47 protein-coding genes (1 of these 47 running past the window's edge) are annotated in these 57,671 nt (G+C 42.0%); 18 read left to right on the plus strand and 29 right to left on the minus strand.

Features of this window, described 5'->3' with window-relative positions; genetic code table 11:
• Positions 1-154 precede the first annotated feature (154 nt).
• The 7 genes from G5B00_RS09165 to G5B00_RS09195 all read left to right on the plus strand — a co-directional run bounded on the left by G5B00_RS09165 (position 155) and on the right by G5B00_RS09195 (position 4,371).
• Entirely contained in the window at positions 155-508 is a 354-nt protein-coding gene (locus G5B00_RS09165; protein ID WP_163873875.1) for a nuclear transport factor 2 family protein, read from the plus strand.
• On the plus strand, positions 508-918 hold the full coding sequence (locus G5B00_RS09170; protein ID WP_163873878.1) for a DUF6157 family protein: 411 nt from the start codon (positions 508-510) through the stop codon (positions 916-918). The genes G5B00_RS09165 and G5B00_RS09170 overlap by 1 nt, the downstream gene beginning before the upstream one ends.
• A gap of 100 nt (positions 919-1,018) precedes the next feature.
• Complete coding sequence (locus tag G5B00_RS09175; RefSeq protein ID WP_163873881.1) at positions 1,019-1,399, plus strand: nuclear transport factor 2 family protein; 381 nt, start codon at positions 1,019-1,021, stop codon at positions 1,397-1,399.
• Between the two features lie 224 nt (positions 1,400-1,623).
• Positions 1,624-2,205: a hypothetical protein gene (locus G5B00_RS09180; protein WP_163873885.1), complete on the plus strand. Its 582-nt coding sequence runs from the start codon at positions 1,624-1,626 to the stop codon at positions 2,203-2,205.
• A gap of 1 nt (position 2,206) precedes the next feature.
• Positions 2,207-2,401, plus strand: coding sequence for a PLDc N-terminal domain-containing protein (locus tag G5B00_RS18395; protein ID WP_205966376.1), 195 nt, complete (start codon positions 2,207-2,209; stop codon positions 2,399-2,401).
• 736 nt (positions 2,402-3,137) lie between these two features.
• Entirely contained in the window at positions 3,138-3,872 is a 735-nt protein-coding gene (locus G5B00_RS09190; protein ID WP_163873888.1) for a hypothetical protein, read from the plus strand.
• Between the two features lie 208 nt (positions 3,873-4,080).
• Complete coding sequence (locus G5B00_RS09195; RefSeq protein WP_240894440.1) at positions 4,081-4,371, plus strand: GNAT family N-acetyltransferase; 291 nt, start codon at positions 4,081-4,083, stop codon at positions 4,369-4,371.
• A 438-nt stretch (positions 4,372-4,809) separates the two neighbouring features.
• Here G5B00_RS09195 and G5B00_RS09200 read toward each other — a convergent pair whose 3' ends face one another.
• The 3 genes from G5B00_RS09200 to G5B00_RS09210 form a co-directional block, all read right to left on the minus strand.
• Positions 4,810-6,015 carry an AGE family epimerase/isomerase gene (locus tag G5B00_RS09200; protein ID WP_163873892.1) on the minus strand — a complete coding sequence of 402 codons (1,206 nt, stop codon included), beginning with the start codon at positions 6,013-6,015 and terminating at the stop codon, positions 4,810-4,812.
• Between the two features lie 97 nt (positions 6,016-6,112).
• On the minus strand, positions 6,113-7,582 hold the full coding sequence (locus G5B00_RS09205) for a sodium:solute symporter family protein (protein WP_163873895.1): 1,470 nt from the start codon (positions 7,580-7,582) through the stop codon (positions 6,113-6,115).
• Between the two features lie 12 nt (positions 7,583-7,594).
• Complete coding sequence (locus G5B00_RS09210) at positions 7,595-8,626, minus strand: Gfo/Idh/MocA family protein (RefSeq protein WP_163873897.1); 1,032 nt, start codon at positions 8,624-8,626, stop codon at positions 7,595-7,597.
• A 166-nt stretch (positions 8,627-8,792) separates the two neighbouring features.
• Here G5B00_RS09210 and G5B00_RS09215 point away from each other — a divergent pair, with 166 nt between their 5' ends.
• The 11 genes from G5B00_RS09215 to G5B00_RS09260 all read left to right on the plus strand — a co-directional run bounded on the left by G5B00_RS09215 (position 8,793) and on the right by G5B00_RS09260 (position 18,963).
• Positions 8,793-10,061 carry an FAD-binding oxidoreductase gene (locus G5B00_RS09215; RefSeq protein ID WP_205966377.1) on the plus strand — a complete coding sequence of 423 codons (1,269 nt, stop codon included), beginning with the start codon at positions 8,793-8,795 and terminating at the stop codon, positions 10,059-10,061.
• Positions 10,062-10,063: 2 nt separating this feature from the next.
• Positions 10,064-10,258, plus strand: coding sequence for a hypothetical protein (locus tag G5B00_RS18015; RefSeq protein WP_205966378.1), 195 nt, complete (start codon positions 10,064-10,066; stop codon positions 10,256-10,258).
• 150 nt (positions 10,259-10,408) lie between these two features.
• Positions 10,409-10,654 carry an AbrB/MazE/SpoVT family DNA-binding domain-containing protein gene (locus G5B00_RS09220; RefSeq protein ID WP_163873900.1) on the plus strand — a complete coding sequence of 82 codons (246 nt, stop codon included), beginning with the start codon at positions 10,409-10,411 and terminating at the stop codon, positions 10,652-10,654.
• Positions 10,645-10,968: a type II toxin-antitoxin system PemK/MazF family toxin gene (locus G5B00_RS09225; protein WP_163873903.1), complete on the plus strand. Its 324-nt coding sequence runs from the start codon at positions 10,645-10,647 to the stop codon at positions 10,966-10,968. The genes G5B00_RS09220 and G5B00_RS09225 overlap by 10 nt, the downstream gene beginning before the upstream one ends.
• A 132-nt stretch (positions 10,969-11,100) precedes the next feature.
• Complete coding sequence (locus G5B00_RS09230) at positions 11,101-11,643, plus strand: DUF1599 domain-containing protein (protein WP_163873906.1); 543 nt, start codon at positions 11,101-11,103, stop codon at positions 11,641-11,643.
• A gap of 9 nt (positions 11,644-11,652) precedes the next feature.
• Positions 11,653-12,867, plus strand: a complete 1,215-nt coding sequence (locus tag G5B00_RS09235) for a BT_3928 family protein (protein WP_163873909.1) — start codon at positions 11,653-11,655, stop codon at positions 12,865-12,867.
• Position 12,868: 1 nt separating this feature from the next.
• Positions 12,869-13,384: a shikimate kinase gene (locus G5B00_RS09240; protein ID WP_163873912.1), complete on the plus strand. Its 516-nt coding sequence runs from the start codon at positions 12,869-12,871 to the stop codon at positions 13,382-13,384.
• 13 nt (positions 13,385-13,397) lie between these two features.
• Complete coding sequence (locus G5B00_RS09245) at positions 13,398-14,111, plus strand: ATP-binding cassette domain-containing protein (protein ID WP_163873915.1); 714 nt, start codon at positions 13,398-13,400, stop codon at positions 14,109-14,111.
• Between the two features lie 136 nt (positions 14,112-14,247).
• Positions 14,248-16,656, plus strand: a complete 2,409-nt coding sequence (gldG, locus tag G5B00_RS09250) for a gliding motility-associated ABC transporter substrate-binding protein GldG (RefSeq protein ID WP_163873918.1) — start codon at positions 14,248-14,250, stop codon at positions 16,654-16,656.
• Positions 16,657-16,702: 46 nt separating this feature from the next.
• On the plus strand, positions 16,703-17,710 hold the full coding sequence (locus G5B00_RS09255; RefSeq protein WP_163873921.1) for an acyl transferase: 1,008 nt from the start codon (positions 16,703-16,705) through the stop codon (positions 17,708-17,710).
• 677 nt (positions 17,711-18,387) lie between these two features.
• Entirely contained in the window at positions 18,388-18,963 is a 576-nt protein-coding gene (locus G5B00_RS09260; protein WP_163873924.1) for an RNA polymerase sigma factor, read from the plus strand.
• A 117-nt stretch (positions 18,964-19,080) separates the two neighbouring features.
• On the opposite strand, the gene G5B00_RS09265 is transcribed toward G5B00_RS09260, so the two are convergent.
• The 26 genes from G5B00_RS09265 to G5B00_RS09390 form a co-directional block, all read right to left on the minus strand.
• Complete coding sequence (locus G5B00_RS09265; RefSeq protein ID WP_163873927.1) at positions 19,081-20,778, minus strand: GMC oxidoreductase; 1,698 nt, start codon at positions 20,776-20,778, stop codon at positions 19,081-19,083.
• A gap of 1 nt (position 20,779) precedes the next feature.
• The gene (locus tag G5B00_RS09270; RefSeq protein WP_163873930.1) at positions 20,780-21,283 is read right to left on the minus strand and encodes a gluconate 2-dehydrogenase subunit 3 family protein; all 504 of its coding nucleotides are present in this window, start codon (positions 21,281-21,283) and stop codon (positions 20,780-20,782) included.
• A 227-nt stretch (positions 21,284-21,510) separates the two neighbouring features.
• A complete protein-coding gene (locus tag G5B00_RS09275; protein WP_163873933.1) occupies positions 21,511-22,737 on the minus strand; it encodes a sialidase family protein in 1,227 nt (408 codons plus the stop codon).
• A gap of 189 nt (positions 22,738-22,926) precedes the next feature.
• Complete coding sequence (locus G5B00_RS09280) at positions 22,927-24,645, minus strand: sialidase family protein (protein WP_163873936.1); 1,719 nt, start codon at positions 24,643-24,645, stop codon at positions 22,927-22,929.
• A complete protein-coding gene (locus tag G5B00_RS09285; RefSeq protein ID WP_163873939.1) occupies positions 24,645-25,595 on the minus strand; it encodes a DUF5017 domain-containing protein in 951 nt (316 codons plus the stop codon). The genes G5B00_RS09280 and G5B00_RS09285 overlap by 1 nt, the downstream gene beginning before the upstream one ends.
• A gap of 2 nt (positions 25,596-25,597) precedes the next feature.
• On the minus strand, positions 25,598-27,454 hold the full coding sequence (locus tag G5B00_RS09290; RefSeq protein ID WP_163873942.1) for a RagB/SusD family nutrient uptake outer membrane protein: 1,857 nt from the start codon (positions 27,452-27,454) through the stop codon (positions 25,598-25,600).
• A gap of 11 nt (positions 27,455-27,465) precedes the next feature.
• Positions 27,466-30,834, minus strand: coding sequence for a SusC/RagA family TonB-linked outer membrane protein (locus tag G5B00_RS09295; RefSeq protein ID WP_163873945.1), 3,369 nt, complete (start codon positions 30,832-30,834; stop codon positions 27,466-27,468).
• 195 nt (positions 30,835-31,029) lie between these two features.
• Positions 31,030-32,196, minus strand: coding sequence for a FecR family protein (locus tag G5B00_RS09300; RefSeq protein ID WP_163873948.1), 1,167 nt, complete (start codon positions 32,194-32,196; stop codon positions 31,030-31,032).
• Positions 32,197-32,497: 301 nt separating this feature from the next.
• The gene (locus G5B00_RS09305; RefSeq protein WP_163873951.1) at positions 32,498-32,935 is read right to left on the minus strand and encodes a PIN domain-containing protein; all 438 of its coding nucleotides are present in this window, start codon (positions 32,933-32,935) and stop codon (positions 32,498-32,500) included.
• Positions 32,932-33,162 carry a hypothetical protein gene (locus tag G5B00_RS09310; RefSeq protein ID WP_163873954.1) on the minus strand — a complete coding sequence of 77 codons (231 nt, stop codon included), beginning with the start codon at positions 33,160-33,162 and terminating at the stop codon, positions 32,932-32,934. The genes G5B00_RS09305 and G5B00_RS09310 overlap by 4 nt, the downstream gene beginning before the upstream one ends.
• Before the next feature lie 84 nt (positions 33,163-33,246).
• Positions 33,247-33,807 (minus strand): RNA polymerase sigma-70 factor, encoded by a 561-nt coding sequence (locus G5B00_RS09315; RefSeq protein WP_205966379.1) that lies wholly within the window; start codon positions 33,805-33,807, stop codon positions 33,247-33,249.
• A 149-nt stretch (positions 33,808-33,956) separates the two neighbouring features.
• On the minus strand, positions 33,957-34,880 hold the full coding sequence (locus G5B00_RS09320; RefSeq protein WP_163873957.1) for an alpha/beta hydrolase: 924 nt from the start codon (positions 34,878-34,880) through the stop codon (positions 33,957-33,959).
• 470 nt (positions 34,881-35,350) lie between these two features.
• On the minus strand, positions 35,351-37,294 hold the full coding sequence (locus tag G5B00_RS09325) for an FG-GAP repeat domain-containing protein (RefSeq protein WP_163873961.1): 1,944 nt from the start codon (positions 37,292-37,294) through the stop codon (positions 35,351-35,353).
• Positions 37,295-37,475: 181 nt separating this feature from the next.
• Positions 37,476-38,885: a sialate O-acetylesterase gene (locus tag G5B00_RS09330; RefSeq protein ID WP_240894441.1), complete on the minus strand. Its 1,410-nt coding sequence runs from the start codon at positions 38,883-38,885 to the stop codon at positions 37,476-37,478.
• Positions 38,886-39,149: 264 nt separating this feature from the next.
• Entirely contained in the window at positions 39,150-39,395 is a 246-nt protein-coding gene (locus G5B00_RS09335) for a hypothetical protein (RefSeq protein WP_163873964.1), read from the minus strand.
• A gap of 312 nt (positions 39,396-39,707) precedes the next feature.
• Positions 39,708-41,672 (minus strand): FG-GAP repeat domain-containing protein, encoded by a 1,965-nt coding sequence (locus G5B00_RS09340; protein ID WP_163873967.1) that lies wholly within the window; start codon positions 41,670-41,672, stop codon positions 39,708-39,710.
• Positions 41,672-43,453 carry a sialidase family protein gene (locus G5B00_RS09345; protein WP_163873970.1) on the minus strand — a complete coding sequence of 594 codons (1,782 nt, stop codon included), beginning with the start codon at positions 43,451-43,453 and terminating at the stop codon, positions 41,672-41,674. The genes G5B00_RS09340 and G5B00_RS09345 overlap by 1 nt, the downstream gene beginning before the upstream one ends.
• 26 nt (positions 43,454-43,479) lie before the next feature.
• Complete coding sequence (locus G5B00_RS09350) at positions 43,480-45,453, minus strand: FG-GAP repeat domain-containing protein (protein ID WP_205966381.1); 1,974 nt, start codon at positions 45,451-45,453, stop codon at positions 43,480-43,482.
• 37 nt (positions 45,454-45,490) lie between these two features.
• Positions 45,491-47,290: an exo-alpha-sialidase gene (locus G5B00_RS09355; protein WP_163873973.1), complete on the minus strand. Its 1,800-nt coding sequence runs from the start codon at positions 47,288-47,290 to the stop codon at positions 45,491-45,493.
• Positions 47,291-47,299: 9 nt separating this feature from the next.
• Positions 47,300-48,325, minus strand: a complete 1,026-nt coding sequence (locus tag G5B00_RS09360; RefSeq protein WP_163873975.1) for a DUF5017 domain-containing protein — start codon at positions 48,323-48,325, stop codon at positions 47,300-47,302.
• A gap of 34 nt (positions 48,326-48,359) precedes the next feature.
• Positions 48,360-49,292, minus strand: a complete 933-nt coding sequence (locus G5B00_RS09365; RefSeq protein WP_163873978.1) for a DUF5017 domain-containing protein — start codon at positions 49,290-49,292, stop codon at positions 48,360-48,362.
• 17 nt (positions 49,293-49,309) lie between these two features.
• Positions 49,310-50,911 (minus strand): RagB/SusD family nutrient uptake outer membrane protein, encoded by a 1,602-nt coding sequence (locus G5B00_RS09370; RefSeq protein WP_205966382.1) that lies wholly within the window; start codon positions 50,909-50,911, stop codon positions 49,310-49,312.
• A gap of 12 nt (positions 50,912-50,923) precedes the next feature.
• The gene (locus tag G5B00_RS09375) at positions 50,924-54,055 is read right to left on the minus strand and encodes a SusC/RagA family TonB-linked outer membrane protein (RefSeq protein ID WP_163873981.1); all 3,132 of its coding nucleotides are present in this window, start codon (positions 54,053-54,055) and stop codon (positions 50,924-50,926) included.
• A 10-nt stretch (positions 54,056-54,065) separates the two neighbouring features.
• Positions 54,066-54,710: a hypothetical protein gene (locus G5B00_RS09380; protein WP_163873984.1), complete on the minus strand. Its 645-nt coding sequence runs from the start codon at positions 54,708-54,710 to the stop codon at positions 54,066-54,068.
• 221 nt (positions 54,711-54,931) lie between these two features.
• Positions 54,932-56,194: a DUF3748 domain-containing protein gene (locus tag G5B00_RS09385; protein ID WP_163873987.1), complete on the minus strand. Its 1,263-nt coding sequence runs from the start codon at positions 56,192-56,194 to the stop codon at positions 54,932-54,934.
• 137 nt (positions 56,195-56,331) lie between these two features.
• On the minus strand, positions 56,332-57,671 hold the 3' portion of the coding sequence (locus G5B00_RS09390) for a sulfatase-like hydrolase/transferase (protein WP_240894442.1). It continues 727 nt past the right edge of the window; 1,340 of the gene's 2,067 nt are visible here — the last part of the coding sequence; its start codon lies beyond the right edge, outside the window; its stop codon occupies positions 56,332-56,334.

Genomic DNA, 57,671 nt, shown 5'->3' on the forward strand with positions numbered 1-57,671 from the left:
AATTTAACTCACAAAAATTCGTTTTGGCTCGCCTCGGTGCAAAATCGAAACTTATCGCTTCGATTTCCCCGCCTTCGGCAATACCCAAAACGTTAGCGGTCATTGTGAAAAGACTACCATATAAATAGACAAAAACAACTTTAAAAATGGAAATATGAAAAATTTCAAAGACACGGTAGAAGAATTTTATTCTTTAATTGAAAATAACAAGTTCATTGAAGCGGTTGACAAATTTTACGACCAAAACATCATTTCAACAGACAACAGTAGTGAGCCAACAAAAGGAATAGAAAATTTTAGAAAATCGGTTGAAAATTTTATTGCTAATTCAGAAGTTGAAAAACTCGAATTACTTTCGACAATTGTTGAAGAAAATTTATCGGTTGCTCATTGGCACTACATCTTTACTAATAAAATGTTTGGGAAACTTGACTACAAACAAATATCGGTTCAGAGATGGAAGGAAGGTAAAATCATTCAGGAAAATCACTTTTATAACTTAGGATAATGAAAGTTCATACCACAAATTATTTTGACACTTTTATTGAAGTGGCAGAAGACACCAAAGCAAAGAGCGGAATAAAGCCCCCTGCAAAAGATAGAAAGACTGTTGCAGAAATGCAGTACGAATTGATTGCTCAAAATCCGTACAAGTATACTTCTGACGATATACTGTTTCAGATATTTGCCGACCGAAACAATCTGACCAAAGCAGAATACAAACAAGCAAGAGAACGATTCTTTTCAAAGGGACAAGCTTGTTTACGAACATCGCCCTTGGCGAAAACCTATGGATTTGGTATTCATAGTAACAGTGTTGGGAAAGTAGCCATTTTCGGAATGGAAACACGCGAATATCAAAAGCATATTGACGACCCGAAAACTAAGAAAATAAAGGCAGTAAAATCAAGCAGATGAATTAAAATCAAATGAAATCCAAACTAAAAAACAACGAACGCCAAACCCTGGTTAGCGGTCGTTGTAAAAGGAGACCGCCAAAAATTAAAAACCCGAACAAATGGACAGCATAAGAGAAAGTATTATTCAAAATTACATAGACGGATATAACGAATTTGACATTGAAAAAATGGTTCGTGATTTAGATGATGAAATCGTTTTCCAAAATATTCAAAATAACGAAGTGAATATAACACTAAACGGAATAAACGCTTTCAAACAACAAGCCGAACAGGCAAAATCTTACTTTGAAAACAGACACCAAAAAGTAACCTCCACGAAGCACATTGATGACAAAACGGTAATTGAAATTGAGTATTCAGCTGTTTTAGGAATGGACTTTCCGAATGGGCTGAAAAAAGGACAACGACTTGAATTAAAAGGGAAATCCATTTTTGTATTTAAGGGTAACAAAATTTCTGAACTTACAGATATATCATAGTAAGAACGAACTTATGAACAATTAAAAATTAAAACAACGAACCGCTAACAAGGGTTTGGTGTCAGGCGGGGTGACGTGCAAACTTGGAGCTTTGTGCTTCTATTCAAGCTCAGTGCAGGTTGATAGTTTTGTGCTCCGAAACCCGCCCGAACGCAAAGCCCGAAAACGTTGGGCGTCAGCATAAGCGAACACCCACAGACAAATAATCTAATAAAACTAACGATATGAAGACATCACTTTTGACATTGATTCTTTCGTTAACGATAATGTTAACATTTGCTCAAACCTCTGAGCATCTAACTTTCAAAGGAGTTCCTATTGACGGAACACTTGACGAATATGTTTCTAAAATGAAGCAGAGTGGTTTTAAACATATAGGAACAGAAAACAAAACTGCGATCTTAAACGGTGATTTTGCGGGCTATAAAGGTTGTTATGTAGGCGTTTCAACATTGACCCAAAAAGACTTAGTTCATAAGATATCTGTAATTTTCCCAGAACGCGAGACTTGGTCAACTCTTTCAGGCAATTATTTTGACCTAAAAGCAATGCTGGGTGAAAAATATGGAGAACCGAAAGAGGTTGTGGAAAAATTTGACAGTTATCCAGAACCAAGAGATGACGAAACGAAAATGTACAGAGTTAAATTTGACAACTGTAAATATTACTCTATTTGGGAAACAGATAATGGTAAAATTCAATTATCAATAGACCACGATGGTGTAACAAGATGTTTTGTAAGATTATCGTATTTTGACAAAATCAATGGGCAAATAATTAAAGCGAAAGCAATAGACGACTTGTAAAATGGACAATTCTGGACTTTCGGTATTAATAATTTTGGCAATAATTGGTTTCCTTTGGTTCTTGCCGATTTTAGTTATCATCAGTTCCCGTAAAACAACAGGGAGCGAAAAATTAGCGTGGGTATTGGCTGTGATTTTCATCTCTTGGTTTGCTTGGATTTTTTACTTACTCCTCGCCCCGCTTAAAAAGAAATGATAAGTATGGAAGTTTTACTAATAATTGTTGCTGGAATAGCTATTTACATATTCAAACAGTGGCAATTTGATGTAAAACGTAAACGCAGAAGGGACTATTATAGAAATGTATATCTAAAATCAGACGACTGGAAACGTAAACGCTACGTAGTGCTTAAACGAGATAACTGGCGTTGCGTTTATTGTGGAGCACGTGCGACTCAAGTTCACCATAAGAGATACGCAAAAAAGAATATCGGAAAGGAACCAATATAGTGGCTCGTTTCGACTTGCAAATCTTGCCACGATGCAAAACACCGTTGACTGACCAGTGGACGAAGAATGCGGAACGCCCAACACCGGCTATACGGCAGGCGGGCGAAAGTGCCAAACCGAAAGTTATGGTTTTTTAGCTATCTTTAATGCTCGGCTGAAAGGTTTGTGCTTCTAACCCCGCCCGACCGCAAAGCCCCAAAACGTTGTAGGAAACCCCTACGGGCTTTCCTACAACGTCGAGGCGATAAAGCCAAAACGCACTAAAACGACAAAAATTAAAGAAGATATGTTTTCATTTTTTTCTAAAATAGACAGACAAGGTAAATGTTCCAGAATGGGCTTCGTTTTTTGACGAAAAGGAATATTCTTTATTCATAAACGAGATTGACAAATATTTCAAAAACTTAAACATTCAATATGAAATTGGCGATGGACAAATTCACGTTAATGAAAATGAGTTTGGATTTGGCAACTTGGGACTTATGAATGTTGCACAATTTTGTAAGCAAGAAGACAAAAAATATTACAAAGAAATTATTACCGAACACTTTAACTCTATGATTAGAGCAAACAAGTTTGACAAGGAATTTGAAAAAATTGCTGACAACTTTGAAGAAGTCAAAAAATATATTGGAATAAGATTATACGATAATGACTATGTTGCTCACATAGGAAAGGAACTTACTATTGGAAAAGACTTTGCAGGCGACATTTATTCAATGGTTGTGTTTGACTTTCCTGACAGTGTATTAAGTATTAAACCCGAACAAACAATAGCTTGGAATAAAACAATAGACGAACTTTTTGAAATTGGAATTTCAAATATTAAATCCAAATATCCTTTGACAGTTACGAAAGAAGCCTTTGGAGAATTTAGTATTTGGTTTGTTCAAGGAGAACACTTTTTTACACCAAACATTGTTTTTGATATTGAAAACAGAAAAGAGCTTATTGGAAGTAAAGGTTCGTTAGTTGGACTTCCTCACAGACATTCAGCTATAATTTATCCAATTGAAAACTTAGAAGTTGTGAAAGCCATAAATGGACTTATTCCCACAATTTATGGGATGAACCAAGAAGGACCAGGTTCATTGAGCAATAACTTATTTTGGTATAAAGACAAAACATTTACGCAATTACCATACAAAATAGACGAAGGGAAATTACAATTTTTTCCACCCAACAACTTCGTAGAACTATTAAACGAACTGAAATAGAATAACAATTTTACTGCGGCTAACAGGGTTCTGCAAAATGGCGGGGTAACGTCTAAATTGAAAGTTTGTGTTTCGTATGCCGCAAAAGCCAATAAAATTGGCTTTTTTTCATAATTTAGCAAATAGAAAGGCGATTTTAGGACGATACTTCTAAAACAAGAAATTCATTATGACGGGTTTGACATATAGAAATGCAAACACATCAGACTTGAAAAGAATAGTTGACATTTACAACTCTACTATTTCTTCAAGAATGGTTACGGCCGACACTGAACCTGTTTCAGTCGAAAGCAGACAAAAGTGGTTTGACGAACATAACACGACCAACCGACCTCTTTGGGTTATTGAAAATAATACTAACCAGATCATCGGTTGGATAAGTTTTCAATCATTTTACGGACGACCGGCCTATGATGCTACTGTTGAAATAAGCATTTACTTGGACGAAACGCAAAGAGGAAAAGGATTGGGCAACACTTCCAAATATCGCATTACTTGACGGACAAGAACGAGGATTAAAAATGTTAGGAAAACGAATTGCTTGATAAAAAACTGCCACTAACAAAGGTAACCGTTGCACAACTCCGATTTTTAGAGAATTTTCAAAATATCTGACCTCGTTTAAGCCTTTTTAAGCGAGGCCTGTTATTTTATGTGATTTGCTAATCTATATTTGACAAGCTTATATCCAATTATTTGAAGGCTGTAAGCTGCATTTTCAAGCAACAAACGCAGACCTTTCATTGCGGTGTTTCACAACAACCACGACAAAGTAAGATTTAGTGCGAGCGACGGACGACATGAATTGTTTTATCCCTATCCGAAAGATGGAAAGAAGATCGTACTTTACTTCTCAGACTATCAGCGATACGGAAAATTTGGGAGTTAGAACAAAAAAAACATTAGGCCAACTCCCTTATTTCGTCTACAGCACATTTCACACAGAAGCAGCTGTTCGACCTATGATTTTATGGAGCAATTGAATGTTCAGCATTAAATGTCGGGGAGTATGGTAATTCTCTATACGAATACCTTCTTTTTGGAAGGTCATTTTTCTGTCCCCCCCAATATTCCACAATCGATAGCCATATTTTTTGAGCGGATAGGTATCGATCACATGCTTATAAGCTCTGTCAAACCATCGGTAAGCCCATTCGTCTCCCGTATGCTCGATGATAATCATTAAGCCTATCAAAACTTCCTGCTGTGCCCATAGGACTTTTTCCAACAACCATTTATACGCATTTACATTTTCCAGACCGTGGAAAACACCTCCATACACATCATCCCAAGCGACTTCCACATGACGTTTGAACAAATTGCAGGACTTCTGATACAATTCCTGGTCTTCTCGTCTGATAGCCTCGTCCATAATCATCCACAAGCACTCTATAGCATGGCCTATATAGACAAACTGATCCAAACCATCCTTCGGAAGAGTGAGATCTTTTTCCAAAAATTCGACCATCAAACCAAACTCCGGGTTGAGGTGATGGTTGAGCAATGCATCCAAGCACCTGTCGGCCAAAGCTTTTATATCCGCATCCTCCCTATGTCGGAGTATGCTTTTCGAAAGGCTCAACAAAATCATCCAATGGCCCAAAACCCGAGGTTTTCTTATCGTAGCAACATCCGGCCTGTAATCAAAATCATACAGATAATCTCCGCCATCATATAATTCTACACAGTTAAAAATAATATCCTTTGCTTGCTGCATATAAGAGTCCTCTCCCGATGCGATGCTATATTCGATCAACCCTTCGGCGACAAACAGGTTGCCATAAATATCGGGATTACGCTCTTTCAGGTCATTTCCAAAACGGTCGTATGCCCATGGCCACAAGGTATCTTCTGTTTTAGCTTTAAAAAGCAAATCGATTGTTTTTTTTGCTATTTCTAAATATCGGGGGTCTTTTTCGAAATTATTGTACAGATAAGAATAGACCCAAACTCCGCGGCCATCAAACCATGTACGCTTATTTGCCGTAATATTATTGCCCGAACGGTCGGTATTCCACTTAAATCCACCATATTCAAAATCTATGATGTATTCGTCCATAAACGGTAAAAAGTCATCAAATAAATTTTCCTGATACTGTTTCAACAGTTCATGAGGTGAGACACCTGCTATTGTTTTGTTCATAGTATATACCCTTTGTTTAGAACGGCGGCCTGTTTGCTTTGGTCATCACATAGCCCTCGGCAAACAGGTCTCTCACGTGTATTTTTAGTTTTATTCTTTACTCATCCTCATTCAGTGCTTTCAGCATATTTTCAGCCTCGGGTTTTACATTCCTAAAAATCAAGCCCCATCCGACGTAAATGATCATAGAGACGATGATAGGCAAGGACACATCCACAGCCAGACTGACTGTGGCAAAGCTTTTCAGTAATATAAACGTCAATAGACCTCCAAAAATCGAAAGCAACGCCGCTTTACTATCACTATATTTGAATGCAGGCAAAAGACCTAATATCATCGGAACCGCTGTAGGACCTACCAAAGCTGCAAACCAAGAAATAATCAAGCCGAATACCCCGCCGAAATGCTTCGATTGGAAAGCAATAATAATAGTGACCAATACAAATGCAAAAGTGGTTATCCTTGCGATAAGCAACATCTTCTTGTCATTGAATAAGCTCATTTTTTTATACAGAATAGGTAGTATATCCCGTGTGATAACAGCAGATATCGTATTTGCATCTGCCGCCGTCATGGCAAGTGTGTTGCCAAACATGGATGCCAAAAGCAACCCCACCAGGCCATGGGGCAAAAACTCCATCGCTATCAAGGCATAAGACTGGGTTGGATCGGCCAGGTCTTTCAAGAAAATAGGAGCCGCAAACATCGGAAAAAAGAGTACCAATGGCCATATAAGGTACATCAGCATAGATAGGGTTGCCGCTTTTTTTGCTTCCGATCCCGAAGGAGAAGATATAAACCTAGTCGCAAGGTGCCAAGTTCCACCACTATAACTAAAGAAAGCAATGACCATATAGGCTATGGCAAATCCGAGTGTATAAGGAGAATTAAAAGGTTGTGCATGCGATTCGGGCAATCTATCCCACATCGTAAAAATCCCCGAGACACCGTCCCCCAACTTTAGAAGCACCATGACCAGCAAGGTAATACCCGCCACAAACTGGATGATAAAAGAAGCCAGATCGTTGATGACATCCGCCCACAAACCTCCTATAGTAATATAGATCATACTTACCGTACCTGCCAATAGAATACCATGCGTAAACGAGAGTCCAGTAAACGCATTCAGAAGTATGCCTATAGCTGCCCATTTTGCACCAACATCAAAAATTTTGATAATGACCCCACTCCAGGCCATTACCTGCTGGGTAGGCAGGTTATACCTAAGTGCCAGATACTCGGTGGGTGATTGGATCTTCAGTTTGGACCTCAACCTGGCCCACCTCGGCGCAATGATAAAGGTCGTACCTACCATCGCAATCGAAATACTCAGTGCCCACCATATATAAAGTGTAAAACCGTGGGTATACGCAATGGCTGCATAAGCAACAAACACCGCTCCGCTATATCCGGAGACATGGTGCGAAATACCCGAAAGCCACCAAGGGAGCTTCCCGCCTGCTGTATAAAAATCTGCAGATGATTTGATTCGCATATATCCCCAGACGCCCATCGAAAGCAATACAAAGAAATAAGCAAACAGAATAATATAGTCTATTTGTGCCATATTAAGATATATTTAGTTTAGTTCAATTAATTCCTTGTTTTTTGCACTTCGATAGATCGCTTCGACAACCCTCACGGCTTTTGCCCCTTCGTATCCATCGATCAAAGGTTTTCGTCCTTCCTCTATTGCTGTCAGGAAATCTTCTATCTGTAACTGGTGTCCCTTAAAACCAATATCCATCGGGTTGGATACCCCGCCGCCTTTGTTGGAGGAGTCTGATGCTACTTGAGTCTTCTCCTGGCTAATGTCTGCAAACTCCCACTTTGTAATGCTGACATCTTCTACCGTTGCAGAACCGCTTGTACCTGTGATTTCTATTCTTTTCAATGAGCCCGGATGTATAGCTGTCGAACATTCTATCGTTCCCAATGCGCCATTCTCAAATTTTAAAATAGCCACAACTGTATCTTCTACTTCGATATGGTGGTGCTTGAAATTGCCCATATAGGCTTGCACAGACACCACATCCCCCATAAACCATATTAAAGTATCGACGGCATGAATGGCCTGATTCATCAAAGCACCTCCCCCATCCCATTCCCATGTACCCCGCCATGCGGCCTGTTCATAATATTCTTTTGTACGGCTCCACTTTACATAAGCGCTGCCTATAGTCAGATTTCCGAATCGGCCCCTTTCAATGGCTTCTTTGATCTTCCTATTTTCCGGATAAAAACGACTTTGGAAGATGACACCCAAATAAACGTTAGCATCGTGAGCTGCCTTGATCATATCCTGACACCTGTCGAATGTAATTTCCAAAGGCTTCTCTATCAGACAATGCTTTCCTGCTTCAACAACTTTTAAAGCAATATCTCTATGTGTACCGGTAGGTGTGCAAATACATACAACATCCACTTCCGGACAATGTATCAATTCTTCGATATCACGAAACGCCCGACAATGGTAGGTGTCTGCAAACTTTTGTGCTTTGGAAAGATTCCGGTTAAATACACCTGTTAATTCTGCATTATGGATCGCTTGTATAGCTTTGATATGAATATCTGCTATAGCGCCCGTACCTATGATCCCAAATCTATACATGTCTTTTTATCATAATGGCTATCGTTTACGTTAACGATGTTCAAATGTATATTTTTTTTGACATAAAAAAAAGTTTGATGAAACATTCTTAAATCGAGCTTTATTCCGAACATAAATAGAAACTTTGTATATTCCCAGCTCTTCCCAAACTCACAATAAAAAAGAAATGAAGAAAAAATATTTTTGGATAATTGGTATTTTGATAGTAATCATATTGCTGTCTGTTCCAACATTTCATATACTAAAAACAAAGTGGAATGAAGATAGTATATTGGACAGCCTCCCAAAAGGTTATATAGATGATGCCAGCCAACTGAATTTGACCAAAGTTGACACCATCATTCAGGTTCCCAACGACAAAAAAGAGATCGAAACTCAACTCAAAAGCATCTTGCAATATGCCAAAGAAAACGACCTAAAAATTTCAATTGCAGGAGCCAGACACAGCATGGGCGGGCATACCATCTATCCAGACGGTATAGTCTTAACCATGCTTCCTTACAAACAAATGGAACTTGACACGATCAACAATATTTTGACCATTGGTTCAGGAGCATTATGGGAAGATGCTTTAAAATATCTGGACCAATATGGCAGATCTGTGGCTATCATGCAGGCATTCAGTTCCTTTTCAGTCGGTGGATCAATAAGTGTAAATGGACACGGTTGGCAAAAGGATTCGCCGCCGATTTCCGCGAGTGTCATCTCCTTTACGCTAATGACCGAAAATGGAGAAATTGTCCATTGCAGCAGAGAAGAAAACCAAGAACTTTTCAACCTCGCCATTGGAGGATATGGACTGTTTGGGATTATCCTGAACGTGAGGCTTAAAGTCGTTGAAAATATAGCTTTACAATTCAAACATATCCGATTGAGCCCTAAAAAATACGTCAGTTACTACAAAAAGCATGTTTCGGACAATCCCAATGTCAATCTTGTATTTGGCAGACTACGCATTTCCGACAAACATTTTTTGGAGGAAGCCACATTAAACTTCTTTGAAAAAGTTGGTACACCTGCTCCAAATCTACAAAATGAAAAGAGCACGGAAGCACAAAGGTTAGTATTTAGGGGAAGCGTAAACAGTGAATATGGAAAAAGACTCCGTTGGGATCTGGAAACAGGCATGAACAAAGTTTCCAAAAATGAAATTTATTCCAGAAATGAACTTTTGAATGACCATGTTTCACTGATCGAAAACAAAGACCATTCTTCCACTGACCTGCTGCAAGAATATTTTATTCCCGAAAGGCGCTTCAATCAATACATTGACGACATAAAACCTATTTTAAGACATTCGAAAATAGACCTTCTGAATATAACTATACGCGGAGTACATCAGGACAATGATAGTTACCTCGCCTATGCAAGAGAAAATGTTTTCGGATTTGTCCTCTTATTCAACCAAAAAAAAAAACGGATGAACAAGAGTTAGCAATGAAAGAGCTGACAAACCAACTGGTAGATGTTGCATTGAAAAATGAAGGGACATTTTACCTGCCCTATCGCTTGCATATAGATAGGCACAAAATGAGGCAATCATATCCAAAAGCAGATCGTTTTTTTCAGCTAAAACGAAAATACGACCCTAATGAATTATTCAATAACATGTTTTACGAGCACTATAAGTAGAACCTATATATAGCATAGGAAGACTTATAAAAGGTTCACTTCAACATCTATGTTCGCTAAGCTGACAACCATTAATACAATCCTAAACTCAGCCAAAACTTGCTTTTCTCAAAAAAAAGTAATTACTTTGTAATAACAAATTGAATATTTATGGAAATTCCTGTAATCAATATCGGCAATTCAAAAGGTATCCGTCTATCAAAAGCTATTTTGGAACAATACAATATCAACGATACCCTAGAACTGATTCTGGAAAAAGGGAGAATCATTCTAAAACCAAAATCTGTTCCGAGAAAAGGTTGGGAAAAATCGTTCAAACAAATGCACGCAAACGGAGATGACAAGCTGTTGATTGACGATGTTTTTGATGACGAAACCTTTGAAGAATGGAAATAAAGCAATACGACATCGTGTTGGTAAACCTTGATCCAACCATAGGAAGTGAAATGAAAAAAACTCGCCCTTGTATTGTCATTTCTCCAAATGAAATGAACAAATACCTTCAAACCATTGTCGTTGCGCCACTTACGAGCAGTTCCAAACCCTATCCTACCAGAATCGAAATCAACCAAGCCAAAGTAAACGGTTGGATAGTCTTAGATCAAATCAGAACAGTTGATAGAACCCGAATCTCCAAGAAATTGGGCTGTTTGACAACAACTGAAATCGAAACAGTCAAAGCCATAATCAAGGAAACTTACGTAGATTAACGTTACATACTGTAAATAAAGTCTGCCCCCTCCCCCTCCCCAAATATCCAAGCCTCACAACAAACTCCAAAAGTCTAATGAATTCTAATTATATTTGTCCTTGAATCATTCAATATACGTTGCTAGAGCATTATGAGTACCCAAACGGAATATAATACGGTCATTCGACATTGCAAGGATCTCTTTATCAAAAAGACAAAAGACTATGGTACAGCATGGCGCATCATGCGGTTGACCTCCATTACCGATCAGCTCTATATCAAAGCACAGCGTATCCGTACACTCGAAGTAAAAAAAGTATCCAAAGTAGGTGAAGGTATCCTGGAAGAATACATCGGAATCGTCAACTATTGTATCATCGCACTCATGCAACTCGAATTGGGAGAAGATGGTGAAGAAAACCTAGCGTCCCAGTTTGTAGAGGAAAAATACAACGAAAAAGTCAACGAAACACGTGATCTGATGCTGGCCAAGAACCACGATTACGGGGAAGCCTGGCGGGATATGCGTACATCCTCCATGACCGACCTTATCCTCATGAAGCTGCACCGTGTCAAACAGATCGAAGACAACGACGGACAAACACTGGTATCCGAAGGCCTAAAAGCCAACTATCAGGATATGCTGAATTATGCCGTATTCGCACTCATAAAACTTGGTTTAGCTGAACAATAAATTTTCCCTATGTCAAACAACAACGCTTCATATTATACGGCCCTCCCCGACAAAAAGCAAAAACCGGATATCACGCTTTGGATAGCAAGGGTATTCGTGGGCTTACTTTTTATTTTTTCCGGACTGATCAAGGCCAATGACCCAATGGGATTTGGTTACAAGTTGCAAGAATATTTTCATGTCTTCCATCTGAACTTTCTCAATGACTTCAGTACATGGATAGCCATCCTTATCTGTGCTTTAGAGATCATTCTCGGGGCTTTGCTTTTATTGGGAATTGCAGGCCGAAAAGTGGCTTGGGGCTTACTCCTGCTGATCATATTTTTCACTTTCTTGACTTTCTATTCCGCTTTTTTTGAAGTCGTGACTTCTTGCGGATGTTTTGGTGATGCTATTCCCTTGACGCCATGGCAATCTTTTATTAAGGATTTGATATTGCTTGCTTTTATCATCGTGATATTCATCAAGAGGCACAAGATCACCCCACTTGTCAAGAGTACGTTTACAAGCAACCTACTGACTTTCTTGGTGATCGTCTCCTCTTTTGCCATCGGTATCTATACAGTCAGCTATTTGCCCTTTATCGATTTCCTTCCCTACAAGGAGGGCAACAATCTGCCTCAATTGATGGAAGCACCGGAAGGTGCTCCACTGGATGAATATGAAACCATTTATCATCTCAAAAACAAAGCCACAGGCGAGGAGAAAAAAATAACGGACAAGGAATATATGTCACAAAAGATATATTGGGAAGACGAAAATTGGGAGATCCTCGGTGAACCTCAAACCAAGCTGATCAAAAAAGGCTATCAGGTACCGATTTCCGATCTCATCATATCCGATGCCGAAGGAACAGAAGTCACCAAGGAGATCATTTCCAATCCGTATTACAATTTTGTCGTGGTCAGTACGGACGTGACCAAACTCAACCCTTTGGATTACCTAGCTTTGGACAAAATCAACCAGACGATCCGTGAGATATCTGCCGAGGAAAATATCCGTGCGGTACTGTTGACTTCCAGTTCTTCAGACGACACCAACTATCTGAACAACCAGTTGGATCTGGTTCTGGAGATATTTTACGCCGATGCCGTACCACTCAAAAGCATGGTCCGATCCAATCCCGGCGTCCTGTTATTGCAAAATGGAACGGTTATCAAAAAATGGTCAAAGCATGCTTTCCCTTCGAAAGATGAGCTCATCAAAACATATCTGAACAAATAGTATGGCAAAACCTATTTTTTTGATTGGATTTATGGGCAGTGGAAAGAGTACCTGGGGGAAAAAAATAGCCCAAGCACTGGACTTGCCTTTTCTCGATCTTGATCAAGAAATTGTCAAGCACATAGGCATGACCATTCCCGAGTATTTTCAAAAATTCGGCGAGGAAAAGTTCAGGGCACTGGAAAGTGATTTTCTCAAACGACAAGCTGAAACCGACGCCATTATTTCGACAGGAGGTGGTACTCCCTGCTATTACGACAACATGCAGTGGATCAAGGACAATGGACTATCGCTTTACCTTTACCACACCCCCAAGTCCCTTTGGTCAAGACTAAGCCAATCCGATATCAAAAAACGTCCGGTCTTACAGGGTCTTTCCGGCGAAAAGCTTCACGACTTCATCACGACCAAGCTCCAAGAGCGAGAGCCTTTCTATGAGCAGGCCGATATCAAATTTGAACAGATACACACAAGCTTGGAGGATATTCTTCAATTGATAGCCCAACATCGTCCATGAAAACCCTAAGTCTATGTCAATCGTTATATCCCATCTGACCAAAACATACGGCACACAAAAAGCGTTGGACAATATTAGTGTCGAAACAGGAACAAACCATATCATCGGTTTTTTGGGGCCAAATGGAGCAGGTAAATCAACAACGATGAAAATCCTATCCGGTATTCTTCCTTTTGAGTCGGGGGTGTGCCTGATCAATGGAATAGACATCTGTCGAGATCCTTTAAAAACTAAAAAAAACATAGGCTACCTACCCGAAAACAACCCTTTATACACAGACATGTACGTTCGTGAGATACTGGCTTTCGAAGCACAGATACATCGGCTAAAAGACTCAAAAAAACGAATTGACGAAGTGATCGGGTTGACAGGACTACAACAGGAACAGCACAAAAAAGTACAGCAGTTGTCCAAAGGGTACAAACAGCGTGTGGGGCTGGCCATGGCCATGATCCATGATCCGCAGGTGCTGATCCTAGATGAACCTACTTCGGGCTTGGATCCTAACCAAATCCTCGAAATACGTGCATTGATCAAAGAACTGGGCAAAAACAAAACCGTACTATTGTCTACGCACATTATGCAGGAGGTCGAAGCCATCTGCGAAGAGATTATTGTCATCCATCAAGGCAAGATACAAGATCATTTCCTGCTATCGGAAAAAGAAAGTAAATATCCCGGTAAAAATATGGAAGAGATATTTGTGCATTTGACACATTCTTCGTGAGTAAAATTCTTAATTTACTCTCCTTAGTGTTGAGCGTAGCGGTCACTAAGGAGGCTCAATGAAAGGTAGTCTTCAGACTACCCAAAAGAATAAAATTTGTTATAACATTGTAGAACAAAATAAAAACACAGAAAAATTGTACAGTATATATACAAAAGAAGTCGCTGGTTATTTCAACTCCTTGATCGGGTATCTGGCCATAGGTCTGTTTCTGTTATTGACAGGCCTTGTCCTATGGGTATTTCCCGATACATCAATCCTTGATGCCGGTTATGCTTCCCTAGAAGGTTTCTTCGGTATAGCACCGTACCTTTTGCTGTTTTTGATTCCGGCCATTACTATGCGTAGCATTGCCGGCGAAAAAGCGGACGGCACGTATGATCTGTTGATGAGCCGCCCCCTCACCTTGCGACAGATTGTTCTCGGCAAATACTTTGGCGGACTGACTATTGCTTTCTTAGCGATTGTGCCAACCATTGTTTACGCTGTGACTACCTATTTTTTGGCTTTCCCAAAAGGCAACATCGATCTCGGGGCTACGATAGGCTCTTACATAGGCCTGTTCTTGTTGGGCAGTGCTTTTGTGAGCCTCTCCATATTTTGCTCTAGCTTGACCAAAAATGCGATAGTCGCTTTTTTATTGGCCGTATTTACATGCTTTATTGCTTTTTATGGCTTTGGTGCCATAGCCGGTATCCATACCTTCTACACCATCGAAAGCTATCTGCACAATTGGGGCATTCAGGAGCATTACGAGGCTTTAAGCCGAGGGGTGCTGACCGCTCGGGATTTCCTGTATTTCCTCAGCTTTACCACTTTCTTTTTGGTACTTTCCATTGGCCATTTGGGAAGACGGTACAGGGCTCGTAAAACAACATGGTCGAGATATGCTATCTGTCTGGGGCTTATCCTATTGGTCAATCAACCCTTTGTCTACCATCTTTTTGACCGTATTGATTTTACGGAAGATCAGCGTTTCACGCTCAGCGGCACAACCAAAGAGATCCTCAAAAAAATCGAAAAAGATGTCTATATCAGCATATTCTTAGATGGTGACGACCTTCCTACAGGCTTCAAAAGACTACGAAAGGCCGCTCTGGATATGGCCAATGACTTGAAATCGTATTCCGGAGGAAAAGTCAAGGTCAATATCATCGATCCACTTGAAGGGGATCAAAAAGAGCAAACGGAGTTTACCCAAGCCTTGATCGACAGAGGTTTGTATCCGACCAATCTCAGTGTGAAGACAAGCAGCGGATTTTCGCAGAAGTTGATCTTTCCTGCCGCCATCGTCAACAATGAAGCGCATGAGGTCAATGTCCAACTATTGCAAAACCGGACAGGACAGACCCCCGAACAGATTTTAAACAACTCTATCCAAAATCTGGAATATGCTTTTGCGTCCGCCATTACCAAAATCAATAAAAATACCGTTCCCTACATTGGTTTTACGGAAGGGCATGGCGAGCCCTCCGATCTGGAACTGTACGATGCCATGCATACCTTGATGTCATCCAATCAAGTAGGCAGAGTACACCTCGATTCGATCGAACTCGAAGACCTGAAACAGATCAAGATTATCTTCATTGCAAAGCCTGCCCAAAAATTTTCGGAAAGCGACAAATATAAATTGGATTATTATGTCCGAAACGGCGGCCATATCGTATGGGCTATTGACCAGATCGATGCTAGCTTAGACTACCTCCGACAGACAGGTTCCCAACCGCTTATCGGCCGGGAGCTCAATTTGGACGATCAGCTCTTCCTATATGGTGTACGGCTCAATTATGACATCATAGCAGACCTCAACTGTGCACAGATCCCTCTTTCTGTCGGACATATCGGAGGTCAGGCACAGATCGAATTGGTACCTTGGTATTTTTTCCCGATTCTGATGCCCACAAGCCAAAATCCGATTATCAAAAACCTTGACGGGATCCGCACTGAATTTATCGGAACCATCGACACAATTGCTACACCGGGTATTACCAAAGAAGTTTTGTTACAATCTTCACCTTTTACGAGAATACTCCATACCCCGAGTACTATATCCCTACAAATGGTCGAAGAACAACCTGACCCTGCCACCTTCCGTACACAGCCTGCTCCGGTAGCTGTACTCTTGCAGGGTAAATTTCCCTATATCTATGCCAATAGGCCTGTACCACAAAATATCCGTGAAGGGGTAGACCTGTCCAATGTGTCCCATCCTGCCAAAATGCTGGTCATCGCCGATGGTGATTGGCTGATCAATCAGGTCAATACCAAAGACCAATCGCCTTTCCCTCTGGGATGGGACAGGTACACCGAACAGCAATATGCCAATAAACTGTTTCTTGAAAATGTAGTGGATTACCTCATGAACGACGAACGCTTGATCGCTTTGCGCAATAAGGAAGTCAAGCTGAGATTATTGGATCAAGCCAAAGTCAAAGAGCACAAAACCATGTGGCAAAGCGTCAATGTGGTTGCTCCGCTACTGATCCTGACATTGATCGGATTGGTACAACAGTTTTGGAGAAGAAGAAAGTATAGATATCAGTAGAGACGTTGCATGCAACGTCTCTACAATTTTGCCTACCTTTGCAACAATGATAACAAAGGAACATATTTTTGGCATTCATAACGAAGAAGACTTTAATCATTGGGCATTGGAGATTTTTCATTTTCAAGCCAAAAACAACCCCGTTTATCAACAGTATATCCATCTGCTTCGCACAGATATATTATCCGTTTCGCATTATACCCAAATCCCTTTTCTGCCTATACAGTTTTTTAAGACACAGGATGTTGTGGTGTCCGGACAGAAACCACAGATCACCTTCAGCAGTTCGGGTACGACGGGTATGATCAACAGCAAGCACCACGTGCCGGATCTCACTTGGTATGCCGAAAGTTTCAGACGGGCATTCCACCATTTTTACGGCAATATTGAGGAGATCGCTATACTGGCCTTGCTTCCCTCCTATTTGGAACGGGACGGATCTTCACTGATCTACATGGTGGATGATCTGATCAAATCTTCCAATCAACCCGAAAGCAATTACTTTCTGTACAATCACGAAGATCTTTACCAAAGCTTACTGCAACTCAAAGACAAGGGCATGAAGACTATTCTAATCGGGGTAACGTATGCCTTGCTCGATTTTGCCGAAAATTATCCACTCGATTTCCCCGATCTTATTGTCATGGAAACGGGGGGCATGAAAGGCAAACGTAAAGAGATGGTGCGGGAAGAGCTTCACAGTGTCTTACAAAAAGGCTTTGGTGTACCTAGCATCCATTCTGAATACGGCATGACCGAATTGCTGTCGCAAGGGTATTCGTACGGAGAAGGTCTATTCCACCACCCCTCCTGGATGAAAATTCTCATTCGAGATACGAATGATCCGTTGACATTGTTGAACAATGGTAGCCAGACTTCCGAAGTTTTCCCCACCAAAACAGGGGCCATCAATGTCATCGATCTGGCCAATCATTACTCCTGCTCGTTCATTGCCACGCAAGACCTCGGAAAACTCCACCCCGATGGGTCTTTCGAGGTACTGGGTCGCTTTGACAATGCAGATATCCGGGGGTGCAATTTGTTGGTGCAGTAAGAGAGACTTCCGAAGTTTTAGAAACACAGGTATTCGGAAGATCATATCACACTCATTTACAGAATGAAATAAGTCATATCGTCATCTCGAACGAAGAGAGAGATCTATGGATAAGCAGAAAAAAGCCTATCTGTCCATAGATTTCTCGTCGTACCTCCTCGAAATGACGACGAAATTTGGTTACTTTAACAATGTTACCTACGAGAAAAAAGTTCTCCAATTTATATTAATCTATACTTTCTTATCTTCCAAACAGATTTAATCCGATATTTAGCCATTTAGACGTTGCTGTATATAAAGATGTACCAAAACATAAGGAAAGTCCCATGTCTCTATTCTATTTTTTTTAAATATTTTGTAAACCACATGATTATCAACACGATAAATTCATAGTTTAACATTCTCCCACCCCACAGCACCCGTATTTTATCAAAAGACGAACCTTGAGCCTCGCCCTATAGATATACGATGTACATGTGGATGCACAAAAAAAACATTCAAATAGGATAAGATATTGGACACACAAGATAATAAACAGGATAAAAACATCGTGATCAATCCCCTATCTTAGTAATCTGGAATATTAAACCTATTGCACAGTATTATTCTATTCGATCAACTGTAGCTTTTATGTTGAATTTTTGCTAATTTACACCATCTGTAAGAAATCAAAATCTATGGTAAACAATTGTCTATGCGATAATGAACTTCTATTAGGTTTGAAGGCTGGTAATCAGAAGTCTTTTTCAGATATCTATGAGAAATACTGGAAGAACTTATACAATTCGGCGTACAAAAGACTCAAAAACAACGAAAAGAGCAAAGATGTAGTGCAAAACGTGTTTACCTCTTTATGGGACAGGCGGCAAGAGGTGACTATACACAATCTATCCGCCTATCTACACACTTCGGTCAAATTTCAGGTCTACAAGCAGGCAATAAAAGCTCCTCAGGTTGCCGAGTTTTTGGAAGCTTTTGAAAATATCCTCGTCTCTCCGGTCAATACGGAAGACGATGTACTGGAAAAAGAAATCCTTGGTCTGATCAAAGCTTGGATAGAGGCCTTGCCTCCTAAGAGAAAAAAAATATTTCTCCTGCATTACGAAGATGGCGTATCGACCGATCAAATTGCAGAAATATTGGGTATCTCCCGCAAAACCGTCCAAAATCAACTCAATACGGTGAGCCATACCTTACGTATACGCTTGTCACAACTGTTGGCACTGCTCGTATTGATCCATTTTAAGGGATGATACAATTTGCCCGCAAATAGCACAAGGTTTTTAACACAAGACCTCCACCTCAGCAATGCTCGGCAAAAGTCTTGTACCAAATTAACGACAAAGTCATATCGACCCGGTGCTGGATCACTACAAATCAAACTTCTTCATCTCGCGCACAGCGTAATCCACTGCCCTTGCTGTCAATGCCATAAAGGTCAACGAAGGATTTTGTGTAGATACTGAGGTCATACAAGCTCCATCGGTCACAAACACATTTTTACAATCGTGCAATTGGTTCCACTTGTTCAAGACCGAATCTTTCGGATCATGCCCCATCCGAGCTCCCCCCATCTCATGGATATCCAGACCCGGTGCCTGATCCTTGACTTTTGCTTCGATGTTCTTAAAACCTGCATATGCAAACATTTCGGACATCTGATCACAATAGTCTCGTGTCATCAAGCGGTCGTTTTCGTCGTAATCAATCGCAATGCGCACTAGGGGAATGCCCCATCGATCTTTTTGGGTTTCCGACAGTGTCACCGTGTTACTTTCTTTCGGAAGGGTCTCTCCCATGATATGGCTGCCTATTCGCCAATTGCCCAACCGTGGGTTCAGCAAGCTCTCCCGCAAATGGTCACCTATCCCTTTGGTATCCGATACCTCGGGTCGACTGGCATTGACGGTCGTAGCATAACCTCTCAAAAATGCTGTCTCCTGCTTTTTTACATTGCGAAACCTCGGAATATAGCCGCCCCCGGCAGGATTTTTACCATCTGTACGATAATCCAAATGTCCTTCATATTCAGCACGGATATTGGCACTGTAGTTATGAAAGGCCAAATACCTGCCCAATACACCCGAACTGTTGCCCAGACCTGTGGGATATGTCCGTGATGTGGAGTTGAGCAATATCAGATTGGTATTGATCGTCGACGCACACACGAAAATAAGCTTTGCATGGTATTCCATGCTCTCATTCATCTGCGCATCTACAACCATTACACCCTTGGCCTTTTGCGTAGCCTCATCAAAGATGATCGACGAAACCACCGAATGCGGACGCAACGTCATGTTTCCGGTCTTGGCCGCATACGGAAGTGTACTCGAATTGGAACTGAAATAACCACCGAAAGGACAACCCCGCTCACAGAGTTTTCGGTTTTGGCACTGTACACGTCCCTGCCCCAGCTGTACGTCGGTGGGATTGGACAGATGGGCGCATCGCGCACTGATGACATGGCGGTCACTGTAGCGGCTTTCTATCTTTTCCCTAAAAAACTGTTCGACGATATTCAAAGGATAAGCTTTTTGGAAGTACCCGTCGGGCAATATTTCCAAGCCGTCGTTGTTGCCCGAAACACCGATAAATTTCTCTACATAATCGTACCAAGATTGGATATCCCTGTATCGTATAGGCCAATCTACGGCAAACCCATCTCTTGCCGGACCTTCAAAATCATAGTCGCTCCATCGTTGGGTCTGTCTGGCCCACAACAACGATTTACCCCCCACTTGATAACCTCGTATCCAGTCAAATGGTTTATCCTGTATGTAAGGGTGTTCATTGTCTTTGACAAAAAAATGCTCGGTATCTTCTCTAAATGCATAACAACGACTGACAATAGGGTTTTCCTGCTTTACCGCATAGGGCAATTCCATTCGATGCGCAAATTCATACGGATACATATTCGTCGTCGGATAGTCCTTGATATGCGTGACATCCCTACCTCTTTCCAGAACAAGTGTCTTCAATCCTCTTTCACACAGCTCTTTTGCCGCCCATCCCCCGCTTATGCCCGAACCTATCACAATGGCATCGTATATGTAATCTTTGTCTCTCATGTTATGCAATAATCTTATAATATCCATTGTACCGACCGGGTACCAACTCATATTTCCCCATATCTTTCATCAGTAGTTCCGATTGCTGAAAACCTTGAATAATCTTGGCTTTGACCTTTGAAAAAAGAAATACAGCTTCCTTGCCCAGATCCTCGTCCTTGGTATTGAGCCGTAGGACTATTTCTTTCTGCTGTTCTTTGCTCAAAGTTTCAAAACTGTTACGGTAATTTTTGCGACAGTATGTATCAAGTGCCTGCTGTCCTTCGAAAAAACGCTTTTGGTCTTCCGGGCTGAAACAGTCCCTTAGCATCGTCATGACAAAGTTTTCTATATGCAAATGCTCCATCACAATGCCGTCTCCCGATGGCAACACGATCTCCCGCACGTCTCTGACAAAATCATGGATCAGTTCCCAATCCGACTTGGACACACCACAACTATTCAATTGTAGGGCTACCAAAGGCGGTATAAAAGCCAATCGATATATAAATCCTCTTCTATTCATAGCTTATCGTTATATTTTAAAGTTATGTAAGTTATGGATGTGAAGTAGGTTATGAAGGTATGCGTTTCGCCTTCATAACTACATCACTATCATCACCTCCGTCACTTTATTTTAAAGTTACGAAGTTATGATGGTGAAGGAAGTTATGGAATCACCGTATATCATGACCTTTTATAACCTCTATAACCATCATCACTCCCATAATTTAATTTTTAAAAATCTCTCCTCTAAAGACCTCGAAAACCAACAATCCGGTGAAAAGTCAAATAATTGGCATCGTGATAATTTGCCGCACCTCCGGCATCGTCATCGTGGGCCGTTCTGGAAACTGCGATAATATCGCTCCCGTCAAATTGCCAATCTACATATTGATAACCATGTGAATCCATGTCCGGATGGTGGATAATAGTGGCATGGATATGCCAAGTCTTCAAATCCGCACTGGAACATAATGCCAATGTATTTCTTACTTTATCCAATGGGCGTATATTGTGGTACGCATCAGGTACATAGTTTGCCAGTGTCCAATAGGTATTGCTCGCCGCATCATACCGAATGGTGAATTTCTTCATACTTCCGGGCATATCCACAAAACCATCTGTAGGATTGAAAGTGGCCAGTGTCCCGTCAGGACTGACCTTGACATGAGCGGCCAATTCCCTATTCTGGCTGAATGTATGTACTCTTAATATATTTAATAAATCACCGGAAGGTGATACGACAGCATTGCCTTCCAGCCAACCCCAAAAATATCCATTTAGATAGGAGGCATCATGCTCCAATGGATTACTGACGGTCCAATTGGCCGCATCCAACAGATCGCTGTCCACCGGTGCAGATAGCATAAGTGCACGGTACTGCTTGGCAAATACATTGGTCGGGCCGTATGCATCTTCCATCGCTCTCCAGATCCTGTCCTTGTACTCGACGACAGGCGTGGGTGCCGTATGATATTTACCGCTCAATAGCCGACCGTTGGTAGACATCGAGGGGACAGACCATACCGTGCCATTGTCTACCGATTTACGGATCACCACATGGTTGCCATTATCATATCCGCCCGATACCCCCATGATATACAAATCACCTTGATGAAGAAATAGCCCCGACATGAACTGACCACTTAGGTTGGCGATAGTTGACCACGAATTGCCTTGATCGGTCGACCGATAGATACGTGTATAGGATTGCCCATTCGGCCGTGCTTCTGCACTGGGGCCAAAGAAATCATTGGAAGCGATCAGATCACCGTTGGGCATCTTGACAATACTTGGCGAACCGATATAATACCTTTTCTCTGCTGGTACATGGGCGATCACGACTCCCGGTACTTCTTCGGGAATAACGGTGTTGTTTGGTGCATCATCTTCCACACGAGGAGCGGATTTTTCACATGAAAAAATGCTAAACAGTAGAAAAAGGATAGCAATATTTTTTAGATAATTTATTGTCATAACAAATTGTATCAATAGCCTTAATCCTATTCTTATGCTGAGGATTAATTAACTCGTGTTAAAACCAATATGAGTGACGTTAAACTGTCATCCTGAAGCCTGCTGAAGGATCTTTAACTCTATCGTTCAGATCCTTCCTATCGTCAGGATGACAAAAAACAAGAAATGCTGCTTTATCAAAACAAAACATCAATCTTCTCTAAAATTCACGATCCGATGAAACGTCAGATAATTCGAATTGTGATGGCTATCGGCTCCGCCAATTCCATCGTCATAAGCTGTCCGGGAAACAAAAACGATGTCGGCCTGCTCGAATTGCCAATCCACATATTGAAATCCGTGATACAGCGTATCGGGATGAAACAAAATCTCCTTTTTCACATCCCATTTTTTCAAGTCCTTGGAAGCAACGAGATACAGCTGATTTCGCACACGATCGAGCGGTATGACACCTTGATATTCCGGTTTGACATAGTTGGCCAATGAATAATAGGTATGACTTAGCGAATCATATCTTATCGTAAACTTCTTCATCCCGCCGGGGAAATCCCGAAAACCAGTCTTGGTATCAAAAGACAAGACCGTATTCGCCGAATCCAAATCTAAGACGGCCACCCGCTCCCTCTTTCTATCAAAAGTATGTATACGCACGATATCTTTTATTCGACCATCTGGCGCAACCACGGCATTGCCCTCAATCCATCCCCTGCCATATCCGCCCAGATATTCCTTGGTCAAATAGGGCAAGGAATTGGAGAATGTCCAATTACCCGCATCCAGTAAATCTACACTATCGGGGGCCGACATCATGAATGGCCGATATTTGGTGGGCCATCTTTGTACCTCTCCAAAATTATCTTCCATAGCTCTGTACACCCGTCCACCATGAAACACGACAGGAGTGGGTGCAGTATGAAACTTTCCTGCTTTCAATAGCCCGTTTTTTGAATCCGTGGGATTTGTCCATGTATATCCGTTGTCCGCAGACTTGCGAATGACGACTTCCTGATCATGTGCCTTGACCCCCAGCAAATAGACATTTCCGGCATGGTAAAATAAATTGGACATAGCAGCACCAACGATTTTTTGGAGAAATGTCCATGTTCTCCCTTTGTCTTCCGACCGAAATATTAAGGTCATTGGTAACCCGTCTTGCCGGGCCTCTTTATTAGGCCCAAAATAGTCGTGGGACGCCAGATAGGTACCATCCGGCAAGATACAGAGACTAGGCCCTCCGATATAGTACTTTTTGTATTTCGGCACATGGTTGATCGTGACGCCCGGCGGTTTGTCATGACTTATATTTCCTTTCAGCACCAAGGCAAACTCATCTATAGGTTTTCGCTGCGTAAATCCATAATTGAAGTCATCACCGCTCTTTGCAGACCACACGTATAACCTAAATATGATCTCACCCTGAAACCCGATATTTTTGAACAGGCTTATTTGCCACAAGCCTATATCTTCATCAAGGCTTTTCGCGCTTCGCACTTCTTTGAGCGTAGAGAAATTGTTTCCATTGTCCAGACTGTACATCCATCGGTATTGAACAACAGCATTTTTAGGCAACAGTAAACTGGCAAAAAGATGGCTCAAAGAAACATATTGATCCGGTTTGGCCTTCAATACGACTTCAAGATAGTTATGCTGGTTGTAGGCCTCTTCAAAAGACTGCACAGCCCTGCTCTGGGCCAGAAAAGAAGCCTTTGATTTGGCTGTTCGTTGCAGAGCTCCGGCTCCTCTCCGGACCAAAGCGTATTCTACCTTGGGATGGATATAGTTTGCCAGCTTAAATTCGGCCGTACCGTCTTCTCCGGGCTGAAATCTAAAATACGACAAGGTATCCTGTGCCTGAACTCCGTTAAAGCTCCACCACACCAAGCATAGCAAGCAAAATATGTTCTTCATTATTCCGCCACGTTAATCGTTATCTCTTTCATGACTTTACTTCCGGCTACGGCATCCTTTGCCACAAAAACGACTTTATATTCTCCGGGACTGTTGTAGCGAAATCCATATTCTTGCAATGGAGGATCTACTAAGCTTTTGATAGCCGTACCGAAACTTGCCCCAAAGTTGGTGAATTTGGTAAAGTTCAACTTCTTGGAAATCGCCCAAGCGTTCAAAGTTGTTGCCGTATTTGCTGTGGTATTTGCCATCATATTGATAGCCGGACCAAGTGTAGCTGATGTCGCAAGCCCGCCTCGGTTTGAGGCGATTCCATCCCGAATAAAAGTCCATGCAAAATCTGTATGTACCATGTAATTCGAGCTTGAAGCCGGACTTTCCCGCAACATATAAGCATTGCGTATCCTCCAGGTGCTATTGCCTCCATTTTCAGCTGTCGGCAAAGACAAGTAATGGAATGCGATATAAAAATCTTCACTCTCTTCAATATAAGCATTGATACTATGTGCTCCCGAAGGTGTCAGTATCTCCGCAGTGGGACCTATATCCGCTAGTGTAAAAGATTCAGTGACATCCTGCCAGGTCGCATTCTTAATATCTTCGACCGTATAGTTTCCGTTAAAATCATGAGAAATAACCACGCGAAGTTGATTGGACTGATACCCTTCAAAAGAGTATATAGGATTGAATACAAAAGTGCCAAACCCAAACTTATAGTGGCTTTCAACAATATAATCTGATGAACTATAGTAGTCATTCAATGGAAGCCCGGAATAGAATGTGATAATTCCCGGATTGCCCGAAAACGTGAAGACGACTGAATCTCCCACATGTATGCTTGTTTTTTCAACGGTGACGTCAAAGCCATCCAATACGGAACTTTCCTCTTTGTCGCAAGACATAAATAGTCCTGCTATCATGATGATGAAGTAAAATTTATATGTTTTCATTGTTACCATCCTTTATTTTGTTTCAACTTAGGGTTTACAGCCATTTCATCCGACGGGATAGGCCAGCGCACGTCTCTTTCCGAATAACTATTGTAGGCGACCTTCGCATTTTTTTGATTGGCGTAATCCGGAGCCACATTGATTTGTGCCTGAATGATATCCATATTTTCCATAAACTTCCCCCACCGGACCAGATCGCTTTTACGCAACAATTCAAATCCCAATTCTCTGGATCGTTCTTTCATAATGGCTGTATGGAACTTATCTGTGGATGAAATATCATCTGCCGAGAGGTCTGCATCGATCCTTGCGGTCAAGGTGGCCGCTGCCGTAGCTCCGCTACCACCGCCTCCTGTGATCGTGATGGTTGGTGCAGATGAAAATTTGATCCCTCCGTTCAATATACGAATGGTCTGCACTTGACCTCCGGAAATAATCGCTTCGGCTTTTGCCCGGATGCCGTCACCGGAAATAATGACGTTAGGTTTTGCGGTGTAACCACTGCCGGGATTCGTAACCGTGATCGTTTTTATGCTTTCTGACACACTGCTCTTGCCGTTCATATATTTTCCATACCCTCTTCTCCGTACGTCATTGACCATAGCGATGATATCGGTATCACTTCCATCGGGACCAAAGCGTCGGTTCTCTGCTTCGGCATACATGAGCAACACATCCGCATAGCGCAATATCGGGAAGTTCTGCGGCGTTCTGACCTCTCCTTTGGGCAGTAAAAGCTCATTGACCCTTCTGAATTTGCCACAATACCTCTCATAGATCTGTGTCGGTAAAAAATGTACGGTATCGGCTTTGTTATTGTCTCTGTAATAAAATTCGGCTATGGTCCAGTCACGTCGCTGATCATTGGAATAGTAAGGATTTTCAGCCTGAAAATAATTGTAAAAATTTTCGGTAGGATGCAGGTATCCCGGCGAATAGCCAATGGAAGGAGCTCCGCCGGAATTCATTCGGATACCGTTATTACGGCCGACCATACCACCGATCACGTAAGTGGACGCGCCGTTTCCCCAAAATTCTACTTCGAAAATACTCTCTTTGGGATCATAGATGTCCTGCGCATAATTGATAAAAATCTGTTCATAATCGTCGTTCAGTTCGTGCAATCCGGATGTAATGACTTTGTCCAACCAGTACGACGCTTTTTCATATTTGGAAATATCTTTCAATGGCTCTCCGGCCATGTGCAGGTACACTCGTCCAAGTATCCCCCATGCTGCAGACTTGGTCACCCTTCCACCGAAATTCACCTCTCCCATATCGGGCAACAGTCGCTGTGCTTCCTCCATATCTGCCGTAATACTTTCATAGATCTGCTGTATACTCGCTTGCTCTACTTGCAACTCCGAAGTTTTTGCAGATTGGATCGATTGGGTAATCAAGGGAACTTCGCCGAAATTGGAAACTAACATAAAGTAGAAATATCCTCTCAAAAAAAGTGCTTCACCTCTTATCTCCACTCTCTTGACCTGCTCGACACTATCTGTGATCTCCAAGTTTTCCAACAATAGATTAGCCCGGTTGATACCGCTATACAACGTCTGATAAAAACTTTTCACCTTTCCGTCTACGGTGGATGTATTGTATCCGGCCACGCCCCTCAGCTCAGTCTCATTGCTACAAAACCCCTCATCAGTTTCCAATCCCATACGGGCCAGCATATTATTGCAATACAGGCTCTGGCTCGCCAAGGTAGAATACACGCCATTGAGTGCCGTTTGCAATTGCTTATCGGTCTGATAGTAGTTTTTGGGACTTAGGAAGTCCTCGGGATCCCGGTCTAATATCTTATTGCAGGAAACCGTCAATAATAATATCGTGATATATAGTATATTCTTCATCTTCAATAGTTTTAAAATGTACATTTGAACCCTAAAACAAAAGTCTTCTCTCTGGGATAGGCCGAATAATCAAAACCGGGGGTCAATATGGTGCGACCTACCGAAACCTCGGGATCCATACCCGAATAGTTTGTCCACGTTTTTAGATTTTGGCCCGACACATACACCGATGCATTCGTCAGTTTCAATCTCTTGATCTGTCCAAGATTATAGGAAAGCATGATCGTTTTTAACCTCAGGAAAGAGCCGTCTTCGATCGTACGGGTAGAAAATCTTCCCGTGGGGCCCTGCCCACCTGTTCTGTACAATTCATTGGACGGATTGTCCATCGTCCAGCGGTCGATATAGCTGGCATACTGGTTCAACCCGGGACGACCATAAATATTGCCCTCGAACATATCCCTATTGGCATTATACACCTTATTGCCGGCAGACCATTGAAAGAAAACGTCAAGCGATAGGTTTTTATAGGAAAACGTATTGTTAAAACCGCCGAAATGCTTCGGCAGGGCATTACCCATGACTATTCTATCCAATTCATTGACGATACCGTCCTCATTCGTATCCACATATTTGATATCTCCGGGTTGAATGACATTGCGGGCATTGCCATTGGTCGGCAAATAGCTTTTCAACACATAATTGCCACCTACCACGTCAAAGTCTTCCACTTGGTAATTGCCATCCCACTGGTATCCGAAAAATTCAGCGGCAGAATGGCCTACCCGTGCCAGATACAACTGCGCATTGCTCCAAGGAGCCGGAAATCCGACAAAGGATACCATCATGTTTTGATTGTCACTCAATTCCAGCACTTTGTTTCTATTGAAAGAAATATTGAAATCCGTACGCCAATTAAAATCCTTAAATACGTTCCAGTTGTAGTTTAGCGTCACTTCAATCCCCTCATTGCCCACCTTGCCGACATTTTTGAGAATAGTCGTGAAACCACTGCTCATAGGCACATTGGCATTGAGCAACAGGTCGTAAGTCGTCTTTTTATACAGGTCTACGGTCAGGTTGAGCTTATTTTTAAATAGCCCCAAATCATACCCTATATCCAGTTGCCTCGTCGTTTCCCACTTCAGATCCTCATTGCCAAACCGATTGAACATGGCAGACTGCGCCGGCTCGGCATTGTTGAATGAATAATAGGAATTGTAAGGGAAGCTCATGGACGACAGGTAAGCGAAGTCTCCTACCCTGTTATTTCCGGTAAGGCCATAACTGACCCGTATTTTGCTATTGGAGATGGCTGTATTTTTAAGGAATTTCTCCTCGTGCATATTCCAAGCCAATGCTCCGGACGGAAAATAGCTCCATCTGTTATTTTTAGAGAATTTGGAAGAACCATCCGCTCTCATGGAGAAGGTGGCCATCAGACTTCTCTTATAATAATAGTTCAATCTTCCGAGAAACGACATCAAACCAAAGGACGAGGGTGTCGAGACCAGAGAATTGGCTTCTCCTTCGTCTAGCCCGGCTAAGCCTAGATCCTCATTTTCGATATTTTTGGCATGATAGCCTCTTCTGTCTGTCCGGACTTCCTGCATCGTAAAACCAACCAACCCATTTAGCCTGTGCTTCCAGTTGTAGCGTCTTTCATAGTTCAACAGGTTTTCATTCACCCAGCTACTCAGTTTAGTCTCATAAGTTGATCCATTCACACCAAGGATATTATCCGGAAACGCATACCCTTTGGACGTTTGCGAGTTATAAAATTCTTCGGCCAATGTGTTGGTATTGCTGAGACCTCCTCGTATGTTGATACTCCAATGGTCGGACAGCTTGTATATCAATCTCCCGTTGAAATGTGAGGTATTGACATATCTGTTCTTCGTCTCGTTGCGTGTAGACAAATAGGGATTGAAACGGGTATCATTAATGTCTGGATCAACAGGTTCGTCCATGAGGTCCAGTCCCGGCGAAACAGGCCGGGAACCCCATATCTGATACATCAATTGGGTAGAATAAGGTTGGGAACTGGAGTTTCTCGGCGAGGAGGGGGATGCCCCGTAAGCCTGATCTCTACCGATATTCAAATTGAGGTTTAAAGACAGCCTGTCCGATATTTTCTGGTCCAGCTGGAAACGCCCTTGATATTTTTTGTAGCCCGAATTGATAATGATCCCCTGTTGGTCAAACAGGTTTCCGGAAATCATATACTTTGTATCGTTATTTCCTCCGGACAAACTCAAATTGTAATTCTGGACATTCCCCACATCAAACATCAAATCCTGCCAATCGATACGGTCTATTGTCTTATAGTCATCCAATGTCAATCCGGGATTGGTCAGATACAACGCCGAAGCAATGGTAGGCGATAGCTCCAGTTGATATTTGACAAACTCGTAAGGCTCCATCAGATCCAGCTTACGGGTGATGGAACTCAGCCCATAATAAGCGTTAAAATCTATTTTAGGTTTACCGACTTTCGCTTTTTTCGTTTCGATGATGACGACACCATTGGCTCCACGCGCACCATATATCGCTGTAGCCGAAGCGTCTTTCAAAATGGATATCGTCTCTATATCATTTGGACTGATGATGGAATTTAACGTGCCTTCGACCGGGAATCCATCAATAACATATAAGGGTGAGTTTTCCTGTGTCAACGAATTTCCTCCCCGGACAACGATATTAAAGGCATCGCCCGGCTGTCCGTCATTTGAGGTGACCTGCACACCGGCCACCCTGCCGGCCAATGCCTGATCAAAATTGCCGACCGGAGCTTTTTGGAGTGCCCCGACATCCACTGTCGCGACGGAGCCTGTAAGATCTTCTTTGGTTGTCTGCCCATAACCGACGACTACCACATCTTCGATCTTTTCTTCCACAGGTTTCAAAACGACATTGATAATGCTACGTCCGCTGACGGCCTGCTCTTGCGAAGCATACCCGATAAAAGAATAGAGGATGGTATCACTCGGAGTGGCCGCAATACTGTAGTGACCTTTGTCATCCGTAAAGGCTTTAGCCGGTTTATTCTTCAAACCGATACTCACACCTTGCATGGGTTGATTGTCCACCGTCTGCACCTTACCGACCACATTCGTTTGCTGACTTTTTGTTTTTGTGCCGGGCACTTCTTTGATCAGTGCCGTCTTGTGATCAGCATTCAAGATGACTTCGACGTCTATTCCTGCAAAACATTTTTCTATGACGTGTTTCAAGTCTGTATTTTGCTCATCCAATGTGACTACCCCTATCTTTCTGGACAGATTGGCATCCGCCATGAAATTGTAACCCGTCTGCTTGGAAAGCTGATAAAAAACGGTCTTAAGAGGAGCTTTTACCACCTGAATACTTACTTTTTGGGCAAATGTCATAGCACTGGCCTGAAAGAACGTGACTATCAAAAGAATAAAGCTAAGCTTCATAATGATGAGAGGTTTTAGAATACGATAAGATTTACCGCACCACAATGCGGTTATTTTTTTATACATTTGAATTAGGATTTAATTTTACTATTTACAGTTAGTTATTAATTTATCCTGCTGAAGCTTCACGCTTTACAGAACAGGAGTGCTCGCAACACTTCTGTTCTTTCAACAGGAATACATTATGCAATCAGTTTAATTATTTCTCTTGACAACTACCCTCCTTTCCTTGTTTTCAGTATTTATCTCAAATTTCACTTTATTCGTCATTTCCATGGTCTCCAACAGATGATTTAGGTTTCGGGTACGTAGGTAATTGCCTTGAAATTCTACCCCCGACATATCTCCCCTGTATTCGACCGCAAATCCATACCACTTGGCCAGCTTCTTCATGATATCCTTAATATTTTCATTATTAAAGATAAAATACCCTTCCCTCCAAGCTTTTATATCGTCCACATCGATGTCGACCACTTGGATCTCTCCGCTATTCATCGCCGTCACGGACATCTGCCCCGGTTTTAGCAATGTACCCCGTGAATGGGCGGAATTTCCCTGTAACGATACCCGCACACTACCTTCTACCAGAGCAGTTTTGACGGTTCTGTCTTCCTCGTAAGCACTTATATTGAATGCTGTACCCAATACTTCTACATCTTGGTGTCCAGACGAGACTATGAAAGGGATTTTTCGGGTATTTTTTGAAGAATAGCTTGGTTTTACTTCAAAGTAAGCTTCTCCGGCAAGTGCTACTTTTCTCTCTTTTTCGGAGAAATGCACAGGATAACGAAGTTTGGAAGCTGAACTCAGCCATACTTTGCTGCCATCCGGCAATACTACTGTATATTGGTTGCCCGTGGGTGTCTCTATGGTGTTGTAATGGTCCGTTAACTCACCTTTCCCTGCGTCTACTACCGTATAAAGCAGCTGTCCATCAGCAGTTTGGCTGATCTTTATACCGTGTTCTTCAGCTATCTCACCAATATTACCGTCTTGGATACGTACTTGGGTTCCATCCGCCAATGTCAAGACAGCAGAATTGGTTTCCGGCAACAGAACAGCGATAGGTGTGTTTTCCATTACGGCTTTATCTTCTGACCGAAAAAGAAGCCAACCCAACCCGACACAAATCATCAACGATGCCGCAATAGCTAGACGCGGCCAAAGACGTATAGCCTTCCTTTCCTCCAAAGACTCATGTAGCTTTTTCAGACCCATTTGATATTCTTCCTGTAATTCTTCAGATTTGAGATTCGAAGGAGGCGTTTTGTAGTTGAGATACCAACTCTCTACAATAGCCTTTTCCTTTGCACTGGCGGTACCGTCATTATACTTCTTAAGCAATTCCTCTGCTTTTTTCATGCGCGTTTATAATGGTTAAAATTTACTGCGTTTATTAGGTAGACACGCGAGACAGAGGGAGGGGGTATAAAGAAATTGATTTTTTTATAGTTATCTATACACATAAAGAAGGTGTCTAAAAGGCCTATTATGCCGTCATTTCGAGGAGGAACGACGAGAAATCTATGGTTAAGCAATTTTTCAACTTGTTGAAAATAAGTTAATTAAAATTCATCCATAGATTTCTCTCTTCGTTCGAAATGACGATTAAATAAATTATCAGACCTTTTTAGACACCCCCTTAAAGCAGTGAGTGCCTCTTCTATTTTTTGTAGAGTTTCTTCTTAAGTTCGGCAGTGGTGATACAGAAGTTATATCCCTTTTTTTTCAAGGCATTGGCAAGAGCATTGTCACCTGTCCATATTTTGTGTCGTTTGTACAAGTGGAGCGCAACGAAATAAGCATCGTTTATATCAATATCCTGTACTATCTTTTTAGCTTCTATCAAATCTTTTTTAGGGATTTCATCCTTATCAATGATTCCAATGCCGGCAATTAACTTTCTAAAATTGGTAATAATCTGTTGATTGCTTTTGTCTGAAATATCAGCAATTTTTTGTGCATGGTTTTCTACTTCTTCAATGACATAATCCAGGACAAGAAATTGTATTCTACCTTTTTCAGCCAGGACAGAAGCCACAACTCCTCGAGGGGTAATGAGTGCACTAATAAAGATATTACTATCTGTAATAACGATCATTCGGGAATTGGCAAATTGTGATGTCTGTACAATCGTTTATTTATAGTACGATTTATCTCTGCCGAAAGTTTTTTAACAGCTTTTTGTTTTTCAGCATAAGACATTTTTTTTGCTTTTGTCTTCGGTTTAGTGTCTATTACAGAAAAATCAAGACCTAAACGCTTTGCCATATCCAGCAAAAAATCAATATCGCTTTTTTTTCCTTTATTTATAGTGATCGTAGTCATGACAATATCCACTTATGACAAATATACAAAAAACTTACGAAAATACAGAGTGCTCATATCTCGGAGACCTGAGAGATTTCGGTCTCAAAAAAACAAAGTAAAAATACCTGCTCCCAATTTTACCCTCAACACCCGAAGCGCATTTCTGACCTGCGTGCGTACGGTTTGAGGACTTATAGACAGTTCTTCTGCTATTTCTTTGTGGGACTTCTCCTGAAAACGGCTCATTTCGAATATCTGCCGCATCTGTGGAGGTAATGAAGTTACTTCCTTTTCAATTAATTGAACTAGTTCTTTTTCTCGTATTTTTTCATCCAGGGTATATTCACCTGCATTCATAAAGTCCTGCAAGGATTGCATATACATCTCCCTGACCTTTTGGTTTCTGAATACATTCAGTACCCTGCTCCGAACGGACGTATACAGGTACGCCGATAAGCTTGTGATCTCTAAGGTTTCTTTTTTATTCCACAAATAAATAAAGATCTCCTGCAAGATATCTCTTACCTCTTCCCGGTCTGGTAGTCGTCGGTAAGCATGGTTATACAGCAGACCATGATATCTCTTATAGATTTCATCCAATGCTGATCTATCGCCCGATTTCAACAAGTCCAGTAATTCAATATCCGTATATATCCTACTCAATGAAACATAAGGTTTGTTAACGAAAATACTATCTTTTTGGATAGTACACAAACTGTTATTGGTTAATACGAATATCGCAATTTATTCGAAGGCAATACTCCTATAATTTATCAAAATTATCTAATATTTTGACATGAGAAGAACAACATCTATTCAGATTTCTTTATAAACACATAATCTTCCAACCATGCCATACAGCGATGCATCCACTTGTCTGATGTCGTACGGTTGTTCAGACCAAACCCATGACCTCCGGCCGGATATAGGATCATTTGCGCCTTTACATTATTCTGCTGCAACGCTTCATAAAACCGTAACGCATTTTCGACCTTCACGACTTTGTCGTCTCCGGCATGAACAATGAAAGTCGGGGGAACATCCGGTGTGACCTGCTCTTCGTTTGAATAAGCATATACCTTTTTCTCCGATGGCGAATTTCCGATCAGGTTATTGCGCGATCCCCTATGGGTCAACGAATCTTTCATACTGATGACGGGATACATCAATATCATGAAATCGGGACGTACGCTTATTCCTTGGGTATCGACAACAGGTCTCTGAAAATGAGTACCTACCGTAGATGCCAAATGACCTCCTGCCGAAAAACCGATCACACCGACCTGATCGGGGTTTATATTCCATTTGGCAGCGTTCTTCCGGATCGTCACTAATGCAGTCTGCGCATCTTGCAAAGGTCCCGTGGATTTATCTTTCATCGTCTCATCCGAAGGCATCCTATATTTTAAGACAAAAGCAGCTATACCGTTTTTCTGAAATTCCTTGGCGATGAGATGACCTTCTTTTTCTATTGCCAGACCGGCATAGCCACCTCCGGGACAGACCAAGATGGCCGGTGAAACCTGGTTGCTTGTCAATGCAGGATAGTAGGTAAGAGTCGGAACCGAAACTTTAGCAACCCACTCCCCTCCAGATTTTCTCGCTGTAGCAGTTTCCTGGTTTTGCACAACAATGCTATTGGGAATTGTATTTGCATACAATGGCATTGTCTCTTGCGAAAAGGTTTTGGAACCACACAAAAAAAAGGTTGCGATCAAAATAGATATTATTCTCATCAATATAATAATTTTTAGTTCTATAGTAAAGATAGGAATCTTTGAAACGTATTGCAACGAATAAAATTTTGCGCTACCACATAACAAAAATACTATCTAACATGATCTCCAACAATAACTTCTCGTTAGGGTAATCTGTGCACGACACCCTTATATAGTTTAATTTTTGACAGCGTATTTATCTGGTTTATAGAGATAAATATATAAAATATTCTTCATTCAACCCGTTGTGCATTATCAAATAAAAACCACTCTATTGTCATGCTGACGATAGGAATTGCAAAGCAATCATTCATGCCATTGAAGGCTAACACGAATGAATAACCATCTGTTTGTGTATGGCTATTAGATTCCTCCTATTGTCGGAATGACAAAAAAAAACGCACATAATGCACAACGGGTTCATTCATTATATTTTTAGTCCTTGCATAATAGAATCCCTCGTATGGATACACGTTTTTTTTGAATCGTCACCAACTTAAATTCTTTCTGTCATAAAACAAAATGCGCCCTGTCTCCACTCCTATGACCAGATTATTTTTTGCACCACCGATATTTCCTACCGAAGGCGTACACTCATGTCCTCCCAACGATATATTCACACCTTTGTGCTTCAACACCTTGGGAAAGGCATACTCCGGCTGCTCATTGGTACCTATATTTTTCAAAAACAAAATGGTTGATCCTCTCCTGGGTTTCATATTCAGCGGCAATCCCCGGTCAGTCGTATCGGGAATGGACTGTTTTCCATAGGTACCGATCAACAGATCGTGCACCCCATCCTCATCCCAATCTATGATCTCTAGCTTGCTGCGCCCTACTGTACCTCCACGAGACTTATTGCCGCAGATCGGCTTTCCTTCCAATAGCAATTTTCCTCCATCCTTGACGTTATAGGCATCCAATTGCCAATAAAGATGCAATTCGTCATCCCGATCGAAAATCATATAAGCGACCTTGTCCCCAAACCGAGCCACGCCGGGCTTCACACGCCAAGTACCATGCAGATCCATTCCTTCCAGGTATAAGGGCCTCTCCGAAGCCAAGACAGGATTTTCTGCTGTACCGATATTCTTATAGAACATAAATTTTCCACGGCTGTCTCCGGTCAATATATCGAGCTTGCCATCTCCATCCCAGTCAAACACGGTAGGGCTCACATACCCCCACCTCGCCTCTCCGGGACCTTGTATATCTTCCCGATACCCTGGCTGGATGTGGATGATCTCATTATTTGCCTTCAGATATTCCGGATCACCATATTTAGGGTTTTCATTTGTTCCCTCGTTCTTATAGTAGAAAATAAAACCCATCGAGTTGCCGACGATCAGATCCACTAACCCGTCATTGTTCCAATCCACTAGACAGGGATTGACCAACGAACCAGCATATAAATCGGGATTCAGCTGCAACAGGTGTTTCGGTTTGTCAAATACCAGATTTCCCTTATCATTGATCTTATTCTGATTAGCATAATAATAGATTCCTCCTTCACCGACGGTCAATATCCCCTGATGCATATCATCATATTTGAAATGCCCTACATAAGCGTGCACATTTGGATTGCGCTGTATGATACCTTCCGCATCTACGATATATTTTTTTGCCCCAAGTGTGTTTTTCTTTATATCCCATTCATATCCCTGTATATTTCCTAAACGAGTTCCACTAAAAATGTAAAACTTATCTTGAATCTCTGCACCTATAAAACCGTCAAATGCATAATAGACCTGATCCAGAGAAGTGAACTGTTCTACTTTCACCTCGTTATCTTCTATACGATTCATCACACCTCCCAATATCCCTAGTCGGGGAATTTCGTACGGCCAAAAACCTTCCGCGTTATAAGCAATTTTGTGTGGGTATGATGCTCCATTTGAAAAAACGCCTTCTTCTCTCCTCCCTGCTAGGAAAAGGATCTTCCTATCGGGCAGCTCCACTATACCAAAATCCGAAAACCCCGTACCGAAAACCTTGATCTCTCCTTTTGGCTTAAATACCTTAGACGACTTGTCAAATTCGGCATAACGTATGACTTTGCCGTACTTCCACAGGCCATAAACTGTACCGCTACTGTGTTGGAATACTACTCCTCTCTCTTTGTTTTTTCCCTCATAAGGTGCATCGATCTCCAAAGGACTATCATAGATCGGTACTCCATCTGGAGACATTTTTTCAAAGGCATAATAATAGATCACACCTTGGCTTCCGTTTGTTCCCTGTAAAAATAAGTCTACAGGCTTGTCCGAACGAACCGCGGCAAGCCCCATCAGATAACCATTGTAAAAAGGAACAGATAGTCTACCGTAACCTTTCTTGTCCTGATTCAGAATAGGTCGACCGCTCTCCAGAGAGATCTGGGAGTAAGCTGCAAACCAGCTTGAGAATAATAAAAATATGATAATCTTGGGCATAAGTAGTTGTTTAATTAAAAGTCAATCATACCGTCATTTCGACGAGGTACGAGGAGAAATCTATGGATAAGAAATTTTTCAACAAGTTGAAAAATAGTTAATTAAAATTCATCCATAGATTTCTCTCTTCGTTCGAAATGACGACTAAATAAATTACCAGACATTTTTGCCCTTACTATTTCTACAACTCAATCCGAAATGGTGCTACCGGCAGTCCGCTCTTGCTGAACAGATTGCCTATCGCAACATCTGAAAACGAAAACTTAACCGATTTCGGATTCTTTATCGTTGCATTGTAAACGACCAATTTATTGCCTTCGATACGTGCATCGGCAACCTTATAGACATTGTCCGCTCCGGCAACAAACAATTCTTTAATTGTATTTCCTTGCATCATCAATCCATTGCTGACATAATCAAATTCCACGACTACCTCATTCCCTTTGACGGTATGCGATTTATACACCGGGGACTTATAATCCTGCAGTTTCTTGCCATATACTTCTGCCAATGCGATATTGGCTAAGCGATTGGCAACTTCTTTTTTATAGGGTGGATGGATATTTTTAATATCGGGCACCAGATCAGAAACCACGACCATAGCCGTTTTCGGTAGCTTCAACAGTGCCGTCTGCTGTTCTCTCAAAAGCGATGCTTTCTGCTCCGAAGGAGTAGATTGTTTATAGATATGTGGCGCAATCTGCACATAGTAGAATGGCAGTTCCGCATCCCATTCTTTTCTCCATGAATTGACCAATGCAGTCATCAGTCTATTATAGTTCTTGTAGTTGTTTACATTGGATTCGCCTTGGTACCAACAGAATCCAGCAAGAGTGAAGCCTTTCAACGGGTGTATCATACCATTCCAGCTGGACCCAATCGCTGTAGGACGTGAACGATGTGGACTAAAGGTTTTCGCGTCGGCTAGCAAGACAGGGTCAGATTCCACAACTTCCTTAGGCATCCATACTTCAGCGTTAGTACCCCCAATGCTGGCACTGATGATACCGATGGGCACATCTAGCTCCTGATTTAGTTTTTTGGCCAAAAAGTATCCTATGGCACTAAATTCTTTTAGTCGATCACTGGATGCCATTTCCCATTTATTGATAAAATTGTCCTGTGGTACCTGAGCACCGATACGATTGACATGCAACAACCGGATGTTTTTATTGTTGGCGTGGGGGATTTCGTCCAACATTTCTTGATGCTTGCTTTGTGCTCCCCATTCCATATTGGACTGCCCCGAACAAAGCCATACCTCACCAATCAAAATATCCTTTATAGAACTCGTTATGCGTCTGTTTACAAATTTGATTTCATAGGGTCCTCCTGCCTGTGGTGTTTTCAATATTGCCGACCATTCTGCGTTCCCGTCACAGGTCACTTTGACTGTATCCTGAGACCAACCCGGCAATATCCATACCTGACTACCTCTTCCTCCCCAACCCCAGATCTTCACTTCAGCATTACGTTGTAGTACCATGTGGTCCGAAAATATGGATGGTAATGCCACCTGACTCTTTGTCGGCATATAGGCACAAAGCAATAAAATGAATACAAAGGAGGATGTAATGAATAATTTACGCATAATGAGTATAATATAAAAAGTGACACATAAGTTTTTTGGTTAAGCCAAAGATAGAAAATCTATCTACAATCTTCATCTCATCATTTATCAAGAACATCCAACATATTGTCAAAAATCTATATAGAAAGCCCTACAAAATTGTTGGATATATATAAGGTAAAATCCTGCCAAAATCCGGAAAGACTAAAAAACTTTTTGGCGGAATTTTACCCCTTTCTCATGTATCAATTCGATCAAAAAAAATAAAAAAATCTACCCAAAACATCAGTAAAGGCATATTTTTTTCTTCTCCGCCCCTTTCAGCACCGTTCCCCCAGCCTTAAGGATATTTTGCGTTCCCGTCGGGATATCCGAAAAAACCCAAGGGAAATCATCCTTATCCCTTGGGAAATCCCAGACATCCCCAGGTAAATCCTGCATACCCTTCGGTATATCTTGCGTTCCCTCAGGGAGATACCGCATAGCCTTCGGGACATCGGAAGAATCCCAAAGGAAATCTTGCTTATCCATGGGGATACAGCGCACATCCTTAAGGCTACAGTACCAATCCCTTGGAATATTCTCAACACCCTCAGGGAAATGTTGTCTGTCCGTTGGGATATGCTGCTTTTCCCAAAGGCGGCATCACACCTCCCTTGGAATATTTTGCATTTCACGAGGGAAACTGTATATATCCTTAGGGACATTTTAAAAAACCTTGGGGCGATCCTGCTCAACCGTCTGTATCTTTCCGATACCCTTGAGGATATTTTCCGCTCCTTTACGGATATTTTGAAATTCCCTAAGAGGGTTTTGCCGATCCCTCGGGGTAATCCCAGCTATCTAGTTATTTTTAGGGTTCTTCAGATAATAGAAATGACCATCCTCGGCTCCTATCAAAAGATCTTTGTACTTCGATCCATACCAATTGACCAACGTCGGGCTGGTATCATGTCCGGCAAGTACTAACGCCGCGACAGGATCTTGATTTTTATAGTAATTAAGACCCTTTTTTGTTCGCACAAATTCCATGACTGTCGCATTTTTGCTATTGACAATGATGTCGTTTTTGCCATCACCATTCCAATCTCCGATGGTGAATTTACGTCTTCCGCTCTGTCCGTGTTGCTTCGCATTCAGTCGCAATAGCCCTGCTAAACTGTCTACTACAGCATGCTTTTGATCAAAAGCCGATTCGTTAACCGAATAAAAAATCCGCTGCGGCGCTTTCAGTAGCTTACCCTGACTTTTCGCATCCCTTTCAAAATAAGACAAATATCCTGCTGTATCCATCATAATCAGATCGTTCCATCCATCGTTATTCCAATCGATGGTAAACGGCGTTGTACGCCATTGCGTCACCAAGCTATTCGGCTTTGGCGTCCACCATACCCAAAAAGGCTTTGGCGTTTCCGCACCCTTCCAATCCACCAAAACAGGCTTCGGTTTCGCCAATACTGCTTTTTCTTTTGTTCCTATATTTTCATACCATACAACTTCGCCAAAAATAGAGTTCACAATAAGATCAAGCTTCCCATCGTTGTTCCAATCCGACACAGAGAGCGTCGTATAGCCCCATTTTTGCTCTGCCGGCCCTTGTATAGAGCCATTATACCCCGCCATGATCCGGATTTCCTGGCCTTCTACTTCCAATAATTTTGGCTTCGCCCAACGCGGTGCGCCATCGTATAGACCGAGGTTTTCGATAAAGGCAAAGCGTCCCGCCGAATTACCGACAATTAGATCCTCGTCGCCATCATTATCCCAATCGACACTGACAGGCGTAACCAGCACACCAAATTTGACATTGTCTGCTTCCTGCTGAAAGTAATAGGGATTTTCAAATTGAGGCATTCCGTTCACGATTTCCCCCGTATTTTTGATATAGGCGACTCTTCCATCCTCATCACCGACAATAAGATCCACATGTCCATCTTTATTCCAGTCAACCGCAACAGGGATAATCATCTCCAGATCCATTTTTACAATTCCCTGGTTATTATAGACATATTGCCCTTCCTTAAATATAGGATTTTCCCGTGTTCCGATATTTTCGAAATAGATCAGTTTATCCAAAAATTCGCCACAGATCAAATCCAAATCACCATCACCGTCAAAATCGGCCATATTCGGTGTAGGAGCACCATATACATCTATTGTCTTCCCATATTGATCTTTCAACCGACCCCTATTCATATATTCTCCATCAACATTTTCAATCAAATATACGTATCCGTGTAATGGGCCTTTTGTCCACTGACCGTGACTGTTGAACGCATTATCCCAACCGTAATCTCCCCATTCATCGATGCCTACAATAACATCCAAGTCTCCGTCATTGTCATAATCCACATGCTTCCATTGATTGAACCGGATACGACCGTTGATCTCGCCTTTGATGGTATTCACGTCAAACACCTTTTTTTTCTTCTTGGTATAGGTATTCAGAAAATCCGTATAGATTACCCCGGGTCCGCTAAATATCGGCTTACCTTCGTGGTATGATATCTGGATATCTTTGACCGATTTATTCAACCATTTAGGTTTTGCAAATACGGGTTTCTCGTCTCCTGATATATTTTCAAATAAATACAAGCCGTTAAATGGCCTACCTTGACTAGAAACCACTAAATCCATATCCCCGTCATTGTCGTAGTCAACCGGTAGCGGCCAAGCCCATAACCCTACCCCTAAATCGACAATTAGACCGGGATTATTATATTTTAGAAACTGTAGATCTTGTTCTTGTGAAATAGATTGGGATACAACCCCACAAGTTAGCGATAAAATTAAAAAAATCTGTCTCATTATAATGCTCTTCCTCCAATAGCTATTTGATCCATAAAATTTAACATGACATCCTCTTCGCTCCCTCCTATGACGTAACATCGAAGAACGATACCCTCCTGTGCGGCGATACTATTTAATGGTCGATAAACCTGTAAATATAACGTTGGTTCGGGTTTATAATCTTCTACCCCGTTTTCTACATTCAAAAGATACCTTGTGATGGGATCGAACAAAATACCATTCTTGCTATAAACCCACTTCAATTTCAGATTTTTGCTGTTGGTTATTGGAGTATAGTCCAAGGTCTCCACCGAAAAATTTTTTATCTTTCTGTTCTTAATCTCTATCTCAAAGTACCGCTCTTGTTTCAATGCTTGTTTCTCATCTTTTGCAGGTTTGTCTTTCGTCGCAAATTTCAACTCACCCCGCGCATTTTGTACCAGCCCCTTCCCCAGTCTTGTGATGATATCAAAATCTCCTATACGAAAACGGTCTTTCGTCAGGTTCGCCTGTGGAATGCTGACCAATATAGGATGCTTTGTATAATTTTTCAAATCTTCAGGCTCTATATTCGTATTGCTTTTCCTGAAATCCGCAATCCGATGGAAAGTAACCATATTCGCATCGTGGTAACGGAAACCATACCAAGATGTTCTACTCACAAAAGCAATATCGTTGTCATCAAAAACCCAATCGACATATTGAAAGCCAAACGTATCCCATGTCCGCAGATGGGCGCCCTCATCCCATTTCAATATTTTCTTTTTAATCGTCCAGTTTGTCAGATCCGGAGAACTCATTAAAACCAATACATTACGTTGGTGCCAGTTGCCATCATGTGTCCTTCCCAATGTATTTCTAAAAGATGAAATCTTATTCGTAATGGTCCAATACTGCTTAGAAATCGAATCATAACGAATAGTAAATTTGCTTTCTGCCCCCGGAAAATGCACAAAGTTTCGCTTCTCGTTCTTAAAAACCATCTGCATATTCTTATCGTCGACATCAATGATCGCAGCTATTTCATCTCGAGGCTTTCCAGCGGCAGCTCCTTCTATTGTATAATTAACACCTCTACCTATCCACGTTTCTAAACGCATGAAGTCTACTAATTTACCTTCTCGGGTAACGACTAAATTTCCCTCCAGCCAATTGGGTCGTCTGGCATTGAGCCATTGCTCATCAAAACGGATACTGTTCGTTCTTTTCCAGCTCGAGGCCTTGAGCAAATCCGCACCCTCATCGGCACAAATTGCCAAAGCATGAAAATCCCTCCGGTCTTTAGCATCGAAAGCTTCTTCATAAGCCCTCCAAATCTTGCCCTTATGCTTTACAATAGGCACAGGTCCCGTATGAAACATTCCTTTGGCTAGTATTCCCGTATCCTCATCCTTCGGTTCAGACCATGTCCTACCTTGATTAGTGGATCGATAAATGATGATATTTCCCCATCCTTTGGACGTACCCATGAGGTAAACATTCCCTTTATGTTCAAAGATATTGGCCCAGATCAACGGAGCAACCCGGGAAAGCAAACTCCATGTTTTTCCTTTGTCTTTGGAAACATGTACGCTCGTTCCCCGGTCAAAATCATGGGAAACCAAATAATCACCATTCTCTAAAATGACAATACTTGGCGAGGCGACTTTTTTAACGATAGGATCTTCTTCGGATTCGAACACAACCGTACCTACACTTTTCGGAAAGGGATTAAATCGTTGTGCTACAGCTGTATTTAGCAGAAAAGTTGTACAGCAAATTATAACAAGGAACTTAAAAACATTTATTTTTTTCATCATCTATATTTTTATCGTTTTACAGTTTATTACCAGCTCAAATCTTTCCTGTCATAATACATAAAAGTCCCATATTCCGTACCTACGATCAGATTAAGCGTTTTTCCATCTCCCCCTATATAACCTGTTGTCGGCGCGCATTCATGCGCTCCCAAAAGAATATCTTCACCTTTAAACTTCATCATCTTGGGAAATTCAAAAATTGGTTCTGCGTCGGTTCCGGCATTTCTCAAAAATAATACAGCCGCTCCCTCGTTTTTCGTCTTGCGATTATAAGGCAAGCCCGTCATCGGATTTGGTATAGCTGCTCCCCTGCCTGTACCAATCAACATATCCTTTACCCCATCCCCATCCCAATCAACTATATGCGTTTTTGCCCTGCCATATTGCCCTCCTTTTCGGCGGTGTCCGTGTATGTTTTTACCATCTGTTAACTTTAATTTTCCAGCATCGTCTATATTGTAAGTATCTGTTTTATAATACAGGTGAAAATCATTGTCTCTATCTAAAATTACATATACATCTTTGCCCCCCATTTCTGCCACACCGGGAATGGAACGCCAACCGCCATGTACATTCAATCCTTTGATGTAAAGTGGGTGTTCAGATTCAAGCGCTGGCTTTGATTTTGTTCCTTTGTTGATGTATACCATGAATTTTCCCCTGCTGTCTCCGGTCAGAATATCGGGCAAGCCATCTTTGTTCCAGTCGTAAACTACCGGACAGGTATAACCCCAGCGAGCTTCATGTGGCCCCTGTATATCTTCGCGATAACCAGGTTGAACATGAATTTTTACGCCTCCTGCTTCTAAAGCAACCGGATTCTGATAAGCTGGTTTTATGTTGGTGCCTGTATTTTTAAAGAACAAAATGTTACCTGCAGAGTTTCCTGAGACAATATCCAGCACACCGTCCCCATCCCAATCTGCAAGACTGGGAACGACCAAAGAACCTCCATAAAGGGTAGGATTCTCCTGTAAAATATAAGCCGGATCTTCAAAAACCAGATTACCGTTTTTATCTTTTTGTTTCGTGTTCTGATAGAAGAAAATACCCCCCTCTCCCGAGAGCAACAGACCTTCCGTTTGTCCGGGACCTTTAAAATAAGTAGGATAACCGTTTACCGTTGGCGTTCGCTGTATAATATGGTTTTTATCGACTACGTATTTCGTAGGGTATAATCCGTTTTCATCTATCTGATAGGCGTGTATATTTCCCATCCTAGTTCCGCAGATTACATATTTATCTTTGCTTTTTGTTTCATAACCGGTATAACCGCTGATACCGAAATAAGTTTGGTTCAACTCGGTCAAAGGTTTTGCTTCCAGATGTTTGAGGTTTTCCAGATCATTTACCAATGCTCCATAAATACCCACTTCGGTTAGTTCATTGGGCCAGAATCCTTCGGGTGTGTAATAAAGGCTGTCGAACTGCATTTTTATCACAGGAGAAGTGGATACCTTTGCTATGGTAAACAGGAAAAGATATTTTCCTTCCGGTGTTTTTACCACACCAAAAGTGGAAAATCCTCTTGGCAAACCATTAACAGTTATTGATTTCGCTTCGTCAAAAGAAGTGCTTGATTTATCGAAAATCGATGTTTTGATTGCTTTTCCCCCAAATCGCCAAAATCCATGAATCTGTTTATCCGAGGTTTGGATGACAGTCCCCCTATTTCTTCCTGTATCTTCAAAAGGAAGTTTTATTTTTACGCCCTGTGAGAATACAGGTTCGCCTTTCTCTGTTAATTTTTTGAAGTAATACAGGTAAGTACCCGGAGCCCTGTTATCTGATTGCAGAAAAAGGTCTGGATATTCATCATCATTTACGATGGCCATGCCCATAATCGCTCCTGTAATAGAGGGCAACGCAAAATGCCCTATTCCATCGGCGGAACCGTTTTTGATGGGCTCTCCGCTTACAAATGTACTTTCTGCTTGCTGAGCAAGAATATGCAAATGATTCATCAAAAGAACCAAAATAAAAAGGATTCTGTTCAACATATTTTTATTTATCCTTTATAAATTCTCTCCGAGGTCGTTACAAAATCCTTCCTCCTACCGTAATCTTATCATCAAATTTCACATAGCTACCACCATCATTTCCATTAACAAACACACAGCGCAATATGGCTCCATCTCTCCCCTTAACCTTATTTAGTGGCCTATATACAGGCAGATACAACGGTGGGTTATCAAAGATTACCCCGTTAATCCCCTCTACACGGTGCAAATAATCGGTAATCGGATGAAAAGTCTTGCCGTCTATACTGTACACCCATTTTAACCTAAAACTTCTGTTGTTCCCTTTAATGGATGATTGCAACGTTTCGAGCGAAAAATTATCCCCTTTATGATTTACAATCTTTAACTCAACATATCGAAAAGCTTTCATCGCTTGGCTTTCATCGTTAGAGATCAACTGGTTTTTCAAAATGATATGCCCCTCCTCATCGATATCAATCCCTTCTCCTATAGAAACAGCCACCTCAATATCACCAAATATTAAATTTCCATTTTTAATATCCTTAATTGGTATATCAAACAGCCTCGGATGCTGGGTATATTTCAACAGATCTTCCGGTTCCTGATCTGAAGCATTTCTAAAATTTTCAACGCGGTGGAAAGTAATCATATTGGCATCGTGGTAACGCTTGCCGTACCAGGATGTTCTGCTCGCAAAAACAATATCTTCTCCATCAAATTGCCAATCCACATATTGAAAACCAAAAGTATCCCAAGTTTTCAGTTTTGCTCCCTCATTCCATTTCAATATCTTTTGTTTGACTTCCCAATTGACCAGATCCGTAGAACGCATCAAGACCAACACATTGCGCTGATGCCAACTACCATCATGGGTACCCGTGGTATTGATAAAGGATGTGATTTTGTTCGTAATGGTCCAATACGATCCCGATACCGGATCATAGCGGATTGTAAATTTGGTTTCCGCTCCGGGAAAATGAATGTAATTTCTAGGCTCATTCTTGAATTCGGCCGTCATGCTCTCCGCATCGATATCCAAAAACGCAGCAACCTCATGCCTTGGCTTGTCACTTGCAGCACCTTGAATTTGATAAGAAATACCTGATCCCGGCCAGGTTTCCAACCGCATAAAGTTGATCAGTTTACCTTCAGGGGTGGCCACGATATTCCCTTCCAACCAATTCGGACGCCGGGCATTAATCCAGGACTCATCAAAACGAATACTATTGGTTCGCTTCCAACTGGATGCTTTCAACAGGTCAGCATCTTCATCGGCACAGACTGCAAACGCATAAAAATCCCGACTTTCCGCCGAATCAAAGATCTCTTCATACGCCCGCCATATTTTCCCGTTATGTTTTACGACCGGAACCGGGGCAGTATGAAACATCCCTTTAAATAATATACCGTTGTTTGCATCCGTCGGAACTGTCCAGTTTTTACCTTGATCGGTAGACTTATAAATAGCTATATCTCCCCTGCCCCCCTTTGACGTTCCCATAAGATATACATTCCCATTATGTTCAAACAGGGTCGCAAAATTGGATGGTGACACTCGGGAATGCTGCGTCCAGGTTTTTCCTTGGTCTTTGGATATATAAACACTGGTCCCTCCGTCGTAAAAAAAGGAGACCAGATAATTCCCATTGGACAGTACGAGAACACTCGGTGATTGGACCGTATAATCGTTGATGGGGTCATCGACCTCAAAGACGATCGTCCCCGGATAGGGATTAAACGTCTGTTGTACCGAGTCACCGTCGTCCTCCTGGTCGGATATAGGTAGTACCTTCTTGCATCCGAATAGCAGTGCAACAAATAAAACAACTACGATCTTGGTATGCCAGCTCTTCATCCGCAAACTTTACTTCGTAATCGTTACGGTAAAGGTCTTCATAACAGGTTCACCGCCATCCCTAACATTCGACGCGACAAACACGACTTCATATACGCCTGCTTTATCGTAAATAAATTCGTATTCCCCCCAAGTACCATCATTCTTCGGTGTTAATAGCATGGGTTTGTCCTTCCCGGCATTAAATTGAGGAAGTTCAAGGGCTTTGCTAATGGCGTAGCCTTCTTTGAACTGCCCAACAAGCGGGTGATCCGATCGCGAACTGAGATTATTGAATGCACCATGCCAATTGAGCGTAGTAGAGGTAACTGTAGGTACTGTAGTCATATGACCTATCTGATCCGCTGCCGCAGGATTCAAAGCCCATTTAAAATCAAGCTGGTTTTGATTATACAGCTCCGCAGATCTGCTCTCGTCATCAACCACAACGCTCCGGAGACTTGAATTTACTACCCTGAATACAACTCGCTTCGATTCGGCTTGTGTCGTACAATGCCATGCTAAATAAACCGGTTTTTCTTCCGCAAAAATTGCAGTAATATCCCCCATACCTGAATCTTGATAATCAGCAATATCGCCCGGCTTGTCCTTTATCACAAATTCGTGAGGAATAGGCTTCCATGTCGCTGCTAAAGCATTGGTATAAGCATTCACTCCTTCACGCTCGCCATTAAAATCGGTCGAGTACAGCAAATGCGCACAGTCCCAATTGACCTCAGTATCATTGTCAGGAGACTTTCCCGTTTGAAAACTTAAATTAGCCAACACATCATAAAACCGGTCTTGATCCTTGTACGCATACGCATTACCAAATGTACCCGAATAAAAGTCAATTAAATCGGGGTTACCGGACAGTTGGAATCGCACGGTGTCCTTCACGATTTCGGTTACTTCTACGTCAAACTCCAATGCACCTTTCTGCGTAGGATCTTCGACATCGATCTTCGCCAACTCGATAACTTCTACACTGTCGGCATTACATGCCAAGATAACACCCATACTCAGTGCCATCCAATATTTTATTATACCTTTCATCTGTATATCATTTATTATTCATTACTGAATATTATTATTCCTCGATCGTCAGCTTTATTGTCTTTACGACTTCTTTCTTCCCCTCAAAATTCACATTGAAACCTACAAACGTAACTTCAAACTCACCGGCTTCCTCAAATGCGTACGTGTACTCCGTCATATTTTCCATTTGCATGCCCTTGACCACAATGGGATAATCTTTACCCAAATTCATCTGATCAGGCAAAGTGATCGGACCGCTAACAGCATATCCTTCTTTCAAGAGGCCAGCAGTATTATCGAAAATACCATTCCAATAGATTAGAGAATTGGTAATGCTCGGTAGATTCGAAGTCTGTGCTGCAGCCTCTGGATTTAATGACCATTGAAAGCCCATAGCTGCTTGTGAAACTAATATTCCCGAAATATCAGGTTCATTCGTAGCAATTCCTTTAAGATTGAAATCTGCTACCTGAAACCGCGTCCGTTGTGAAGCTTCGTTTGTCTTACAATACCAAGCGAAATATACCGGCTTACCTTCTTCAAATATGTCCGTGACATCGACAGTTCCTGCATCGGAAAAGTTGGCCGATGTACCATCAATAGGCGGGATATCAAATCGATCCGATATATTAATCCAGTTTACCGCACTCACATTGGTATAATCGTAATTTTCGTTGAATTCCGTGGTATACAACAGCTCTGCACAGTCTTCATTATTACCTGCAAATTTTGCCGCCCGGAAACCTAACGTCGGCATATATTCATAAATACGTTCGACGTCCTGGTACCGATATTCCTTTCCATAATGGCCAGGATAGAAGTTGATCATATCCGGGCTCCCTTCGATATGGAAGATAATGGTATCGCCCACCTTATACACGACCTTGTCTGTCCAGACGTCTAAGTGAGGTTCAGTGATTTCATAAGAGTCACGACAGGACATGACGACAAACAGAACGCTCATTAAAATTAAATACTTTTTCATTGGACTACTTTTCATAATTACCATCCTGGGTTTTGAACTAATTTTTTATTTACGCCCATTTCGTATGACGGGATCGGCCACCATGCATCTCTGCGCTCTACACTTCTGAAATATCGTCGGGCACGCACATAATACGATGAGGTATAGGTCTGCGGTGTTTCAGCTTCCCGAGCCACCATATTATCATAGAATACGCCCCAACGTACTACATCATTTTTGCGCAACATTTCAAAACATAATTCCCGTGGTCTTTCATCCCGAACTTCTTTCTTAAAATCGGCATAGCCTCGATCTGTAAAATCCGTCGTCGGGCTTGCTAACGTGGGATCCAACCCCAACCCTCTTCGTTGAACCATGTTGAGGTATTCGATCGCATCGTCATTGGCCCCTTGATAGACTTCGTTGTATGCTTCGGCATACATCAATAGTACATCCGAGTACCGCAAAATCGGGAAATTTTGAGGTGTCTGCGAGTTCAGCTTGGGAAGCACGGTCTCGTATTCTCTTCTGAACTTACCGCAAAAACGTTGGTATTTGGAATCATTAACACCCCATTCAACTTTCATCGCTACTCCACCATCGTTTACATAATAATATGGAGCGACGTTCCAGTTCTGACGTTTGTCTCCGGTCTCATATAGACCATGCAAATAATCGGTAGATCGTAAGACACCGATCGAAAGCCCGATCACGTTGTCTATCACAGGATTACGGATACCGTTATTTCTACCGACCATACCTGAGGTAGGGTATACGGCTGTACCATCGCTATGAAACTCAACCTCAAAAATGCTCTCTTGCAGATCGTATTTGTCCTGTGCATAATTGATAAACACTTGCTGATAGGACGGGTTCAATGCGTGAAAGCCCTCATTGATGACACGCCCAGCATAGACCAAGGCATCTTCGTACCGTTCTTCCTCATAATAAGGATATCCGGCCAGATACAGATTGACCCGAGCCAATATGCCCCATACGGCAGATTTGGATACCCGGCCACCGGTACCGACTTCACTGGCCGGCTTTACCCAGGCCGCGGCCTTTTCCATATCCTGCAGGATCTGTGCATACACCTCTCTGCCCGTAGCCCGCGGATGTTGCAATTCCTCCGCACTGGCATTTTTGATCGGATTGAGGATCAAGGGAACACCTTGAAAACGTGTGACCAACATAAAATAATAATACGCCCGCAGAAACAGTGCCTGACCACGGATATCATTGCGTTCATCGACGCTGATATCTATATCAGCATTGTCTACATTTGCCAAGAGATTGTTCGCTCGATCGATCCCCACATAGCACGACCGCCAATAATTCTGGATTTTGGGATCGGTAGGCGTGACATTATAGTCTCCTACCGAATTTTCATCCGAACTGTAGTCCTCATAGGCTTCATCAGCTTCTAGCCCCATCCTGCCCAACATATTATTACCATAGAGATTGCCGTCAGCCAATGCGGCATATACACCATTCAGGGCATAGTTCAACTCCGCTGCTGTCGAGTAATAATCGTCCTTGACCATCGTATATTTGGCTGGATCGATATCCAACAAATCATGGCAAGATGTTATGAGATAAACAACACCTACCATCGCTATTTTCTTAAAAATACTTTTCATAACAATATCGTTTTAAAAGGTCACCTTTGCCCCAAAGGATAGCGTTAGGTTCTGTGCGTACGCTGAATAGTCAAAACCGGGTGTCAAAATAGAATTCACGGTCGAAACCTCAGGATCCAAACCGGAATAGTTGGACCAGGTGTATAAATTTTGTGCAGCAAAACTGACATCGACACGGGAGACCTGTGGTATCCATCTTTTTGGCAACATATAAGCCAGTTCAACGGTTTTCAAACGGATATAGGACCCATCTTCCAGATCCTTCGTCGAATAGTAGCCGACCGGGCCGGCACCTCTCGTCCTGAAGTATTCGTTGGAAGGATTATCGGGTGTCCATCTGTCCACATACGTAGCAAACTGGTTCAATGCACGTCTGTTTGTCCCATTCCCTTCAAACATCAAGCGGTTTGCGTTCATGATCTGGTTGCCGTAATTCCACTGGAAAAATATATTGAGGCTCAAATTCTTATACTGAAAATTGTTGTTCAGTCCACCATAGTGTTTGGCCAGGGTACGCCCCATGATGACCTTATCGTTGTCGTCGATGATCAGATCACCATTGACATCCTGATATTTGATATCCCCGGGCTGTGTCAGACTCCTGTCATCGTATAAGGAGACTACATCGTCTTTGAGTACGTAAGAACCATTGGAAAGCTGATCGAAATCCGACAGTTGGTACACACCATCCCATAGCAAACCATAGAAAGAAGATACCGGCATGCCTACCTTAGTCACGTACAGATTGGAAGCATTCCAGCTGGCAGTAAACCTTGCGTTATTAAACATGGTTTTCTCGTCATCCGTCAGCCCGAGTACTTTATTTTGGTTAAAGGAAATATTGAAGCTCGAATTCCATTTAAAGTTCTTCTTGTGGATATTGGCCGAACTGATCTCAATTTCAAAGCCTCTGTTGCGGATAGAGCCGATATTACGGTAAATACGCTGCAATCCTACTGCATATGGCACATTGGCATTCAGCAGGAGATCCTTGGTGTCCTTGTTGTAATAATCCACGACGAAATTCAAACGGTTCTTGAACAAGGAGAGTTCGTATCCGATATCCAATTGGTAAGTGGTTTCCCAGCGCAGATCCTTGTTACCGAAGCTATTCACAATCATAGCATAATCGGGAATGGCCCCACCTGTACCTATGCCATATCGGTCATCCAGCGTAACGATATTGGCCGTGGCAAAATCATTGACACGGTTATTGCCCGTTGCGCCCCAGCTCGCTCTCAGCTTCGAGTCGCTAATAAATGAAATATTCTTGAAAAACTCTTCCCGCCCCAATCGCCAGGATACTGCAACAGCGGGGAAATATCCCCAACGATGCTGCGGGGAGAATTTTGACGATCCATCTATCCGAAAACTTCCGGTCAGGTAATACTTACTTCTGTAATTGTAGTTGACCCGTCCCAAATACGACATTAAGGTATTGGCCGAAGCCGTAGAGACCGGCGATTTGATATTACCGTACTCCAGCGAGCGCATACCTAACTCTTCGTTGGGAATTTGTACCGAAGTAAACCCATATCTGTCGGTAAGGGCTCCTTGCATGGTCATCCCTATCAATGCGTCAAAACGATGGACTTTGTTCCACTGCTTTTTGTAAGCCAGCGTATTTTCGTTCATCCAGTCTGTATACGTATTCTCCGAGTAACTCCCATTTATTCCATTGGCATTATTGGCATGTGGAAATCCGCGGTAGGTCTTGGAATTGTTGAACGCCTCATCTCTGTACATCCGCCACCGATATCCTCCCCGGACATTCAGCTTCAAATCCCATGGCAGGTTATAATCAAGACCGACATTTCCAGTAAAGAAAGTACGGTTCTGCTCCCTGAACTCGTTCTGTGTCGATATGATCGGATTCATAACCAACAAAGTCTCACTGTCATCACCATCGTCGTCAAACAATACGTCCAATAGATTTGCTCCGGTAGATACTGGCCTATACCCCCATGTCCGGTACATGATATAAGTCGCATAAGAGTTGTTGCCCGCAGCCTGCTGATTAGTCAGTTGTCCGTAGTTCTTATCCTTGGAGTAACTGATATTGAAGTTAATGTTCAGGTTCTTATTGATTTCCTGATCTATTCTGGCACGGCCTTGATATCGACTAAAACCCGATTCGATAATCACGCCATCCTGATCAATCACATTGCCGGAAAAAGAATACTTTGTTCCTCGTGTACCTCCTCTTATCGAAAGGTTGTGGTTGTGCATCAAGGCTGTCCTGAACAACAGGTCCTGCCAGTCGTATCCTTGAATATTTTTGTAATCGTCCAAAGTTCGGTTCTCCTGTGTAAGGTACACCCGTGTCGCTTCATCCGGGTCCATCTCGATCTGATACTTCACGAATTCATAAGGATCCATCATATCCATGAGCTTCACGGGCTTTTGCGCGCTTAAATCCAGGTTATACGTAATCGCAGGTGCCCCCTCACTACCTTTCTTGGTTTCGATAATGACCACCCCGTTCGCCCCTCTACTACCGTAGATGGATGTTGCCGAGGCATCTTTCAATACCCTTAACTCTGCTATTTCCTCCGGATTGATAGATGATAGACTAAATCCTTCAATCGGAAAACCGTCCACAACATATAAAGGAGAATTGTCCTGTGTGATCGAATTGCCCCCTCGAATGATAATATCTGACTCCTCGCCCGGCTGGCCCGAAAGCGAATTGACCTGCAACCCAGCTACTCGGCCTGCCAAAGCCTGTGCAATATTGGGTACAGGCGCACGGTTGATATCCTCTACATTCACTTCTGAAAGTGAGCCTGTAAAGTCTTTCTTATTTACGGTACCATATCCGATTACGACCACCTCATCAATACTCGTTGCAGAAGGTTTCATGATAACTTGCTTGGGTATGGATTGGGCCAAAAAATTGACTGTCTCATATCCTACAAATGAAAAAGAAATAATATCCCTCCGATAGGCTTGAATGTTAAATTCACCAGACGCATTAGTTCTGGTATTGAAATTAGGTGTATTCGTATTCTGGACTAGAACTCCCACCAAAACTTCATTCGTACTTGAATCCACGACTACTCCAGTGTATTGTCGTCGCTGCGCATACGAAAACGTTATGGCCAGTGTGAAGAACACCACCAATAACAATTGTTTATTCATCATAATGAACTTTTTAGTTTTTTACAACACTACCTTCTAATTTCAAGACAGGGCTATTATCTTTCACACTAGATTTACCAAATCCTACCGAAATCTTTCCTTTGTCTTGCGAATTATCATTGCCCCAAACATACACCCTAAATGTCACCTTTTTATTCGGTTTTATATTTTGCAAATCCGCTGCTTTCTTCAGATCCAAATTAGGTTGATTTTTTCCGGAATTATTGAGATCACTCATATAGATAGGTTCGTCGTGCAATTTCTTAAAATCACCTCCATTGATGCTATATGTCCATTGGAAGTTTTTAGCGGAAAATTCTTGAACACGTAATTTAGCTTTCAAAAGGGAAAATGATGCCGTATAGCCCTTTTCAACATCTACGGAAAATTCGAAATAAGCTCCCTCTTTGACAGCTTCTTCAAACGTCCGGACGTTTTTGGCCAAATGTCCACTAAATCCTCTTAAATTGCCCTGCTTACTACGTATCAATGGCCCTTTGGACAAATCGCTGGATTTTAGCCCTTCTTTAACAAAAGCCGGCGCAACGGATGCTTCTTTTCCTGTTGTAGGGGAAGGACCAGCGAGATTCCAGGTTATCAATTGCCCATAAGAAACTTGTGCAAAAACGCTTAATAAAATAATTAAAATTGACCTCATAACGATTAGATTTATTTTGTGAATAAAATATAAGAAACATAAGTTCTTTGGTTAATTCAAAGATAGGAGTTCCCTAGAGATGAAAAGTCATAAGATTTATCAAAAACATCCAACATTTTATCATAGATATACGCGGTAACCTCCCCGAACCAAAACAAAAAATGCGAAGCTTTTAAATAAACTTCGCATCTTCTATGTAGGCCTAAGAAACTTACTAGGTCTTATTCCACCTCTATCAGCTTAATCTGTACATTCTCCTGACCATCCTTACGGACAAACTGATTGAATGCAATCTTATCCCCCTTTCTTGAAAAGACAGGTGCTCCCACTATTTTCAATTCACTATCTTTATGATCGGTCAACTGTTGCAAGGTTTTGGCCGCTATATCAAATATATACACATTATTCCTGGCAATAAAAGTAATCTTGCCTCCTTGATAACTGATATTGATCGGAGATTCAATGGAGAAGCCAAATTCCGAGATATATTGAAATTCACCTGTTTCTACACTACACTGTACGATTTGATTTCTCTGCTGATCGTCCTTTGCCAACGCATAGATATATTTTCCATCTGCACTGGACCGAAGCCAATGCCTCAGATCAGACAATCCCTTCCCTGTTCTGGACAAACGTCTCTGCTGTATACCTCTCGGAACATGAGGGCGCTCTCCTTGCCGACCTACGGCCTCTGCATCCGCCTTAACCAAATCCTCATCGATATCGACCAGATAAATTTCTGTAATCAATTCACCCCTTTCATTTCGTGTATGACCCTGAAAAGCTATCGTATGCGTGGCCCCTACCCAACACTCATCAAAGGCTTTGGAGATTTCATCCGAACCCCACTTAGGCTCACGTATGACGTCCGAAACTATAGCTGCATACATTTCACCGTCATTATTTGCAGCATTCTTCTCCACGACCACAGGTCGATCTACAGGCACCATGACACCGACCGTTCGCAAGTCTGGGTCGACAAACTCATCGTTGTACGTAAAACTGATCAATCTGCCATCCGCACTCCAACAATGCGAATGTGTCCCTCCCCGCAACGATCCCGGAGTATATGGAGCGACTACGTCCCGGGGATCATAATGAAATGCTTGCAGAGGTGAATCAATATCTATACCTACCCCTATTCTTCTACTCATGTCATAAGGCTTGACCGAATCTGCATTCGTCAATCCATGTATAAAGATCACCCGATCTGAGGTAGGACTAAACGACACGGCACCGACCCCCGGTCCATAGATGGTCTGGTTTTGGGTTTGATAGATGATTTTTTCTTCTCCTGTACGGACATTCACGATACCGATCGTTGAGGTCTCCCCTATTTTGGTATCATCATTTCGCCCATCGAAGACGATCCATTCGTCGTCCTTCGAAAAAGCGTTGTTGTGGTGCATCGTGTGCCCTGTATCAGATGCTGTCAATGTGTTGATCGTGATGCTAGTATTGGTGTTTTTTTCTGGATTGTACATACAGTTCTGCAATAAAAAAAATAGAATTATCAAAAAAAAATTGTGAATAAATAGATATTTCATAATACATTCAATTATACCATGACTAAAACAGGTAGAAGGTTAGCTACGTTCCAACAATTATTTTACCATTTTTTCTAATGATAGAATACACGGTCAGGTATCTTCTCTTTTGGTTGCCCTTTATAGCTCCATTGTAGGTTTAGCGTTTCTAGATCTTCAGGATTTGTCATAGAATATATTTTAATTGGATGATATCCCACCCTTAATCTGACATTAGCTTGTCGCTCCTCTCCCTGTGTATATTGGTAGTCCGCATCGATCAGACTAACATCGTGTATCCTTATAAAAGCTTTATGACCTGCAGAAATGTAAAAAGTATATTCTCCATCGCTGGGAATATCGATATACCCTTCAAATACAGCCATATTGGAGCTAATCTTGGCTTTTGCAGGATCTGCTACCACAGAAACGGAAATAGGTTTCATGCCACGTGTATCGGGTATCCAAGGTGTATTGGCTTGATAGTTTTTCATCGTCAACCCCTGGCCGAGCTTCACCGGATTTTTGACAGATGGTATCAAGGCCTGATCGTACGGTCTTGCGGCAGAAGTATCAGACATACGCACCTGCAAAACCCTAGCTTTCATATATTGTTGCAAGGATGGTCTTTCGCTCGCTAAATTATTCTTTTGCTGTGGGTCATGGACGACATCGTATATCTCAAAGTCATCGTTGGCCGACTGTACATCATAGCGTACACCGACTGTATCACCTACGCGCAACATTTGCATCTGCTTACGACGTTTTCCTTGACGCTCCGGAACAAAAGCTGAATATTTAAGTACAGTACCCGGGTGGAAATATTCAGCATATACCAGGCTATTAGGCTGTTGCCCTCGTTTTGTGAGAGCCGAAACCAACGATACACCATCCGAACGCACAGGAGCTGAATAGCCGGCCAACTCCGTAAAGGTGGGCAACCAATCATACGAAATATTTGCCGATGTTATCTCGGTATTCGTTTCTATGGTTCCCGGCCACCATGCTATTGTCGGCACACGAAGGCCACCTTCGTAGAGATCACGTTTTATCCCGTCAAAAGGTCCGAATGTATGGAAAAAATCAGCCTGATAGGATACATAGGTCTTAGGTAGATAAGACTCGTTTGACGGACCATTATCAGATGTAAAAACGACCAACGTATTATCCTCTATCTTCAGATCTTTTAATAATTGCAAGATATCCCCTATCTGCTCGTCGATACGAAAAGTTACCGATGCATACCGCTTGTAAGTATCCGGCCAAGGGATTTCGGGCGTAGCTGGATCTTTGTCGTGATCATATACTGCATTGGCATACTGCGGATAGACATAGGAATCTACCGTGCCAGAAGCGGTATTGATCATATGTCCCGGCGTGCCTAACCATCGGATACCTCCATGCAGTCCTTGTCCTTTTGGATAAGCCTGCGTGG

The organism is Parapedobacter sp. SGR-10, assembly GCF_011030405.1.
Taxonomy (GTDB): domain Bacteria; phylum Bacteroidota; class Bacteroidia; order Sphingobacteriales; family Sphingobacteriaceae; genus Sphingobacterium.

Bases quoted from the DNA above. Each gene is read 5' to 3' on its own strand.
- G5B00_RS09290 (WP_163873942.1), bottom strand. From the start codon at position 27,454: ATGAAGAATATACTATATATCACGATATTATTATTGACGGTTTCCTGC.
- G5B00_RS09220 (WP_163873900.1), top strand. From the start codon at position 10,409: ATGGAAATTCCTGTAATCAATATCGGCAATTCAAAAGGTATCCGTCTA.
- G5B00_RS09360 (WP_163873975.1), bottom strand. From the start codon at position 48,325: ATGAAAGGTATAATAAAATATTGGATGGCACTGAGTATGGGTGTTATC.
- G5B00_RS09235 (WP_163873909.1), top strand. From the start codon at position 11,653: ATGTCAAACAACAACGCTTCATATTATACGGCCCTCCCCGACAAAAAG.
- G5B00_RS09205 (WP_163873895.1), bottom strand. From the start codon at position 7,582: ATGGCACAAATAGACTATATTATTCTGTTTGCTTATTTCTTTGTATTG.
- G5B00_RS09385 (WP_163873987.1), bottom strand. From the start codon at position 56,194: ATGTACAATCCAGAAAAAAACACCAATACTAGCATCACGATCAACACA.
- G5B00_RS09240 (WP_163873912.1), top strand. From the start codon at position 12,869: ATGGCAAAACCTATTTTTTTGATTGGATTTATGGGCAGTGGAAAGAGT.
- G5B00_RS09350 (WP_205966381.1), bottom strand. From the start codon at position 45,453: ATGTTGAACAGAATCCTTTTTATTTTGGTTCTTTTGATGAATCATTTG.
- G5B00_RS09295 (WP_163873945.1), bottom strand. From the start codon at position 30,834: ATGAAGCTTAGCTTTATTCTTTTGATAGTCACGTTCTTTCAGGCCAGT.
- G5B00_RS09210 (WP_163873897.1), bottom strand. From the start codon at position 8,626: ATGTATAGATTTGGGATCATAGGTACGGGCGCTATAGCAGATATTCAT.
- G5B00_RS18015 (WP_205966378.1), top strand. From the start codon at position 10,064: ATGAAAGAGCTGACAAACCAACTGGTAGATGTTGCATTGAAAAATGAA.
- G5B00_RS09260 (WP_163873924.1), top strand. From the start codon at position 18,388: ATGGTAAACAATTGTCTATGCGATAATGAACTTCTATTAGGTTTGAAG.
- G5B00_RS09335 (WP_163873964.1), bottom strand. From the start codon at position 39,395: ATGGATAAGCAAGATTTCCTTTGGGATTCTTCCGATGTCCCGAAGGCT.
- G5B00_RS09170 (WP_163873878.1), top strand. From the start codon at position 508: ATGAAAGTTCATACCACAAATTATTTTGACACTTTTATTGAAGTGGCA.
- G5B00_RS18395 (WP_205966376.1), top strand. From the start codon at position 2,207: ATGGACAATTCTGGACTTTCGGTATTAATAATTTTGGCAATAATTGGT.
- G5B00_RS09365 (WP_163873978.1), bottom strand. From the start codon at position 49,292: ATGAAAAAGTATTTAATTTTAATGAGCGTTCTGTTTGTCGTCATGTCC.
- G5B00_RS09330 (WP_240894441.1), bottom strand. From the start codon at position 38,885: ATGCGTAAATTATTCATTACATCCTCCTTTGTATTCATTTTATTGCTT.
- G5B00_RS09320 (WP_163873957.1), bottom strand. From the start codon at position 34,880: ATGAGAATAATATCTATTTTGATCGCAACCTTTTTTTTGTGTGGTTCC.
- G5B00_RS09180 (WP_163873885.1), top strand. From the start codon at position 1,624: ATGAAGACATCACTTTTGACATTGATTCTTTCGTTAACGATAATGTTA.
- G5B00_RS09325 (WP_163873961.1), bottom strand. From the start codon at position 37,294: ATGCCCAAGATTATCATATTTTTATTATTCTCAAGCTGGTTTGCAGCT.
- G5B00_RS09165 (WP_163873875.1), top strand. From the start codon at position 155: ATGAAAAATTTCAAAGACACGGTAGAAGAATTTTATTCTTTAATTGAA.
- G5B00_RS09340 (WP_163873967.1), bottom strand. From the start codon at position 41,672: ATGAGACAGATTTTTTTAATTTTATCGCTAACTTGTGGGGTTGTATCC.
- G5B00_RS09305 (WP_163873951.1), bottom strand. From the start codon at position 32,935: ATGATCGTTATTACAGATAGTAATATCTTTATTAGTGCACTCATTACC.
- G5B00_RS09230 (WP_163873906.1), top strand. From the start codon at position 11,101: ATGAGTACCCAAACGGAATATAATACGGTCATTCGACATTGCAAGGAT.
- G5B00_RS09275 (WP_163873933.1), bottom strand. From the start codon at position 22,737: ATGACAATAAATTATCTAAAAAATATTGCTATCCTTTTTCTACTGTTT.
- G5B00_RS09310 (WP_163873954.1), bottom strand. From the start codon at position 33,162: ATGACTACGATCACTATAAATAAAGGAAAAAAAAGCGATATTGATTTT.
- G5B00_RS09375 (WP_163873981.1), bottom strand. From the start codon at position 54,055: ATGATGAATAAACAATTGTTATTGGTGGTGTTCTTCACACTGGCCATA.
- G5B00_RS09255 (WP_163873921.1), top strand. From the start codon at position 16,703: ATGATAACAAAGGAACATATTTTTGGCATTCATAACGAAGAAGACTTT.
- G5B00_RS09370 (WP_205966382.1), bottom strand. From the start codon at position 50,911: ATGAAAAGTATTTTTAAGAAAATAGCGATGGTAGGTGTTGTTTATCTC.
- G5B00_RS09380 (WP_163873984.1), bottom strand. From the start codon at position 54,710: ATGAGGTCAATTTTAATTATTTTATTAAGCGTTTTTGCACAAGTTTCT.
- G5B00_RS09190 (WP_163873888.1), top strand. From the start codon at position 3,138: ATGAATGTTGCACAATTTTGTAAGCAAGAAGACAAAAAATATTACAAA.
- G5B00_RS09280 (WP_163873936.1), bottom strand. From the start codon at position 24,645: ATGAAGAACATATTTTGCTTGCTATGCTTGGTGTGGTGGAGCTTTAAC.
- G5B00_RS09215 (WP_205966377.1), top strand. From the start codon at position 8,793: ATGAAGAAAAAATATTTTTGGATAATTGGTATTTTGATAGTAATCATA.
- G5B00_RS09245 (WP_163873915.1), top strand. From the start codon at position 13,398: ATGTCAATCGTTATATCCCATCTGACCAAAACATACGGCACACAAAAA.
- G5B00_RS09225 (WP_163873903.1), top strand. From the start codon at position 10,645: ATGGAAATAAAGCAATACGACATCGTGTTGGTAAACCTTGATCCAACC.
- G5B00_RS09285 (WP_163873939.1), bottom strand. From the start codon at position 25,595: ATGAAAACATATAAATTTTACTTCATCATCATGATAGCAGGACTATTT.
- G5B00_RS09200 (WP_163873892.1), bottom strand. From the start codon at position 6,015: ATGAACAAAACAATAGCAGGTGTCTCACCTCATGAACTGTTGAAACAG.
- G5B00_RS09345 (WP_163873970.1), bottom strand. From the start codon at position 43,453: ATGATGAAAAAAATAAATGTTTTTAAGTTCCTTGTTATAATTTGCTGT.
- G5B00_RS09355 (WP_163873973.1), bottom strand. From the start codon at position 47,290: ATGAAGAGCTGGCATACCAAGATCGTAGTTGTTTTATTTGTTGCACTG.
- G5B00_RS09265 (WP_163873927.1), bottom strand. From the start codon at position 20,778: ATGAGAGACAAAGATTACATATACGATGCCATTGTGATAGGTTCGGGC.
- G5B00_RS09270 (WP_163873930.1), bottom strand. From the start codon at position 21,283: ATGAATAGAAGAGGATTTATATATCGATTGGCTTTTATACCGCCTTTG.
- G5B00_RS09175 (WP_163873881.1), top strand. From the start codon at position 1,019: ATGGACAGCATAAGAGAAAGTATTATTCAAAATTACATAGACGGATAT.
- G5B00_RS09300 (WP_163873948.1), bottom strand. From the start codon at position 32,196: ATGAAAAAAGCAGAGGAATTGCTTAAGAAGTATAATGACGGTACCGCC.